The 57671-nt window shown below is 73.2% G+C and carries 50 protein-coding genes and 1 riboswitch (2 of these 51 only partly in view); of the genes, 31 read left to right on the top strand and 19 right to left on the bottom strand.

Features of this window, described 5'->3' with window-relative positions; all coding sequences use genetic code 11:
- On the bottom strand, positions 1-152 hold the 5' end (the start) of the coding sequence (locus tag CWN80_RS02280) for a TIGR03089 family protein (RefSeq protein ID WP_007926630.1). The gene continues 544 nt to the left of window position 1, outside the view; 152 of the gene's 696 nt are visible here — the first part of the coding sequence; it begins with the start codon at positions 150-152; the stop codon falls past the left edge of the window.
- A gap of 49 nt (positions 153-201) precedes the next feature.
- On the opposite strand from CWN80_RS02280, the gene CWN80_RS02275 reads away from it, so the two are divergent.
- The 4 genes from CWN80_RS02275 to CWN80_RS02260 are packed head-to-tail and all read left to right on the top strand — an operon-like array spanning position 202 to position 6107.
- Positions 202-2289 carry a hypothetical protein gene (locus tag CWN80_RS02275; RefSeq protein ID WP_128276799.1) on the top strand — a complete coding sequence of 696 codons (2088 nt, stop codon included), beginning with the start codon at positions 202-204 and terminating at the stop codon, positions 2287-2289.
- 28 nt (positions 2290-2317) lie between these two features.
- Positions 2318-4255, top strand: coding sequence for a glycosyltransferase family 4 protein (locus CWN80_RS02270; protein ID WP_128276798.1), 1938 nt, complete (start codon positions 2318-2320; stop codon positions 4253-4255).
- A complete protein-coding gene (locus CWN80_RS02265; RefSeq protein WP_007929835.1) occupies positions 4252-5247 on the top strand; it encodes a lysylphosphatidylglycerol synthase domain-containing protein in 996 nt (331 codons plus the stop codon). Before CWN80_RS02270 ends, CWN80_RS02265 begins: the two co-directional genes overlap by 4 nt.
- An 11-nt stretch (positions 5248-5258) precedes the next feature.
- The gene (locus CWN80_RS02260) at positions 5259-6107 is read left to right on the top strand and encodes a methyltransferase domain-containing protein (protein WP_007929837.1); all 849 of its coding nucleotides are present in this window, start codon (positions 5259-5261) and stop codon (positions 6105-6107) included.
- 4 nt (positions 6108-6111) lie between these two features.
- Here CWN80_RS02260 and CWN80_RS02255 read toward each other — a convergent pair whose 3' ends face one another.
- Positions 6112-6927: an aminoglycoside phosphotransferase/kinase family protein gene (locus tag CWN80_RS02255; protein ID WP_007929838.1), complete on the bottom strand. Its 816-nt coding sequence runs from the start codon at positions 6925-6927 to the stop codon at positions 6112-6114.
- A gap of 41 nt (positions 6928-6968) precedes the next feature.
- Here CWN80_RS02255 and CWN80_RS02250 point away from each other — a divergent pair, with 41 nt between their 5' ends.
- Positions 6969-7895 (top strand): DNA-3-methyladenine glycosylase family protein, encoded by a 927-nt coding sequence (locus CWN80_RS02250; RefSeq protein ID WP_007929839.1) that lies wholly within the window; start codon positions 6969-6971, stop codon positions 7893-7895.
- A gap of 52 nt (positions 7896-7947) precedes the next feature.
- On the opposite strand, the gene CWN80_RS02245 is transcribed toward CWN80_RS02250, so the two are convergent.
- Positions 7948-8772, bottom strand: a complete 825-nt coding sequence (locus tag CWN80_RS02245; RefSeq protein WP_157986896.1) for a 2-phospho-L-lactate transferase CofD family protein — start codon at positions 8770-8772, stop codon at positions 7948-7950.
- A 177-nt stretch (positions 8773-8949) separates the two neighbouring features.
- Here CWN80_RS02245 and CWN80_RS02240 point away from each other — a divergent pair, with 177 nt between their 5' ends.
- From CWN80_RS02240 to CWN80_RS02230, 3 genes are read left to right on the top strand one after another with little or no spacing between them, the layout of a single operon-like run.
- Positions 8950-9219 (top strand): WhiB family transcriptional regulator, encoded by a 270-nt coding sequence (locus CWN80_RS02240; protein ID WP_007928899.1) that lies wholly within the window; start codon positions 8950-8952, stop codon positions 9217-9219.
- Between the two features lie 14 nt (positions 9220-9233).
- Complete coding sequence (locus CWN80_RS15490; protein ID WP_128276795.1) at positions 9234-12296, top strand: glycosyltransferase; 3063 nt, start codon at positions 9234-9236, stop codon at positions 12294-12296.
- Entirely contained in the window at positions 12293-13762 is a 1470-nt protein-coding gene (locus tag CWN80_RS02230; protein WP_128276794.1) for a DUF5719 family protein, read from the top strand. Before CWN80_RS15490 ends, CWN80_RS02230 begins: the two co-directional genes overlap by 4 nt.
- Positions 13763-13798: 36 nt before the next feature.
- Here CWN80_RS02230 and CWN80_RS02225 read toward each other — a convergent pair whose 3' ends face one another.
- Positions 13799-14128, bottom strand: coding sequence for a metallopeptidase family protein (locus CWN80_RS02225; RefSeq protein WP_007928892.1), 330 nt, complete (start codon positions 14126-14128; stop codon positions 13799-13801).
- Between the two features lie 140 nt (positions 14129-14268).
- Between CWN80_RS02225 and CWN80_RS02220 the strand changes: the two genes are divergently transcribed.
- The 7 genes from CWN80_RS02220 (at position 14269) to ahcY (ending at position 21541) form a co-directional block, all read left to right on the top strand.
- Entirely contained in the window at positions 14269-14652 is a 384-nt protein-coding gene (locus CWN80_RS02220; protein WP_007928891.1) for a DUF3499 domain-containing protein, read from the top strand.
- Positions 14653-14696: 44 nt separating this feature from the next.
- A complete protein-coding gene (locus CWN80_RS02215) occupies positions 14697-16127 on the top strand; it encodes a phosphomannomutase/phosphoglucomutase (RefSeq protein WP_007928889.1) in 1431 nt (476 codons plus the stop codon).
- 1 nt (position 16128) lies between these two features.
- Positions 16129-16320 (top strand): Trm112 family protein, encoded by a 192-nt coding sequence (locus tag CWN80_RS02210; protein ID WP_007928887.1) that lies wholly within the window; start codon positions 16129-16131, stop codon positions 16318-16320.
- A 7-nt stretch (positions 16321-16327) separates the two neighbouring features.
- Complete coding sequence (locus CWN80_RS02205; RefSeq protein WP_007928878.1) at positions 16328-17506, top strand: SIS domain-containing protein; 1179 nt, start codon at positions 16328-16330, stop codon at positions 17504-17506.
- Entirely contained in the window at positions 17503-18927 is a 1425-nt protein-coding gene (locus CWN80_RS02200; protein ID WP_007928877.1) for a mycothione reductase, read from the top strand. The genes CWN80_RS02205 and CWN80_RS02200 overlap by 4 nt, the downstream gene beginning before the upstream one ends.
- A gap of 70 nt (positions 18928-18997) precedes the next feature.
- Positions 18998-19960, top strand: coding sequence for a DUF808 domain-containing protein (locus tag CWN80_RS02195; protein ID WP_128276793.1), 963 nt, complete (start codon positions 18998-19000; stop codon positions 19958-19960).
- A gap of 135 nt (positions 19961-20095) precedes the next feature.
- A complete protein-coding gene (gene ahcY, locus CWN80_RS02190) occupies positions 20096-21541 on the top strand; it encodes an adenosylhomocysteinase (protein ID WP_128276792.1) in 1446 nt (481 codons plus the stop codon).
- Positions 21542-21597: 56 nt separating this feature from the next.
- Here the strand turns inward: ahcY and CWN80_RS02185 are convergent, their stop codons facing one another.
- Both CWN80_RS02185 and CWN80_RS02180 read right to left on the bottom strand, forming a co-directional pair.
- A complete protein-coding gene (locus tag CWN80_RS02185; RefSeq protein WP_238148014.1) occupies positions 21598-22566 on the bottom strand; it encodes an MsnO8 family LLM class oxidoreductase in 969 nt (322 codons plus the stop codon).
- A 9-nt stretch (positions 22567-22575) separates the two neighbouring features.
- Complete coding sequence (locus CWN80_RS02180; protein WP_128276791.1) at positions 22576-22758, bottom strand: SMR family transporter; 183 nt, start codon at positions 22756-22758, stop codon at positions 22576-22578.
- Positions 22759-22767: 9 nt separating this feature from the next.
- A riboswitch (guanidine-III (ykkC-III) riboswitch) is annotated at positions 22768-22833 on the bottom strand.
- Between the two features lie 89 nt (positions 22834-22922).
- On the opposite strand from CWN80_RS02180, the gene mtrA reads away from it, so the two are divergent.
- From mtrA to CWN80_RS02150, 6 genes are all read left to right on the top strand, one after another.
- Entirely contained in the window at positions 22923-23600 is a 678-nt protein-coding gene (mtrA, locus tag CWN80_RS02175; RefSeq protein ID WP_007928874.1) for an MtrAB system response regulator MtrA, read from the top strand.
- Between the two features lie 2 nt (positions 23601-23602).
- Positions 23603-25312 carry an MtrAB system histidine kinase MtrB gene (gene mtrB / locus CWN80_RS02170; protein WP_128276790.1) on the top strand — a complete coding sequence of 570 codons (1710 nt, stop codon included), beginning with the start codon at positions 23603-23605 and terminating at the stop codon, positions 25310-25312.
- Positions 25309-27090, top strand: a complete 1782-nt coding sequence (locus CWN80_RS02165; RefSeq protein WP_128276789.1) for an LpqB family beta-propeller domain-containing protein — start codon at positions 25309-25311, stop codon at positions 27088-27090. The genes mtrB and CWN80_RS02165 overlap by 4 nt, the downstream gene beginning before the upstream one ends.
- An 86-nt stretch (positions 27091-27176) precedes the next feature.
- Entirely contained in the window at positions 27177-27920 is a 744-nt protein-coding gene (locus tag CWN80_RS02160; RefSeq protein WP_007928870.1) for a ComF family protein, read from the top strand.
- 173 nt (positions 27921-28093) lie between these two features.
- On the top strand, positions 28094-28777 hold the full coding sequence (gene hpf, locus CWN80_RS02155; protein WP_007928869.1) for a ribosome hibernation-promoting factor, HPF/YfiA family: 684 nt from the start codon (positions 28094-28096) through the stop codon (positions 28775-28777).
- A 251-nt stretch (positions 28778-29028) separates the two neighbouring features.
- A complete protein-coding gene (locus CWN80_RS02150) occupies positions 29029-30219 on the top strand; it encodes a winged helix-turn-helix domain-containing protein (protein WP_007928867.1) in 1191 nt (396 codons plus the stop codon).
- A gap of 50 nt (positions 30220-30269) precedes the next feature.
- Here CWN80_RS02150 and CWN80_RS02145 read toward each other — a convergent pair whose 3' ends face one another.
- Positions 30270-30614 (bottom strand): hypothetical protein, encoded by a 345-nt coding sequence (locus tag CWN80_RS02145; RefSeq protein WP_128276788.1) that lies wholly within the window; start codon positions 30612-30614, stop codon positions 30270-30272.
- Between the two features lie 382 nt (positions 30615-30996).
- Here CWN80_RS02145 and secA point away from each other — a divergent pair, with 382 nt between their 5' ends.
- Entirely contained in the window at positions 30997-33759 is a 2763-nt protein-coding gene (gene secA, locus CWN80_RS02140; protein WP_238148030.1) for a preprotein translocase subunit SecA, read from the top strand.
- A 9-nt stretch (positions 33760-33768) separates the two neighbouring features.
- Here secA and CWN80_RS02135 read toward each other — a convergent pair whose 3' ends face one another.
- Positions 33769-34293, bottom strand: coding sequence for an Rv3235 family protein (locus CWN80_RS02135; RefSeq protein ID WP_007928858.1), 525 nt, complete (start codon positions 34291-34293; stop codon positions 33769-33771).
- Positions 34290-35180 carry a LysM peptidoglycan-binding domain-containing protein gene (locus tag CWN80_RS02130; RefSeq protein WP_128276787.1) on the bottom strand — a complete coding sequence of 297 codons (891 nt, stop codon included), beginning with the start codon at positions 35178-35180 and terminating at the stop codon, positions 34290-34292. The genes CWN80_RS02135 and CWN80_RS02130 overlap by 4 nt, the downstream gene beginning before the upstream one ends.
- Before the next feature lie 113 nt (positions 35181-35293).
- Here CWN80_RS02130 and CWN80_RS02125 point away from each other — a divergent pair, with 113 nt between their 5' ends.
- Positions 35294-35833, top strand: coding sequence for a hypothetical protein (locus CWN80_RS02125; protein ID WP_007928851.1), 540 nt, complete (start codon positions 35294-35296; stop codon positions 35831-35833).
- 7 nt (positions 35834-35840) lie between these two features.
- Here CWN80_RS02125 and CWN80_RS02120 read toward each other — a convergent pair whose 3' ends face one another.
- Entirely contained in the window at positions 35841-36056 is a 216-nt protein-coding gene (locus tag CWN80_RS02120) for a helix-turn-helix domain-containing protein (protein ID WP_007928848.1), read from the bottom strand.
- Positions 36057-36186: 130 nt separating this feature from the next.
- On the opposite strand from CWN80_RS02120, the gene CWN80_RS02115 reads away from it, so the two are divergent.
- The 4 genes from CWN80_RS02115 to CWN80_RS02100 all read left to right on the top strand — a co-directional run bounded on the left by CWN80_RS02115 (position 36187) and on the right by CWN80_RS02100 (position 40039).
- Positions 36187-36861, top strand: a complete 675-nt coding sequence (locus CWN80_RS02115) for an SAF domain-containing protein (RefSeq protein WP_007928846.1) — start codon at positions 36187-36189, stop codon at positions 36859-36861.
- The gene (locus CWN80_RS02110) at positions 36861-38168 is read left to right on the top strand and encodes a CpaE/TadZ family protein (protein WP_128276786.1); all 1308 of its coding nucleotides are present in this window, start codon (positions 36861-36863) and stop codon (positions 38166-38168) included. Before CWN80_RS02115 ends, CWN80_RS02110 begins: the two co-directional genes overlap by 1 nt.
- Positions 38169-38229: 61 nt before the next feature.
- The gene (locus tag CWN80_RS02105) at positions 38230-39657 is read left to right on the top strand and encodes a WS/DGAT/MGAT family O-acyltransferase (RefSeq protein WP_040881532.1); all 1428 of its coding nucleotides are present in this window, start codon (positions 38230-38232) and stop codon (positions 39655-39657) included.
- A 1-nt stretch (position 39658) separates the two neighbouring features.
- Positions 39659-40039, top strand: coding sequence for a DUF6912 family protein (locus CWN80_RS02100; protein ID WP_007928827.1), 381 nt, complete (start codon positions 39659-39661; stop codon positions 40037-40039).
- A gap of 36 nt (positions 40040-40075) precedes the next feature.
- Here the strand turns inward: CWN80_RS02100 and CWN80_RS02095 are convergent, their stop codons facing one another.
- The 3 genes from CWN80_RS02095 to CWN80_RS02085 are packed head-to-tail and all read right to left on the bottom strand — an operon-like array spanning position 40076 to position 41396.
- On the bottom strand, positions 40076-40564 hold the full coding sequence (locus tag CWN80_RS02095; RefSeq protein ID WP_007928825.1) for a DUF2505 domain-containing protein: 489 nt from the start codon (positions 40562-40564) through the stop codon (positions 40076-40078).
- Between the two features lie 29 nt (positions 40565-40593).
- Positions 40594-41115, bottom strand: a complete 522-nt coding sequence (locus CWN80_RS15290) for a WXG100 family type VII secretion target (RefSeq protein WP_157986895.1) — start codon at positions 41113-41115, stop codon at positions 40594-40596.
- Positions 41112-41396: a hypothetical protein gene (locus CWN80_RS02085; RefSeq protein WP_007925032.1), complete on the bottom strand. Its 285-nt coding sequence runs from the start codon at positions 41394-41396 to the stop codon at positions 41112-41114. Before CWN80_RS02085 ends, CWN80_RS15290 begins: the two co-directional genes overlap by 4 nt.
- 172 nt (positions 41397-41568) lie before the next feature.
- On the opposite strand from CWN80_RS02085, the gene CWN80_RS02080 reads away from it, so the two are divergent.
- Together CWN80_RS02080 and CWN80_RS02075 are read left to right on the top strand one after the other, a co-directional pair.
- Positions 41569-46389, top strand: a complete 4821-nt coding sequence (locus CWN80_RS02080; RefSeq protein WP_007925030.1) for an NAD-glutamate dehydrogenase — start codon at positions 41569-41571, stop codon at positions 46387-46389.
- A 41-nt stretch (positions 46390-46430) separates the two neighbouring features.
- On the top strand, positions 46431-47894 hold the full coding sequence (locus CWN80_RS02075) for a sensor histidine kinase (RefSeq protein ID WP_007925028.1): 1464 nt from the start codon (positions 46431-46433) through the stop codon (positions 47892-47894).
- Positions 47895-47961: 67 nt separating this feature from the next.
- On the opposite strand, the gene CWN80_RS02070 is transcribed toward CWN80_RS02075, so the two are convergent.
- On the bottom strand, positions 47962-48210 hold the full coding sequence (locus tag CWN80_RS02070) for a WhiB family transcriptional regulator (protein WP_007925026.1): 249 nt from the start codon (positions 48208-48210) through the stop codon (positions 47962-47964).
- A 208-nt stretch (positions 48211-48418) separates the two neighbouring features.
- On the opposite strand from CWN80_RS02070, the gene CWN80_RS02065 reads away from it, so the two are divergent.
- Both CWN80_RS02065 and CWN80_RS02060 read left to right on the top strand, forming a co-directional pair.
- A complete protein-coding gene (locus CWN80_RS02065) occupies positions 48419-48817 on the top strand; it encodes a hypothetical protein (RefSeq protein ID WP_007925024.1) in 399 nt (132 codons plus the stop codon).
- Entirely contained in the window at positions 48817-50523 is a 1707-nt protein-coding gene (locus CWN80_RS02060; protein WP_007925023.1) for an amidase, read from the top strand. The genes CWN80_RS02065 and CWN80_RS02060 overlap by 1 nt, the downstream gene beginning before the upstream one ends.
- Positions 50524-50529: 6 nt before the next feature.
- On the opposite strand, the gene CWN80_RS02055 is transcribed toward CWN80_RS02060, so the two are convergent.
- The 5 genes in view from CWN80_RS02055 to CWN80_RS02035 are tightly spaced (at most 58 nt apart) and all read right to left on the bottom strand, a layout consistent with a single transcriptional unit that may run on beyond the window.
- Positions 50530-54690: an FtsK/SpoIIIE domain-containing protein gene (locus CWN80_RS02055; RefSeq protein WP_128276785.1), complete on the bottom strand. Its 4161-nt coding sequence runs from the start codon at positions 54688-54690 to the stop codon at positions 50530-50532.
- Between the two features lie 58 nt (positions 54691-54748).
- On the bottom strand, positions 54749-55345 hold the full coding sequence (locus tag CWN80_RS02050) for an energy-coupling factor transporter transmembrane component T family protein (protein WP_007925016.1): 597 nt from the start codon (positions 55343-55345) through the stop codon (positions 54749-54751).
- Positions 55342-56031 (bottom strand): energy-coupling factor ABC transporter ATP-binding protein, encoded by a 690-nt coding sequence (locus CWN80_RS02045; RefSeq protein WP_007925014.1) that lies wholly within the window; start codon positions 56029-56031, stop codon positions 55342-55344. The genes CWN80_RS02050 and CWN80_RS02045 overlap by 4 nt, the downstream gene beginning before the upstream one ends.
- Entirely contained in the window at positions 56025-57146 is a 1122-nt protein-coding gene (locus CWN80_RS02040; protein WP_128276784.1) for a thiolase family protein, read from the bottom strand. The genes CWN80_RS02045 and CWN80_RS02040 overlap by 7 nt, the downstream gene beginning before the upstream one ends.
- Positions 57143-57671 carry the 3' portion of an AMP-binding enzyme gene (locus CWN80_RS02035; RefSeq protein ID WP_128276783.1) on the bottom strand. 449 nt of this gene lie beyond the right edge of the window, so only the last 529 of its 978 coding nucleotides appear in the window; its start codon lies off the right edge, out of view — the gene reads right to left on this strand; it ends in the stop codon at positions 57143-57145. Before CWN80_RS02035 ends, CWN80_RS02040 begins: the two co-directional genes overlap by 4 nt.

Below are 57671 nucleotides of genomic sequence, written 5' to 3'. Positions count from 1 at the left end.
GCCGCCTTGCTCACCCAGGTGCCGATGACTCGGCCCGACAGCTCGATGCGTTCGCCGGCGGTGGGGCCGGGCACGTCGTCGTAGCAGGTGATCCGCGGGGCGGCGGAGTCGGTGCGGTTGATCTCGGCCAGGACGTGTGCGGGGGTCGGCATGGGCCCAGCCTACGAAGGGGGTGACCGCCCGCCGGATACCGTGGCCGCCGTGGAGACCCCGACGAGCACCCGCCCCGACGTCGCCCCGGCCCTGGAGCGGCTCGTCGTCGCGGCTGCTGCCTGGGTCGTGGTCCTCGGTTTCGTCGGGTCCCTCGCTGCCGCCGTCGGCGCGTGGACGCCCCTCGTCGGTGTGGTCGTCGCTGTCGTGAGCGCAGCGGGGGCGGTCGCCGTCTCGAGGTGGCTGCCCCGACCCTCAGGGCGGGCCATGGGACCCGTTGCTGCCGCCGCCCTCGTGCTCGGGGTCGTCGCGGTCACCCTGTGGACCGGTGCCACCCACTCCGAGCAGGTCATGCCCCGGCGGGACTCGGCGAGCTACCTCCAGGCGACGATCTACCTGGCCGAGACGGGCTCTCGTCCGGTCGCCGTGGACGCCGAGACCATCGGTGGTCCCGAGACCCTCGCGGAGGACGGGCTGACCCTCGAGGCGCCAGCCTTCTACGAGATCGGCTCGCCGGAGGAGCCGCAGGTCCAGCCGCAGTTCATGCCCGGGCCGGCGCTCGTGTACTCGCTGCCCTGGTGGGCCGGGGGGGCGACCCCCGTGCTGTGGGCGCCGGCCGTCGCCGGTGGCCTCGCGCTGCTCGCCATCGGTCTGCTCGTCTCGCGCGTGGTCGCGCCGGCCGCGGCGGCACCGGCGGCGGTGCTCGTCGGCGCCTGCTTCCCGTGGCTGCACACGGCCCGCTCGACCTACTCCGAGCCGCTCGCCGGCCTGACCCTCGGCGCCGGTTTCCTCGCGCTGACCCTCCTTGCTGGGGCGGGGGAGGAGGGCGAAGGGGACCGCGCCCGGGCACTGCGCCTCGCCGCGCTCCTGGCCGGCGGCCTCGTCGGTGGCACCTCGATCGTGCGCATCGACGCGCTCCGCGAGACGATGCTGCTCGTCCCCGTGGCGGCGCTCCTCCTGGCGCGTGGGCGCGGCTGGGCCAAGCCCCTGCTCGTCGGCGCGAGCGTGACGACCCTCGCCGGCTTCGCGGTCGCCGGCGCGATGAGCTGGCGCTACCTCGGCGAGATCGGCGGCTCGCTCGTGCCGCTCGTCGGTCTCGTCGTCCTCATGTCCGGCGCCTCGTGGTGGCTGCTGCGGCGGGCCCGGGCCGGGATGAGCCTGCCGAGCGGTGTCGCCCGCCGGCTGCCCGACCTGCTCGCCGGGGCCGTGCTCGTCGTCGGGGTGCTCCTCCCCCTTCGCCCGCTCGTCATGACCACCCGGCAGGACCCGATGGACCCGGGGGCCATGTACGTCGCCCGGATGCAGGCCGAGCTCGGCCTGCCGATCGACGGCGGGCGGACCTACGCCGAGCACTCGGTGGACTGGCTCGCCTGGTGGGTCGGCCCCGCGGCGCTCGTCCTCGCCCTGCTCGCCCTCGCGGTGCTCTTCCGCCGGCTGGGCACCTGGTGGACGCGCGGTGGTGACCTGCCGGTCTGGGGTGCCGCACTCGTCGTCACGACGGGCTCGACCCTGCTCACCCTCGTGCGACCCGGCATCACGCCCGACCACCCCTGGGCGGACCGGCGGCTGCTCGTCGCGCTGCCGCTCGCCCTCGTGCTCGCCGTCGCCGCCGCCTGGTGGGGTGCCCGGCAGGCGCGGCAGCGATGGGGTCGGGTCGCCGCGGGCGGCGCCCTCGTCGCCCTGCTCGCGGCGACCGCCGTCCCGACCGGCCTGGCCACGTGGCCGCACCACGACGAGCGCGTCGAGGCCGGGGGGCTCGCGGCGGCGGAGGCCTACTGCGACGCCTTCGAGCCCGGCGACGTCGTCCTCGCCGTCGATGACTGGGCCGTCAACCACTGGACGCAGGTGACGCGCGGCATGTGCGGCGTACCCTCCGTCGCGACGACGGGACGACTGCGTGACGACCCGGAGCAGGTGCTCGCCGCGGCCCGGCGCCTCGACGAGCGGGTCCGCGCCCGCGGTGGCCAGCTCGTCCTGGTGGCCCACCGGGAGCCCGCGACGCTGCGCGACCTCGGCGCGACCGATGTCCGGACGGTCCTCGACACGGTGATCATGGAGGACCCGCACGTGCTCACCGAGCGACCCGAGGAGCTCGACCCCCTTCGCCTCGTCGTGTGGACCGGTCACGTCCCGCGATGAGTCGGGCCGGTCGCATAGGCTGCCCGCGATGAGCGCGCACCACGCCCCCGATCCCGACGGCCGTCCCGGTGACGCCTCGTTGAAGATCGCCGTCGTCGGCCCCACCCACCCCTACAAGGGGGGCGTCGCGTCGCACACGACCACCCTCGCCCACGAGCTCGAGGACGCCGGCCACGACGTCACCCTCGTGTCGTGGAGCCACCTCTACCCAAGCTTCTTCTACCCCGGCGAGCAGTCGGTGCCCAGCGCAGGGGACCCGGACGTCGAGCCCTTCCCGCGCACGGTGCGTGCCCTGTCCTGGGCTCGGCCCGACTCCCTCGTGCGGGCCGGGCGCAGGCTGTGCGACGTCGACCTCATCATCGTCGTCCACGTCATCCCGCCCGTCGTGCCGCTCCACCTCACCCTGCTGCGGGCCGCCGGTGTGGGGCGCACCGCGATGACCGGGCGCGGGCCGCGCAGCGTCGTCATCGCGCACAACGTCCTGCCCCACGAGCCGCACCCCGGTGACGCCGCGCTCATGCGCACCTTCTTTCGCCGGGTCGACGCCGTCGTCGTCCACTCCGCCGAGCAGTCGCGGCTGGCCCGTGAGCTCGACGCCGAGCACGTCGTCGTCACCGACCTGCCCCCGCACCTGCCCGGCGGCGACCCCGTGGAGCGCCGCGAGCACCGTGGACCTGCGCGGCTGCTCGCGCTCGGCCTCGTGCGCGGCTACAAGGGGATCGACGTGCTCATGCGGGCCATGCTCCGCGTGCCCGGGGTCACGCTCACGGTCGCCGGCGAGATCTGGGGCGACGCGGGCGACGAGATCCGCCGCCTCGCCGAGCACCGCGACCTGCGCGACCGCGTCGAGATCCACAGCGGCTACGTGCCCGCCGACCGCATCGCACCGCTCCTCGCCCAGCACGACGTGCTCTCCCTGACCTATCGCAGCGCGACGGCGAGCCAGAACGTGCTCCTCGCGCACCAGCACGGCCTCGCCGTGCTCGCCTCCGACGTGGGCACCTTCGGCGACCAGGTGCACGACGGCGTCGACGGCTACCTCGTGCCCCCCGAGGACGAGGACGCGATCGTCGAGGTGCTCGAGCGGCTCACCGACCCCGACGAGGTCGACCGGATCCGTCGCGGCGTCACCGCGCCCGACCTGCACGCGCCGTGGGCCCGGTACGTCGGCTCCCTCGAGGCGCTCAGCGCCGCCGGGATCGGCGCCGACCCGACCGCGCGCACCGTGCCGCGCCGTCGCTCGCGCCTTGGCCGGGTCGCCGACCGGGCAGAGGACCTCGTGGGCTTCGCGCGGGCCGCTCGGGCCAGCCGCCGCCCGCGGATCGACCTCGGCCCCGGTGACTTCCCGACCTGGGTGCGCCCGACCGACGCGCTCGTCCACGACGACGACGCGACCCGCGCGCGCGAGCTCGCCCGCGAGCTGGGCCTGCCCCGCGAGGGCGACGAGATCGCCGAGTGGGCGGCTCTGGGTGCCCTCGAGGTGCTCCTGGGGCTGCGCGACGGCGACCGGCGCGAGGCCCTCGTCGTCGACGCCTCGGGCAGCGGGTCCCCCTTCGGTCGGTGGGCCCGGTCCGTGGGCTACGCACCGGTCGAGGTCGAGCTGACCGGTGCCCGCTCCTCGATGTCCCTGCTCACCGTCGACACCGCGACCCTCGACCTCGTCACCCGGCTGCACCCGGACGACGCCAGCGCCGCAGACGTCGACGAGACCCTGACGCAGGCCGGGTGGGCGCTGCGCTCGGGCGGCCTGCTCTGCCTCACCCTGCCGGTCGGCGGCGTGGGTCAGGACGTCGTCGGGGGGCCCGCCGACCTGCAGGCCGTCGTCGCGCGGGCGGCCGACGCGGGCTTCGACCTCGTCGGGGACGTCGACGGCGACATCACCTCGCGGGTCCGTCATGCCTCCCGGGTCAGCCACGACCCGGACGCTGCGCACGCCCTCGTGCGACTGACCTTCCGGCGCCGATGACGGCGCCGACCACCCCGGTGCGGAGCGGACGCAAGCGGCTCCTCGACGTGCTGCGCATCGGCTTCCTCGTCGTCGTCCTCGTCGCCGTCGGGATCGCGCTGTGGAGCAACTGGGAAGAGGTGCAGGGCGACCTCGGCCGACTCGGGCCGGTGACGATCCTCGGGGCCGTCGTGCTGTCGCTGCTCTCACCCTTCTTCACGGTGCTCGGCTGGCGGGTCCTGCTCGCCGACCTCGGGTCGCGGCTGCACATCGCCCAGGCCAGCGGGGTCTTCTTCGTCGGCCAGCTCGGCAAGTACCTGCCCGGCTCGGTGTGGTCGGTCGTCGTGCAGACCGAGATGGCCGCCAAACTGGGCGTCCCGCGACGTCGGAGCGCGGTGGTCGGCCTGCTGTGCATCGCCCTGTCCGCGCTCACGGGCATGATCGCCGGGCTCCCGGCGCTTCCGGTGCTGCTCACCCGGGGTGACGCCGTCATCCCGTGGTGGGCGCTCCTGCTCATCGTCGCGGTCCTCGGCATCCTGCTGTGGCCCCCGCTGCTCAACCACGGCATCCGCACGCTGCTGCGCCTGCTGCGTCGCGAGCCGCTCGAGCACGACCTCAGCCACGCAGCCGTCGGGTTGTCGAGCCTGTGGTTCACCCTCTCCTGGCTGGTCGGCGGGTTGGCCGTGTGGGTCATGGCGCGCAACGTCGCCCCGGACGACGCCGATGCCTCACGCCTGCTGCTCGTCGCGGTCTCGGGCTACCTGCTGGCTGCCGGCATCGGGATGTTCAGCATCGTCGTGCCCGCAGGCGTCGGGGTCCGCGACGGCGTCATGGTCCTGCTCCTCACCACCCAGATGTCCGTCTCGGCGGCCACCGCCGTCGTCGTCGTCGCCCGCTTCCTCACCGTGCTCGCCGATGTCGTCTGGGCTGCTCTCGGCTGGCTGTGGGCGAAGTCCCACGACCTCCTCCCGGACGGTGGCACACCCACCACTGACCGCGACCCGTCCCCGTAAGGTGATGCCTCATGTCTGACTCCACCCCCGGCGGCCAGATCGCCGCACCTCCCGGCGGCCGCCTGCTCGCCGTCGCCAAGCGCGGCGCCGAGCACCTCCTGTGGGGCCGGGTGGCCCTCCAGCGGCGGCTCGAGGCGCGGACGCAGGGCGCCCGTCCCGCTCCGGCGAGCGTGGCGCCGACCGGCGTGCTCACCGATGCCGCGACGTGGCGACGGGCGACCGACGAGGCCAAGCGCCTGCGTCTGCCGCTCCACCGCGACCTCCCCAAGAACTGGGACGCCCTCGGCGCGGTCGCCGCGGTGCTCGACCTCGTCGACGACGGGTCCCGCAGCGCGCGGGTCATGGACGCCGGCAGCGCGCGCTACTCGCCGGTGCTGCCGTGGCTGCGGCTCTACGGCTTCGGTGCCGCGGCCGGGTCGCTCATCGGCATCAACCTCGAGTTCGGGTCGCAGGTGACGCGTGACGGCGTCGTCTTCCGCTATGGCGACGTCACCGACACCGGTCTGCCGACCGGGCACCTCGACGCCATCACCTGCATGTCGGTCATCGAGCACGGCGTACCCCTCGAGGGCTTCGTCGCCGAGTCGGCGCGCCTGCTGCGCCCCGGTGGCGTGCTCGTCGTCTCGACGGACTACGACCAGGACCCGCCGGACACGACGGGCAAGGTGATCTACGGCTCGCAGGTCCACATCTTCTCGCCGGACGAGATCCGCGACCTCGTGGCCATGGCCGACCGCCACGGTCTCGAGCTCGTCGGCACGATCGACGACGCGACGCTGGCGCACAGCGAGCGCCCGGTCCACTGGTCGAGGGTCGACCTCGACTACACCTTCATCCTGCTGACCTTCCGCAAGCGCTGACGGCTCAGCGCAGATCCCGCGCGAGCAGCGGGTCGAGCGCTGCCGCGTAGACGGGCAGGTCAGCCGGCCGGTCGCCGAGGACGCGGAAGATCGCGGCCCGCACCATCGCCTGCCCGCGCGGGCCGCTGACCCACTCGTCCACGGCGAAGGGGTCAGCGTGACCGCGCACGACGCCGTCGAGCACCGCTGTCGCCTCCGCCCACAGGGCCGGCCGCCAGTACGGGGCGAGGTCGATGACGACCGGAGCGCCATGCGGGTCGAGCAGGATGTTGCCGGCGAGTTCGCCGTGGACGAGCTGTGCGGGGCCGAGGTCGGTGTCGTCACGGGCCGCGGCGAGGTGATCGAGCAGGCCCTGCACCTCGGGGTCGATCCCGTCGGGGAGCGGGTCCTCGCCGAAGGCCACTCGCTCGGCCACGGACCACCGCCCCACCGGGGGCTCCTGAGCCGGGGGCCAGCAGGTGATGGCCCGCGAGAGCTCCGCGTGCAGCACGGCGCCCACCGCCCGGGTCGCGGCGGGGTCGGTGAGCTCACGCGCCGCGGGCTCGAAGCGCGTGGCGGCCCAGCCGTCGACGACCCAGCTGCCGTCGCGAGCGGGCACCGGCATCGCGATCCGCAGGTCCCGGTGGTCGCGCCCCGGGCGGGTGTCGAGGTCGACCGCGAGCCGGGCGAGCATCGGGCTGAGCAGATCCTGGACGCGAGGATCTCGCCCGGGGGAGAGGACGAGGTCGCCCGCGCGCACGCTGCGGCCGCGCCCTCCCGGTGCCGGCTCGAGGTCCCCGGGCACGGCAAACATGTCGAGCACGTGCTCCGTCGGTCGCATGCCGTCACGCTATGTCACCCCTGACCGGCACAATCGGCTGCGTGAGCACGTCCACCGGCCCGACGACGCGACGCCACCGGCCGCCCGAGCCCGTCGACCTCGCCCTGGTGCTGCCCCGCTTCGTCCGTGGCTCCGGCGACCCGACGAGCCATCGCGTCAGCGACGACTGGTGGTTCGCCTGGACCACGCCCGACGGTCCCGTGACCCTCCACCTGACGAGCGAAGGGAGCGACGTCCTCGCCTCCGCCTGGGGCGACGGCGCCGACTGGATGCTCGAGCGCCTGCCGGACCTCGTCGGCGGGCGGGACGACCCGAGCGACTTCACCCCCCGCCACGACCTCGTGGCTCGGGGGTGGCCGCGGATGCGGACCTGGCGGGTGCCGGCCAACGGGCTCGTCGCCCAGATGCTCGTCTGCTCGGTGCTCGAGCAGAAGGTCACCGGCCGCGAGGCCTTCAGCAGCCAGCGCCAGCTCGTCCGGCGCTTCGGCAGTCCGGCCCCGGGCCCGGGGGAGCAGCTCGGCCTGGTCTGCCCACCGAGCCCTGCCGACTGGGCCCGCATCCCCTCGTGGGCCTGGCTGCGCGCCGGCGTCGACGGCGCTCGCTCCCGCGTCGTCGTCCGGGCGATGCGGGTGGCCGGCCGCCTCGACGAGTGCGCCGACCTGTCGCTGGAGCAGGCGCACTCGCGGATGCGCTCCCTGCCCGGCATCGGGGTCTGGACCGCCGCCGAGGTCGCCCAGCGCGCCCTCGGCGACCCCGACTCACCGAGCTTCGGCGACTACCACGTCGCCAAGGACGTCACCCTCGCACTCGACGGGGTCGTCGGCGACGACTCCCGCATGGCGGAGCTGCTCGAGCCGTATGCCGGCCACCGCTACCGCGCCCAGGTCGTCATCACCGCCACCGCCGGGCACCGCCCTCGACGCGGCCCCCGTCGCTCGCTGCCCACGCACCTGCCGACGCGCTTCTGAGCGCACCGGTCGTCGTCTGCGACGGTCGACGATCCGCGGGGCATCACGTGCGTCAGACGCGAGCGAGGGCGTCGGCGGGGGAGGCGTCGGAGGGGAGCCAGGTGGCGCGGAGGTCGCGGTAGAGCGCGGCGACGGCATCGGCCGTGGGCTCGACACCGACGGCGGCGAGGGAGGGGCCGAGGTCGTCGAGCTCGGGGGTGATGCCGACGACCTGGGCGGAGGTGCCGCGCAGCGCGTCACGGATGCCGGGCACGCCGAGGACGATGCCGATGGAGAGCACCGGGTCGCCGGGCGCGAGGAGGACGAGGTCGGCCTCACGGATCGCCTCGAGCACGCCGGGGGCCGCGGCGGCGCGGTCCATGCCGGCGACGATGAAGCGGGTCGCGGGCGGGCAGCCGAGCTCGTGGCGCCACTGCTGGACGTGCACCGCCTGCTGCTGCTCCTCGCCGTCGAGCACGGCGTGCGTCTCGACCGGGACGTCGCTCATGGGGAGCAGGCGCACCCCGCGGTCGGCGAGGCCCAGGCGCTCGGCGAGTCGGGCGGTGACCTCGGACGGGGTGGCACCCATGCCGAGCCAGGCCGTGCGGGCGAGGTGGGTCGCGACCTGGCGGTCGGTGACGGGGAACCACTGCGGGCCGACGTCGAGTGCGGTGAGCTCGCGGGCCACGCTGTCGGAGCCGTCGTCGGGCTCGTCGGCGAGCGCGGCGAGCACGGCGTCGACGTCGGGTGACATGCGCAGACCCCACAGCGAGATGTCGTCGCCAGTGTTGGCGATGACGCTGATCTCGGCGGGGGTGGGGGAGGCGGAGGCGTGGTCGACGAGGTCGCGGACAAATCGGGCGCCGGGACGTCCCCCGGTGATGACGGTGATGCGCATGGGGGACATCGTCTCAGCCCCGTGACGAAGGGGAGTGCCCGCCCGACCGTTCAACGCTCCATAGCCTCCCCGGCTTGACGACGCACGCATGACACGCATGTAATTACAGACATGTCACGTGGTCACGGCCACGCGGCACGAAGTCCGGGTCGAGTGTGTCGAGGTCGAGGAGGGACCATGCACGAACTTCAGCTGATCATGGGTGGTGAGACCACCGACGAGGCATCGGAGATGTCCTGGCAGGAGCGATCGCTCTGCGCCCAGACGGATCCTGAGGCCTTCTTCCCCGAAAAGGGCGGGTCCACCCGCGAGGCCAAGAAGGTCTGCGTCGGGTGCGAGGTCCGCCAGGAGTGCCTCGAGTACGCGCTCGAGCACGACGAACGTTTCGGCATCTGGGGCGGTCTGTCCGAGCGCGAGCGCCGCAAGCTCAAGAAGCGCGCAGTCTGACTGTCGGCGAGGTCGTGACGCAGCGCAGCCTCCCGTCGACCTCCGCCACCCCCTCCCGGCGGACGACGACGCCTCCGGTCACCGTCACCGCCGTCGTCGTGGCGCGCAGCCGTGACGACGCAGGACAGGTCCTCAGCTCCCTCCTCGCCCAGGACCGTCTCCCCGATCGACTCCTCCTCGTCGACGGGGCCCTCGACGGTCTCGGCGACACGAGCGACCTCCTCGCTCCCGTGGCCGACGCCGGGATCGAGGTCTTGACGAGCACCCTCGGCCCGCGCCGTGGCATCCGCAGGATCCTGCCGGCCATGGTCGATCGGCTGCCGCGCGACGGCTCCGGACGCGACCTCGTGTGGGTCCTCACCTCCCGGACCCGACCCCACCCCGAGGCCCTGCGACTGCTCGTCGCGGCGAGCGGTCGGGGCGTCGGCATGGTGGGGCCGAAGCTCGTCGACGAGCGCGACCCCTCGCGCATCGTCCGCCTCGGGCTCCAGGTGACCCGCACGGGTCGGATCGTCCCGACGCCCGTGGCAGGCACGACCGACCAGGGGCAGCACGACGGTGACGTCGACGCGGTCGCCGCGCCCCTCGACGGTCTGCTCATCGACCGCGACACCTACGAGGCCCTCGACGGGCACGACCCGGCGCTCGGGGATCTCGGGGGCGACCTCGACCTCGGCTGGCGCTCGCAGCGGGCCGGCCGTCGCGTGGTGCTCGCGCCTCGTGCGGCCGTCGCCGTGCGACCGACCGCCGCCGAGCTTCGCCCCACCCCTGACCACCGGCGCCAGGCCCGCCGCGCGGCCCTGGCCCGGGCCCACTTCGCCGCCGCCCCCTTCGTCGCGCTGTGGATCGCCCTGAGCAGTCTCGTGGGTGGTCTGGCGCTCGTCGTCCTCAAGCGCCCCGGCATGGGCGCCGACGAGCTGGCCAGCCTCCCGGCGGTCCTCGACGTGCGCACCCTGCGCTCTCGCCTGCGGGGCAGGGCCCCGCGCGAGGTCGCCCGTGGCGACCTCGATGCCCTCTTCGTCACCCCGCGCGAGGCGCGCCGTCGTCTCGTCGACGAGGCCCGGGGGTCGACCGGGCCGGGCGCCGCGGTCGAGGCGCGCTCGCTCGAGGTCGAGCGGGGCGGTGGGTGGCTGACGCATCCCCTCCTGTGGCTCCTCGTCGCGACGTGCGCGCTGTCGGCCTGGTCGGCCCGTCACGTCACGGCGCAGCTGCGCCACCGTGTCGACTCCGGCCTCGTCGGGGGTGAGCTGCTCGGCGGCCGCGCGACGGCGGGCCAGCTCTGGGACTCGTGGTGGATGACGTGGCACGGACCCGGCTGGGGCGGTGCCGCGGAGCAGAGCCCGGCCGTCGTCGTCCTCGCGGCGCTCAGCGGTCTCGTCGGCTGGGTGCCCGGGCTCGGTTCGGGCCACTCGCCCGCCGGCATGGTGCTCACCCTCCTCGTCGTCACCGCCCTGCCCCTGGCAGCCCTCACCGCCTACGGTGCGGCCGGCACCTTCACCGATCGTCGCTGGCTGCGCGCCGCTGCCGCCCTCGCCTGGGTGACGACGGCCCCGGCCGCCGCCGCCGTGGGTGAGGGACGGATCGGGGCCATCGCCCTGCTCGTGCTGCTGCCCCGCGTCGGTGCCGGCGTCGTCCGGGCGACGCGGCGCACCGCGGCCCCGAGCGCCACGGTGCGGACCGCGCTGTGGGCCGCACTGCTCGCGAGCCTCGTGCCGCTCGCCGGGGTGGTCGTCGTCGCGGCCGGTCTCGGTCTGCTCCTGGTCGGTGACGCCCGCAGGCGCTGGGCCGGCGTGGCCCTCGTCGCCGTCCCGCTCCTGCTCGCGGGCCCCTGGCTGCTCACGCTGCAGGCTGCACCGCGCCGGCTGCTGGCCGGCTGGGGCATGACCGCCACCCAGGACCCGACCGCCGTCGACCGCCTCGCGCTCGGCCAGCTCGCCGGCGGTGCCACGACGACCTGGTGGACCGCGGCCCTGCTTGCCCTCGGCGCGATCGCCCTGCTGGTGCCCGGGCGCCGCCCGGCCTCGTGGGCCGCCGCGGTCTGCGCCCTCGCCGGCCTCGCCTGGACGCTGGGGGCGCCCCACCTCGTCATCGGTCACCGAGCACAGGGCGAGCCCGGCGCCGGGGCAGCGCTCACCCCCTGGGTGGGTGCCGGTCAGCTGCTGCTCGTCGCCGGGGCGCTCGTCGCGGTGCTCGTCGCGGCCGACACGCTGCCTCGTGCGTGGCGCGGCGCCGGGCACCGGCGCTGGCTCGTGCTCCCGGCGCTCGTGCTGCCGGTGGTCGCGATCGGCAGCGGCGTCGTCGTCGGCCAGCACTCCTACGGGGACCAGCTGGCGACCTGGCGCGAGCCCCGCCCCCTCGTGGCGGTCGCTGCTGCCGAGGGGCCGACCGCCTCCCGGACCCTCGTCGTCGAGACCACCGACAGCGGCGTCTCCTACCGCCTCGTCGGCTCCGAGCCCGGTCCGCTCGTGCGCGACCTGACCGAGTCGTCGCCGCCCGTCCCGGGCGAGGAGCAGGTGGCTGCCGCGGTGGCCCAGGTGCTCGGTGCGGGCGAAGGGGGCCGCACCCCCAGCGAGGTCTTCGCCGAGCACGGCGTCTCGCACGTGGTCATCGTCTCACCCACCGACGCCCAGCGGCGCCTCGTCGACGCCTCGCCCGGGCTGGCCAGGCTCGGTTCGAGCGCGGGCACGATCACCTGGGCGGTGCGCTCCGACGTCACCGGTGGCGCGGTGCCCTCGAGGGCGCGACTCGAGGCCGGCGACACCAGCACGACCGTCGCCACGGGTGCCCATGCCGACACCGACGGCGACGTCGACGCGGTCGGCGGCGACACGTTGGTCGTCGCCGAGTCCCTCGACTGGAGCGACCGCGCGGTGGTGCGGGCCGACGGGCGCCGGCTCGAGGCCGCCACGCACAGCGCCATCCCGACCTACGAGCTCCCGGACGACACCGAGGACGTGAGCATCGACGTCGGTGCCGGTCACCCGGTGTGGAAGGCGGGCCAGGCCCTGGCCCTCGTGCTCGCCCTCTACCTCGCACTCCCCACGGAGCGGCGCGTCGACCCCGAGGAGGACGAGTGAGTCCACGTCCCTCGACCAACGGATGGGTCCCCCCGGTGGTCCGGGTCGCCGCCGTCGGGCTGGCTGCCGCCGGCCTCGTCGTCGGTGCCGGCCGCGTGGGCGAGGTGTCGACGGGCACCGCGGCCCCGCCGACGGCAGCCCGGGTCGCCGCCACCCAGTCCACCTCGTACTGCACGGGGGACCCCTTCGCCGGCGACGACGAGACGTCGACGGTCGACGTGGCCGGGTCGGTGACCGCGCACGCCGCTCCCGCAGAAGTGCTCGACGGGCTCGTGGAGCCGACGGACGAGCCGGGTGACATCACCGTCGAGGCCCTCACCGGCGAGCCGGCGACACCCGAGGAGGGCACCCCGCGCAGCGGCCCGACGACCCGCACCCTCGACGAGCTCGACGAGCACGCCGTGCGGGTGCAGGCCACGCAGGAGCGGGCCCCGGGGCTGCTCGCCGGCCAGAGTCTCGAGGCCGGTGGCAAGCAGGTGCGAGGTCTCGCCGCGACCCCCTGCCCGACCGCGACCGCCGACGCCTGGCTCGTCGCGGGCGGTGGTGAGGCGGGACGCCAGGAGCGCCTCGTCCTCGCCAACCCCGGCGGCAACTCCGTGAGCGTCCAGCTCGACCTCGTCGGCACCTCCGGTGACGACGCCGAGCGCTCGGTGGTCGTCCCCGCGCACGGGCGCAGCGTCGTCCTGCTCGACGGCATCGGTGGCACCCAGCACCCGCAGGCGGTGCACGTCACGGTGACGGGCGGGCTCGTCGTGCCCACCCTCGTCGACCACCACCGCGACGGTCTCGACCCCGCGGGTGTCGAGATCGTGCCCCCGACGGCGGCGCCGGCCCGCCGCCTCGTCGTCCCCGGCTGGGCTGGGGGCAGCGCGCGCACGCTCGTCCTGGCCGCCCCGGGCGAGCGCGACGCCGTCGTCCAGGTGCGACGGCTCGGCGAAGGGCCCGCGACGAGCATCGAGGTCGTCACCGTGCCCGCCGACGAGATGGTCGAGGTCGAGCTGCCCGCCGACGCCGCGCTCGCCGGGTGGGAGATCGAGTCCGACGAACCCGTCGTCGCAGCGGCCGCGACGACCGTGCAGGACGACCGCGACCGCGAGGACCATGCGTGGTCGGTCGCGACACCACCGGCAGGCACCCTCGCCGGGGCGGTGCTGCCCGTCGACGCCGACAGGGGCCTGCGCCGACTCGTGCAGGTCGTCGCCCCGGAGGACGCGGCGTCCGCCGAGCTCTTCGTACAGCGCGAGGGCGAGGTGACCACGGAGAGCATCGACCTCGAGGCCCGCAGCGGGACCACGGTGCAGGTCGACGGGGCCGAGGCCGTCTGGCTGCGACCGACCCGGGGGAGGCTGCACGGCGCCGTGGTGCTCGCCCCGCCGTCGTCCGACCCGCGCGCCGAGACGACCTCGATCCCGCTGCTGCCCACGCGGGTCTCCGTCCGCGACGTGCCCGTCACCCAGGTGCGCTGACCGCCCTTCGTCCCGGCCGTCGGTGACCGCGGCGCCCTAGCGGCGGTCCGGGTCGACCTCGTCGGGGTCGACCCCGAGCAGCAGCGCCACCTGCTCGACCATGACCTCGTGCACGAGGTCGACGGGCTCGACACCTCGGGCGGCGGTCTCCACCGGGCGCCGGTAGACGACGATCCGCGCGGGCAGGGCGCCCTCGGCCGGCCACATGCGGGCCAGCGGGACCCCGTCCTCCCAGCCGGCCGGGTCCGACGGTGGGATGTCCTCGACGGCGAACTCGACCGCCTCCCACCGGCGGCCCAGCACCCCGCGGAAGCGCTGCGCCGTGTCGACCACGAGGTCGTCGAAGGCCTCGGCTCGGGTCGTCATGGCGGGGACCCCCGGCACGGCCAGCGGACCGCGCAGGCCCCGTCCACGACGATCCCGATGACGACTCACGAGCACGATCGTAGGGGGAGGCGGTCGGCGTGCCTTCGTGCATCCGGTCCCTCGTGGCCTAGCCTGCACGGGTGACTCTCTCCCGCCAGTGCTCCCGTGCCGCCTGCGCACGACCGGCCGCCGGGACGCTCACGTACGTCTACTCCGACTCGACGGTCGTCCTTGGTCCGCTCGCCACCTACGCCGAGCCGCACGCCTACGACCTCTGCGACGAGCACGCCCAGCGGCTCACTGCTCCCCGCGGGTGGGACGTCGTGCGCCTGGCGACCGACCAGCCCGCCCCGGCCACCTACGACGACCTCGTCGCCGTCGCCGAGGCGGTCCGCCGCCGCCCCGAGCCGGCGACCGACTCCGAGCGGACCGCCAGCCTGCCGACGAGGGCCCGCCCCGAGCCGACGACGGTCACCGAGACCGGCCGCCGCGGCCACCTGCGCGTCCTGCGCGACCGCGACTGACGACCCCTGCCCACGAGACGTCGTGGGCGAACTAGGCTGACGGGGTGACCACCACGCTCTCCGACTTCGTCAAGGCCTACGACGTGCGCGGCGTCGTCCCGGACCAGCTGAACATCGACGTCGCCCACGCGCTCGGGGCGGCCTTCGCCGAGGTCGTCGCCCTCGCCGAGGGGGCCACCGCCGTGGTCATCGGCCACGACATGCGCCCGAGCTCGCCGGAGCTCGTCGACGCCCTCGCCCGCGGCATCACCGCCCGGGGCGTGGACGCCGTCCTCATCGGGCTCGCGAGCACCGACGGTCTGTACTACGCCAGTGGTGCCCTCGGTCTGCCCGGCGCGATGTTCACCGCCAGCCACAACCCGGCCAGGTACAACGGCATCAAGTTCTGCCGCGCCGGGGCCAGACCGGTCGGGCAGGACAGCGGCCTCGCCGACATCCGCGACCTCGCCCAGCAGCACCTCGACGCCGGCGTCTCCGCCTTCGACGGGGTGCGCCCGGGCACGGTCACCGAGCGCGACGTCCTCGCCGACTACGCGGGCTTCCTGCGCGAGCTCGTCGACCTCTCCGGCTCCCGGTCGCTCCGGGTCACCGTCGACGCCGGCAACGGCATGGGCGGCCTCACCGTCCCCGCCGTCCTCGGCACCGGCTCGGGCCTGCCCGAGCTGCCCCTGACGATCGACCCGATGTACTTCGAGCTCGACGGCACCTTCCCCAACCACGAGGCCAACCCCCTCGACCCCAAGAATCTCGTCGACCTGCAGGAGCGGGTGCGCAGCCACGGCGCCGACATCGGCATCGCCTTCGACGGTGACGCCGACCGCTGCTTCGTCGTCGACGAGCGGGGCGAGCCGGTCAGCCCGAGCGCGATCACCGCGATGATCGCCCGCCGCGAGATCGACCGCGAGGTCGCCGCCGGGCGCGACGCCGGCGAGGTCGCGATCGTGCACAACGCCATCACCTCTGCCGCGGTGCCCCAGATCATCGCCGAAGGGGGTGCCCGGCCCGTGCGCACCCGCGTCGGCCACTCCTACGTCAAGGCGGTCATGAGCGAGCACGACGCCGTCTTCGGCGGCGAGCACTCCGCGCACTACTACTTCCGCGACTTCTGGTTCGCCGACACCGGGATGCTCGCGGCCATGCACGTGCTCGCCGCGCTCGGCGAGACCGACGCCCCGCTCAGCGAGGTCATGGCGCCCTACGAGCGCTACGTCGCCTCCGGCGAGATCAACTCGACGGTCGCGGACGCGGCCGCGGTGACCGAGGTCGTCCGGGAGCGCTTCGTCACCGACGCGACGGTCGTCGACGAGCTCGACGGGCTGACCGTCACCCACGCGGGAGCAGACGGCCCGATGTGGTGGTTCAACCTGCGCCCCAGCAACACCGAGCCGCTCCTGCGGCTCAACGTCGAGGCCGCGGACGAGGCGACGATGGCCCGCGTGCGCGACGACGTCCTGACGACCATCCGAGAGGCCTGACATGAGCGACCCCGTCATCGAGCCCTGGCTGCGGGAGATCTTGCGCTGCCCCGCGTGCCGCAGCGAGCTGCGCGACGAGACCGGCGCCGCCGGCCCCGAGCTCGTGTGCACCGGCGGCGACTGCGGTCTGGCCTACCGGGTCGAGGACGGCATCCCCGTCCTGCTCGTCGACGAGGCCCGTCCGCGGGCCTGAGGCGACGATGTCTCCCTTCGACGAGACCCTGCTCGACGACGAGGGACGCCGCCGCGCCGTCGACCGCAGCGACGTGCTGCGCAGCCTGGCCGGAGCCGGGGCGCAGGTCCGTCGAGCGGTCGCCATCGCCGCGGAGACCGACCTCGGGCTCGTGGCCGGGGGAGAGCGGCCACGAGCGGTGCACGTCGCCGCGGTCGGTGGGGCCGAGGGCGTGGGGACGGTGCTCGACCTGCTCGCCGCCCGCACCGGGCCGGTGCTGCTGACCGCCGACGGGTCCGGGCCGCTGCCCGGCTGGGTCGGCACGCTGGACCTCGTCGTCGCCGTCTCCCTCTCCGGTCGCGCCGACGGTCCCGTGCGGCAGGCCCGTGAGGCTGCCCGGCGTGGGGCCCAGGTGCTGACGATCGGGGCGCCGGACAGCCCACTCGCCGAGGCGGCGCACGCGGCACGCGGCGTGCACCTGCCGATCGAGCCGGGTAGCGGGCACTCGCGGGCGGCCCTGTGGGGGATGGTCGCTCGCGCCGTCCTGGCCGTGGCCGCCTGCGGCGTCGTCGACGTGCCCGGCGACGTCCTCGGCGACGTGGCTGACCGGCTGGACGCGCAGGCCGAGGCCTGTCGGCCCGACGCCGAGTACTTCGTCAACCCCGCCAAGACCCTCGCGCTCGACCTCTCGAGCCGGGTGCCCGTCGTCCTCGGTGACGGCCCGGTCACCGGGGTCGCCGCGCGCCGTGCGAGCACGATGCTCGCCCGCACGGCACGCACCCCGTCGACCTGGGGGCGGCTGCCCGATGCGGCAGCCCAGGTCCTCGCCTGCCTCTCCGGCCCCTTCACCGGCGCCGCGAGCGCTCCTGACGGCGGCCGCGACGTCTTCGCCGACCCCTACATCGACGGTCCCGCCGGGCCGGAGCTCGGCCTGCTCCTGCTGCGCGACCCGCGACCGACCGCGGACGGGCGGCCGGAGGAGGTCGAGCGGCACAACACCGCCCAGTCCATCGCCGACCACGCGCAGTCGGCCGGGGTGCGGGTGCTCGAGCACTGGGCGGGCCCGGGTCACGACCTCGCCCGGCTCGCTGAGCTCGTGGCACTCACCGACTACGCCGCCACCTACCTGGCGATCGGCCACGGGCTCGACCCGGCGTCGGCGCCGGGCATCTCCGAGCTGCCCCTCCCACGGAAGGCCCCAGAGTGATCGACGTCGACATCGCTGTCATCGGCAGCGGATCGGGCAACAGCCTGCTCACCGATGAGCTGTCGGATCGCACCTTCGCGATGATCGAAGGGGGAGCCGTCTTCGGCGGAACCTGCCTCAACGTCGGGTGCATCCCGACGAAGATGTACGTCCACGTCGCCGAGATCGCCACCGCGGTGCGCGAAGGGGGCCGCCTGGGTGTCGACGCGACCCTCGAGCGGGTGCGTTTCACCGACGTGCGCGACCGCGTCTTCGGTCGGATCGACCCGATCTCCGCCGCCGGCGAGGCCTACCGGCGCGACGGCGAGGGGGTGCACCTGCTGCGTGGACGGGCCCGCTTCACCGGGCCGCGCGAGCTCGAGGTCGAGATGCGCGACGGCACGACCGAGCAGGTGCGGGCCGGACAGGTCGTCATCGCGACCGGGGCGCACGCGACGTGCCCACAGGAGCTCGGCAACGCAGCGGCGCGTGAGGACGTCCAGATCCACACCTCTGACACCGTCATGCGCCTGCCGGAGCTGCCGGCGCGGATGCTCGTCGTCGGAGGTGGCTACATCGCGATGGAGATGGCCCACGTCTTCTCCGCCTTCGGGACCGAGGTCGTCGTCTCCGCCCGTGGAGACCGCCTGCTGCGTCATCTCGACGGCGACATCTCCGAGGCCTTTACCGCGGCAGCCGCGGGTCAGTGGGACGTGCGGCTCAGGACGACGGTCACGGACCTGCGACGGGGTGACGACGGCATCACCGTCACACTCTCCGACGGCTCGAGCGTCGTCACCGACGTCGTGCTCGCCGCGACCGGCCGCCGCCCGAGCACGCAGCACATGGGCCTGGACCTCGCCGGTGTCGAGGTGCGCGACGACCACCGCATCGTCGTCGACGAGCACGGCCGCACCACCGCCGACGGGGTGTGGTCCCTCGGGGACGCCAGCTCCCCCTTCCAGCTCAAGCACGTCGCCAACCACGAGGCCCGCGTCGTCGCCCACAACCTCGCCCACCCCGAGGACCTGCAGTCCTTCACCCACACCGCCGTGCCGGCCGCGGTCTTCACCCACCCGCAGATCGCCTCCGTCGGGCTCACCGAGGAGGAGGCCCGCGCTCAGGGGCTCGACATCAGCGTCAAGGTGCAGCGGTACGGAGACACCGCCTACGGCTGGGCCATGGAGGACACGAGCAGCATCTGTAAGGTCATCGCCGACCGTCGCACCGGGCGGCTCGTCGGTGGGCACCTCCTGGGCCCCGAGGCCTCGACCCTCGTCCAGCCGCTCATCCAGATGATGGCCTTCGACCAACCGGTCGCCGACATGGTCCGCGGCCAGTACTGGATCCACCCGGCGCTCACCGAGGTCGTCGAAAATGCGCTGCTCGGGCTCGACTTCAACCCGCCCGAGGACCACGTGGAGTCGCCGCCGCTCGCCTGAGCGCACCGACCGCCGGGCTCCCATACGCTGTCCCCGTGCAGACGACTCACACGATGACCGGATCCCGGCGATGAGCGGCGGTCTCTTCGCCCTGCTCGACGACATCTCGGTGCTGGCCCGCGCCGCCGCGGCGTCCATCGACGACGTGGCCGCAGCCTCCGGGCGCGCCAGCGTCAAGGCCGCCGGCGTCGTCGTGGACGACACAGCGGTCACCCCGCGCTACGTCGAGGGGCTCGACCCCAAGCGCGAGCTGCCGATCATCAAGCGGATCACCATCGGGTCGCTGCGCAACAAGCTCGTCTTCATCGTGCCCGCGATCCTGTTGCTCAACGCCTTCATCCCGTGGTTGCTCTCGCCGCTGCTCATGCTCGGCGGCACCTACCTGTGCTTCGAGGGCGCCGAGAAGATCTGGGAGAAGGTCTCCGGCCACGGCCACCACGCTGAGGAGGAGGGGCAGATCGGTGACGAGGACTCGATCGTCAAGGGCGCGGTGACCACAGACTTCATCCTCTCCGCCGAGATCATGGTCATCTCGCTCAAGGCGGTCCTCGACGAGGGGCTCAACGACTCCTTCTGGTACCTGCTCGCCGTGATGATCGTCGTCGCCGTCGTCATCACGCTCGTCGTCTACGGGACCGTCGCGCTCATCGTCAAGATGGACGACATCGGTCTGGCCCTCGCCAAGCGCGAGTCCGGCCTCTCGCAGACGATCGGCCAGGGCCTCGTCTCCGGCATGCCGAAGCTGCTCAGCGTGCTGTCCGTCGTCGGTGTCGCCGCGATGCTCTGGGTCGGTGGCCACATCATCCTCGTGGGCCTGGAGGAGACCGGCTGGCTCCCGCAGCCCTACGAGTTCGTCCACCACCTCGAGGAGCTCGTCCACGGGGCGACCGGCGCCCTCGGCGGCGTGCTCGGCTGGCTGACCAACACCGTCGCCTCGGCGATCCTCGGCCTGCTCGTCGGTGCCGTCGTCGTCGCGGTCATGCACGTGCTGCCCTTCGGCAAGGACGAAGGGGAGGGCGCAGCGGCCCACTGAGGCAGCCCCCTTCGCCGAAGTGGGGTCGGACGGTCCCGACGCCTACACTGGCGGTGCCGGCGTGGGTGATACCCCGCGACAGACCCAGAAGGGTCGCGCCGGGTCCGATCCCACACCTGTCACAGGAGTTTTCACGTGTCCTTCGACTACAAGGTCGCCGACCTGGGCCTCGCCGAGGCCGGCCGTCACCAGATCCGCCTCGCCGAGCACGAGATGCCCGGCCTGATGAGCCTGCGCGAGGAGTACGGCGAGAGCCAGCCGCTCAAGGGCGCGCGCATCGCCGGCTCGCTGCACATGACCGTCCAGACGGCCGTGCTCATCGAGACCCTCACCGCGCTCGGCGCGGAGGTCCGCTGGGCCAGCTGCAACATCTATTCGACGCAGGACGAGGCCGCCGCGGCGATCGTGGTCGGCAGCGGCACGCCCGACAACCCGCAGGGCGTCCCCGTCTTCGCGTGGAAGGGCGAGAGCCTCGAGGAGTACTGGGACTGCACCGAGCAGATCCTCACCTGGGCCGATGGCGGTCCCAACATGATCCTCGACGACGGTGGCGACGCCACGATGCTCGTCCACAAGGGCAAGGAGTGGGAGGCGGCCGGCCAGGTGCCGCCCACGACCGAGGACGACTCCGAGGAGTTCACCGTCTTCAAGGCGCTCGTGCGCCGCACCCTCGCCACCGACCCGCACAAGTGGACGAAGGTCGCCGAGCAGATCAAGGGCGTCACCGAGGAGACCACGACCGGTGTCCACCGCCTCTACCAGCTCGCCGAGGCCGGCGAGCTGCTCTTCCCGGCGATCAACGTCAACGACGCGGTGACCAAGAGCAAGTTCGACAACAAGTACGGCACCCGCCACTCCGTCCTCGACGGCCTCAACCGCGCCACCGACGTGCTCGTCGGCGGCAAGGTCGCCGTCGTCGCGGGCTACGGCGACGTCGGCAAGGGCGTCGCCAGCGCGCTCGCCGGCCAGGGCGCCCGCGTCGTCGTCACCGAGGTCGACCCCATCTGCGCCCTGCAGGCCGCGATGGAGGGCTTCGAGGTCACGACGATGGACAAGGCCGCCACCTACGGCGACATCTTCGTCACGACGACCGGCTGCTACGACGTCATCACCGCCGAGCACATGTCGTCGATGAAGAACAAGGCGATCGTCTCCAACATCGGCCACTTCGACAACGAGATCGACATGGCCGGCCTCGCGCGGATCGAGGGCATCACCAAGACCGAGATCAAGCCGCAGGTCCACGAGTGGACCTTCGCCGACGGGCACTCGATCATCGTGCTGTCGGAGGGTCGCCTGATGAACCTCGGCAATGCCACCGGCCACCCGAGCTTCGTCATGAGCAACTCCTTCGCCAACCAGACGATCGCCCAGATCGAGCTCTTCGCCAAGGCGGACGAGTACGTCGACGAGGAGGGCCGGCCGAGCGTCACGACGCTGCCCAAGCACCTCGACGAAAAGGTCGCCCGCCTCCACCTCGACGCCCTCGGTGTCGAGCTGACCGAGCTGACCAAGGGCCAGGCCGAGTACCTCGGCGTCGACGTCGCCGGGCCGTACAAGCCGGAGCACTACCGCTACTGAGTCCAGGGACGAAGGGGCCCGGAGACGCACGTGTCTCCGGGCCCCTTCCTGCTACCTCAGCGCAGGGAGGCGAGGGCGGCGTCGCTGTCGGCCAGGGCGGCGCGGTCGTGGGTGGATGAGAAGGCGAGGACTTCGTCGGCGCCGGTGCGCTCGACGATCGCGGTGAGCTGGTCGGCGACGTCGGTCGCGGTGCCGTGGACCACCTGGTCGAGGTGCTGCTCGACCTGCTCCTGCTGGCGGGCGGTGAGGCGCATCGCCGGCTCGGGACGAAGGGGAGGGAAGGCGCCGGTCGTGCGTGACTCCACCATCGCCCAGGCCTCCGGCATCGCCAGCTCGCGGGCCTGCTCGCGGCTGTCGGCGACGAGGACGTCGACGCTGACGAGCACGCGCGGGACGTCGTCGGGGCGGTGCGGGCGGAAGCCCGCTCGGTAGTCGTCGAGGGGGACGAGGTCGCCTCGCAGGAGGGGGCCACCGACGACCACGGGCAGCCCGAGCCGCGCCGCGACGGCCAGCCCGGAGCCGGTCGCCAGCACCAGGAGCGGGGGAGCGGGCACTCCCTTCGGCATGGCAGTGACGGCCGCGGTGCCCGCGAGCAGAGCGGTGAGCTCCTCGAGGTCTCTCGCAAAGTGCTCCGGTCCGTAGTCGTGGACGCCGAGGGCATCGCGCACCGGTGCCGTGAAGCCGAGCGACCTGCCCACGCCCAGGTCGATGCGGTCGGAGTGGAGGGCAGCGAGCATCTTCGCCTGCTCGGCCACGACGATCGGCCGGTGGTTGGGGAGCATGACCCCTCCGGAACCGACCCGGATCCGCGCGGTCCGAGCAGCGATCGCCGCCATGAGCAGCGGCGGGCTCCCGCTGGCGATACCGGGGACGGCGTGGTGCTCGGCCACCCAGATGCGGCCGAAGCCGAGCTCCTCCGCCCGGCGCGCCCGCTCCACGGTGTCGCGCAGCGCACGTGCGGCTGGCTCCCCGGCGCGGGTGCGCGAGCGGTCGAGCAGGCTGATCGGGATGGGCAGGGTGGTCACCACCCGAGCCTAGGCCGCGCCGGTGTCGTCAGGGTCGTCGGGCGAAGGGAGGAGCTTCAGCCCGATGACCGCGCCGACGATGCCGACGAGGAGGAGGGTGGGGCGTGGGCGGGTGAATCCGTGGGAGGCGGCCAGCGCGGCCGCCCAGACGGCCTCGAGCATCCCCGAGACGATGAGAACGAACCAGGACATGGGACTCCTCACGAGTCCGTCGTGTCGTGGTACGGGTACGGCTCCCTCGTCCGCGGGCCCGGTCGTGGGCCTCGCCGCCAGCCTACGCCGTGGCGCGCCGGCGGGCACGTCCGCCTGTGTGATGATGGGCGGGCAGCTGCCGCACCCGTGGGAAAGGGAACACCGTGAAGGGACGTGTCCTCGTCGTCGACGACGACCAGGCGCTGGCCGAGATGCTCGGGATCGTCCTGCGCAAGGAGGGCCTCGACGTCGCACACGTCGCCGACGGCGCCCGCGCGATCGACGCCTTCCACGAGGCCCGCCCCGACCTCGTCCTGCTCGACGTCATGCTCCCGGGCATGGACGGCATCGAGATCTGCCGCCGACTGCGGCAGGAGTCCGGTGTCCCCATCGTCATGCTGACCGCCCGCACCGACACCGTCGACGTCGTCGTCGGGCTGGAGTCGGGCGCCGACGACTACATCGTCAAGCCCTTCAAGCCCCAGGAGCTCATCGCCCGGCTGCGCGCCCGCCTGCGCCGTGGGGACGAGCCCGAGCCCGAGCGGTTGACCATCGGTGACCTGACGATCGACGTCGCCGGCCACTCGGTCAAGCGGGGCGAGCAGTCGTTGAGCCTCACGCCGCTCGAGTTCGACCTCCTCGTGGCGCTGGCCCGCAAGCCCTGGCAGGTCTTCAGCCGCGAGGTGCTGCTCGAGCAGGTGTGGGGCTACCGGCACGCGGGTGACACCCGTCTGGTCAACGTGCACGTGCAGCGCCTGCGCAGCAAGATCGAGCACGACCCGGAGAACCCGCAGATCGTCGTCACCGTCCGCGGGGTCGGGTACAAGGCCGGGCCGTCCTGACGATGTCCTCGGCCCCTGCCACGGAGACCGAGGACCCGGCATCCACGCACTCCGCGTCGGCCCCGGAGTCCACGGACTCCGGTGACGGCTTCCTCGTCCGGCAGGCCAAGGCGGTCGTCGGCCTGTGGCGGCGGTCGCTGCGCTTCCGTGTCGTCACGAGCACCCTGATCCTCGGTCTCGTCGTCGTCTCGATCATCAGCCTGACGATGTACCGCTCGATCGCCGACGGCCTCGTCGACAACCGGATCAACCTGGCGCAGGCCGAGTCCCGCAAGCTCACCGACGACGCGCAGGCCGGTTTCAACGGGTACACGGGGACACCGGAGTTGCCGGTCTTCGCCAGCAACCTCGTCAACCGCACGCTCAAGGCGCCGGCGGGCGACGAGAGCCGGTACGTCATCTTCACCCGAAGCATCGACAACTCATCGGACGTGCGGATCCCCTCGGAGGAGTCCGACCACGTCAACCTCGAGTCCATCCCGAGCTCGCTCCGGCAGGCGGTCTCGGCCGACCCGAGCCGCCAGCAGACGACGGTCATCGAGCTGGACCGGCCGACGACCGACGCGGTGGGCACATCCTTCCCGGGCAGGTCCGACTCCGAGACCGTCCCCGCCGTCGTCGTCGGCTCGCAGATCGAGGTGCCGAGCGCGGAGAGCTACGACATCTACTTCATCTACCCGATGGACCAGGAGGAGGCGACCCTCGGGACGATCTCGCGCTCCTTCATCCTCGGCGCCCTCTTCCTCATCGCCCTGGTCTCGGCGATCGCCTACATCGTGACGAGCATGATCGTCACCCCGGTGCGCCGAGCGGCGGCCGCGGCAGAACGCCTCTCATCGGGCCACCTCAACGAGCGGATGTCCGCGCGCGGGCACGACGACCTGGCCCTGCTCGGCCAGTCCTTCAACGAGATGGCCGACAACCTCCAGACACAGATCCGCCAGCTGGAGGGGCTCTCCCGCGTGCAGCAGAGATTTGTCTCCGACGTCTCGCACGAGCTGCGCACCCCGCTGACGACGATCCGCATGGCTGCCGACCTCCTCCACTCCTCGCGCGACGAGATGGACGCGGTGACCGGCCGGTCCGCCGAGCTGCTGCACGACGAGCTCGACCGCTTCGAGGAGCTGCTCGCCGACCTGCTCGAGATCAGTCGGTACGACGCCGGTGCCGCGGTCCTCGAGCAGGACCCGGTCGACCTCTTCGCGATCATCGACCGGGTCGTGGACTCGACGGCCTCCATCGCCGACGCCAGGGGCAGCGACGTCACGGTCCACCGTGAGGCCGGTCAGACGGCGGTGGCCGAGGTTGACGCCCGGCGCATCGAGCGCGTCCTGCGCAACCTCGTGGTCAACGCGATCGAGCACGGCGAGGGGCGCCCGGTCGACATCTGGGTGGGTGGCGACGACGAGGCGGCCGCCGTGCTCGTCGAGGACCACGGCGTGGGGCTCAAGGCGGGGGAGGCCTCGCTCGTCTTCAACCGCTTCTGGCGTGCCGACCCGGCGCGCACCCGGACCACGGGCGGGTCCGGGCTGGGTCTGGCCATCGCCCTCGAGGACGCTCGCCTGCACCACGGGTGGCTCCAGGCCTGGGGCGAGCCGGGGTCCGGCTCGCGCTTCCGGCTCACCGTGCCCCGGACGGCCGGCGGACCGCTCACCACCTCGCCGCTGCCGCTCACTCCCCGCGAGGGGGACCTGCCCGGAGGCACGGCGTGACCGCGTCGCGGGGGGTCTCCCGGCGCGCCGTGCTCGGTGTCGCCGCCGCGGGCGCGCTCTCCGGCTGCGGACTCGGTGCGGACACCACGGTGCGTCCGGGGCTCAAGGTCGACGGCGAGCCTCCGGTGCCGCTCAACCGCATCCCCAACAAGCCGGACGAGGGAGCGAGTCCCGAGCAGATCATCGTCGGCTTCCTCCACGCCGGGGCGACGAGCGGCGAGCGGCTCGACATCACCCGCTCGTACCTCACCGACACCCTCGCCCGCGCGTGGATCCCCGACAGCCAGACGGTGATCTACGACGGCAACGAGCCGAAGGTCCGCCCCGTCAAGGGGGCCGCGGACACCTACCGGGTCAAGGTTCACGTGCGGGCGACGATCGACACCGAGGGCCGCTACACCGTCGCACCGCCCAACCTCTGGGAGATCTTCGACTTCAAGATGACGCAGGTCGGTGGCGAGTGGCGCATCGACCAGCTCGAGGAGGGCTTCGGTCGGGTCCTGCAGGAGCAGGAGGTCGGCTTCATCTTCCGGGACTACCCGGTCCACTACCCGGCGATCGGGTGGAACACCCTCGTCGTCGACCAGCGGTGGTTCCCCCAGGACCAGCTCGCGACCCGCCTCGTCCGAGCCCAGCTGGGACGGGTGCCGGACTACCTCGAGGACGCCGTCTCGACCGACAACGGCGCCCGGCTCGTCGTCGACGCCGTGCCCGTCCGTGACGGGGTCGCCCGCGTCGACCTGGACAGCGAGTCCGTGGCCGACGACGCGACGACCCGCAAGCAGCTCGCCGCGCAGCTCGTCGCGACGCTCATGTCGCTGCCCGCGGTCACCGAGGTCGTCATCACCCTCTCGGGCAACGAGCTCGACCTCGGCATCAGCGACCCGCTGACGACACCCGAGCAGCTGGGCTTCGTCGACCGCACCCGCTCGAGCACCCCGGTCGTGCTGGCCCGCCGTGGGACCAAGCTCGTCACCGTGGGCGACCGGCTCGCCTCGGTGTCGACGCAGCACCTCAAGGCGGCGTCATCTCCCTTCGCCCCGATCCCGAAGACGTCGGTGCGGCTGGGGTTGCGTCTGGACGGCAAGGAGGTGGCGGCTGTCTCCGGTGACGGGCAGGACCTCGTGCGCTATCGCGACGACGGGAGCCAGATCTCCGTGGCGACCTTCGCCGCGGACATGAGCGATCCCTGCTACGACTACGGCGGGGTCCTGTGGATCGGCGGCTCCGGTCTGGGGCGCGAGAGCGGGCACCGGCTCTGGGCGATCAATGCGACGGTCGACGCCGACGACGAGGACGCCGCTGCGCCGCAGCACGTCCCGACCCCGTGGCTGGGCCAGCGGCTCGTCCAGGCTGCGGTCGTCTCGCCCGAAGGGAGCCGCGTCGCCGTGATCTCGGAGGTGCGGCGGGGCTCGGGCAGCACCCTCGAGATCGCAGGCGTCGTCCGGCGGGCCAACGGGCTGCCCATCAAGACCTCGCCCCAGACCTTCCGCATCGGGGCCGAGCTCGTCGAGATGATCGAGGCGGTGTGGGTCGGCCCGACGACTCTCGCCGTCATCGGTCGTCGCGACAAGCAGGCGGTGCTGCAGCCCTACCTCGTGCACGTCGGTGGTCAGGTCGAGGCGATGACCGAGCGCCCCGGCGCCGTCGGCATCACGACGACGGGCGACGACAAGGACGTGGTGCTCATCAGCGACAAGCAGCGCGTCTTCCAGCGCTCGGGCGGTCGGTGGCAGGAGCTCAAGCCGCTCACCGGGGCCGTCGTCGCCGGCAAGTGACCCACAGGGTCCCCACCCGGGCGCTGCCAACACACAGCTCGCCGGCTCGGCCAGGGCCCGCCCCCGAGGCAGGGCAGTCTCGGAGCATGGCACTCGCGTCCCGCCTCGGGCCTCTGCACGCGGCTCTCGACCTCGTCCTGACCCGGACGTGCGCAGCCTGTGACCTGCCGGGCGAGGTGATCTGTGCCGCGTGCCGGCAGGATCTGGCGGCGCTCGCCCTCGGCGAGCTCGGCCGCGTCGCCCCGCAGCCGGTGCCCGCGGGCTGGCCCGGGTGCACGGGCACCGTCAGCTACGCCGGGGTCGCTGCCCGCCTGGTCCGGGCCTTCAAGGACGGGGACCGACGTGACCTGGCCCGCCCGCTGGGACGGCTGCTCGCCGACGCCGTCCGTCGTGAGGTGACCTCCGTTCCCTTCGCCCCTGACCGGCGCACGGTGCGGGTCGTGCCCATCCCGTCGTCGCCCGCAGCCGTCCGGCAGCGAGGGGACCGCCCGACCATGCTCCTCGCGCGAGAGGTCACGCGCGCACTGGGTCCGGCCGTACGTCTGACCCCGGTCCTCGGCATGGCGCGGGGGACCGCTGACCAGGCGGGGCTGGACCGGTCCGGGCGACAGGCGAACCTGCGCGCAGCGATGTCCGTCGGGCGCCCACAGGTGGTCCGTGGCCATGACTGCGTGCTCGTCGACGACGTGCTCACCTCGGGCGCCACCCTGGCCGAAGGGAGACGCGCCCTGCTCGAGGCCGGTGCCGCGCACGTCGGCATGGCGGTGTGCGCGGTGACCCCCCGCAGATTCCCAGCGCGTGACCTACCTTTACCCGGCCCCACGGACTAACGTGTCGTCATGGGTCCCTCGTTCGACCGGCACAGCCGGCACGGCGCAGGGGCCTCTCGCGTTCCCGGGCGGCAGCCCGCGACGAGACCGTCCCCAGTGGAGGTGGTGCCCTGAGCCCGACGCCCTCGCCAGGCGTAACCCCACCGCAGTACCGACGTCCCCAGGAGGACTCCGTGGAAATTGCCATCACCGGACGCCATGTCAACGTCTCCGACCGGCTGCGCGACTACCTCGACACCAAGCTGTCGAAGGTCACGCAGCTCGATCCCCGCGTCCAGCGCATCGAGGTCATGGTGAGTCACGAGGCCAACCCACGTCAGGCCAAGGCGAGCGAGCGCGTCGAGATCACGTGCCGCTCCAAGGGGCCGGTGATCCGTGCCGAGGCCTGCCACGACGACCGGCAGGCCGCCGTCGACCTTGCCGTCGACAAGCTCCTCGAGCGCCTGCGCCGCGCCCACGACAAGCGCAACGTGCTGCGCGGTCGTCGGCGCCGGTCGGTCAGCGAGGCGACCGCCACGCTCACCGAGCCGCTTGCGACCGACCTGCCCACCGAGGAGACGGCCGAGGAGCCCGACCAGTTCGGCACCATCGGCGACAGCCCGATCGAGGTGCGCGAAAAGGTCCACGAGAGCGCGCCGATGACCCTCGCCGAGGCCGTGCGCCGCATGGAGCTCGTCGGGCACGACTTCTTCCTCTTCCACGACTCCGACAACGACCGTCCGAGCGTCGTCTACCGCCGCCGCGGCTGGTCCTACGGCGTCATCCACCTCGACGTCCAGGACGGTGCCAACGGCACCTCCGTCGACGGCGCAGCCATCAACGGCACCCGCGTCGAGGAGCCCGTCTCCGTCCGCTGACCCGGCGCAGCTCCCGCCCGGCTCCACGCGACCGTGCCCTGACCTGATCCGGGCACGGTGACGGCGCGGACGAAGGTCGGGGCGGCCCGACTCATGGAAAAGTCCGGACTGCCCCTCGACGTGACGTCGAGGACCAGCGGTCCGGACTTTTCCTTAGGGCCGTCCGAGCCTTCGTCCGCGCCACCCAACCACGCCGGTCGTGCCGGCCGCGTATCGCGCGGGCTGTCGGTGGGGTGGGGCAGTCTGGGCTCGTGCGCACACTGACGGAGGCCGCGGCGCGGCGGATCGCCATCGCGGCCCAAGGGCTCGCGCGGCCGCGGCCGGAGCGGGAGCCGACGACGCGCGACCTGCAGCGAGTCGTCGACACCGTCGGCCTCGTCCAGATCGACAGCGTCAACGTGCTGACCCGCAGCCACTACCTGCCCTTCTTCTCGCGCGTCGGGCCCTACGACACCGCCCTGCTCGACCGGATGCGTGACCGGGCGCCGCGACGGCTCGTCGAGTACTGGGCGCACGAGGCGAGTCTCCTGCCGCCCGGCACGTGGCCGCTCATGGAGTACCCGCGGATGCGTCGGGCGCGGGAGGAGTCATGGGGCGGTATGCAGGCCGTCGCACGCGACCAGCCGGACGTCGTCGCTGCGGTCCTGGCCGAGGTCCGGGCCGGCCGTCCGCGCACGGCCCGCGAGATCGAGGCGGCGCTGGGGCACGAGCGCACGGGGGACGAGGAGCACTGGGGCTGGAACTGGTCGCAGGTCAAGCACGCTCTCGAGCACCTCTTCTGGGCGGGGGAGATCAGCTCTGCCGGGCGGACCCCGCAGTTCGAGCGCCGCTATGCGGCTCTCGAGCGCGTCGTGCCAGCGGCACACGCCGCGACCTGGCTCGACCCCGAGACCCGTCCGTCACACGAGCAGGCCCATGTCGAGCTCGTGCGCATCTCCGCGCGCGCCACGGGCGTGGCGACCGAGGCGGACCTCGCAGACTACTTCCGGCTCAAGCGCGTGCACGTGCGGCCGGCGATCGGGCGGCTCGTCGAGACCGGCGAGCTCGAGCCGGTCGAGGTCCGTGGGTGGGACCAGCCGGCGTGGCTGCACGTCGGGGCCCGCAGTCCTCGGTCCGTGCACGCCCGGGCGCTGCTGTCCCCCTTCGACAGCCTCGTGTGGTGCCGGCCGCGGGTGGAGCGGATCTTCGACTTCCACTACCGGATCGAGATCTACACGCCGGCGGAGCAGCGGGTCCACGGCTACTACGTGCTGCCCTTCCTGCTCGGCGACGAGCTCGTCGGCCGGGTCGACCTCAAGGCGGACCGTACCGCCGGGGCGCTGCTCGCCCGCCAGATCACCTGGGAGCCGGGCCGCGGGGGAGCGCAGGACCGTGGCGAGCTGGACGACGAGCTCGGGCAGATGGCAACCTGGCTGGGCCTCGGCGAGGTCGTCGGCGCCTGAGCGCAGGTCAGGCCAGCCGCTCCCAGTGCAGTGCGGGGCCGACCGAGCCGTCAGGGGCCTCGGCAGCCTCCTCGCGGCCCCACCGCGTGAACCCGGCGCCGGCGAGCATCCTGTTGCTCGCCTCGTTGTCCGCGACCGTGCGCGCTCGGTCGGACGGAGTCGCCGAGCTCCGCCGTCCCGCCCTCGACGAGCTCACCGCCCCGGGTGAAGACGAGGACCTCGCCGAGCGGGTCGTCGGACGCGACATCGGCGATGGCCCGGTCGTCGTCGCGCAGGGGGCGCAGACGCAGCCCGCCGACCTCGACGAGCGGCGGCACGACCCACGTGTGCCGCGGGGTCATCGGCTCCCCATGCAGGAGCGAGGCGCGCCAGGCGTCGGCGGTGCCGTCGCGCACCGGCACCCGCTGGGGGAGGCTGCCGTGGTGGGTGAACCCGCAGGCGTGGGCGACGCGCCAGGAGGCGAGGTTGCGCCGTGCGGCGTACCAGTCGAGGCTCGGCGCGCCGTGCGTGAAGGCCCAGCCCCGCGGCTGGGACCACTCGTCGACGTGGCTCTGCAGGAAGGTCTCCGCGGTGGCGAGGTCGTAGGGCTGGGACGATGTCGGGGAAGGGGCCGTGCGGAACCTCGCTGTCAGCGTGCTCGTTCACCCGGGTCACAGTGCCCGGTCGGTCACCGGCCCGGCAAACGATTAGCCTGTGGGATGACCCTGCCGGTCGCGGCGACCTGTCGTGCCCGGATGGACCATGTCAGGAGTGAAGTTCGTGAAGATCGTCGAGCGCATGCTGCGCGCCGGAGAGGGCCGCGCCGTCAAGCGGCTCGAAGGCATCGCCGCCCAGGTCAACGCCATCGAGGAGGACTTCGAAAAGCTGACCGATGCCGAGCTGCGTGCCGAGACCGACGTCTTCCGCAAGCGCCTCAAGGACGGCGAGACCCTCGACGACATCCTCCCCGAGGCCTTCGCCGCGGTCCGCGAGGCGAGCCGCCGGACCATCGGCAAGCGGCACTTCGACGTGCAGATCATGGGTGGTGCGGCCCTGCACCAGGGCAACGTCGCCGAGATGAAGACCGGTGAGGGCAAGACCCTCGTCGCGACGCTCCCGTCGTACCTCAACGCCATCGAGGGCAAGGGTGTGCACGTCGTCACGGTCAACGACTACCTCGCCGAGTACCAGGCCGACCTCATGGGCCGCGTCCACCGGGCCCTCGGTCTCGAGACCGGTGTCATCCTCGCGTCGATGAACCCCGAGCAGCGCCGGGCCGAGTACGCCAAGGACATCACCTACGGCACCAACAACGAGTTCGGCTTCGACTACCTGCGCGACAACATGGCGTGGAACACCGACGAGCTCGTCCAGCGCGGTCACAACTTCGCCATCGTCGACGAGGTCGACTCCATCCTCATCGACGAAGCCCGCACTCCGCTCATCATCTCGGGCCCCGCCGACCAGCCGACGAAGTGGTACTCCGAGTTCGCGAAGATGGTCCGCAAGCTCGAGCGCGGCCACGGTGCCGACCTCATGCGTGGCATCGAGGCCGAGGGCGACTACGAGGTCGACGAGAAGAAGCGCACCGTCGGCATCCTCGAGCCGGGCATCGAGAAGATCGAGGACATGCTCGGCATCGACAACCTCTACGAGAGCGTCAACACCCCGCTCATCGGGTACCTCAACAACGCGATCAAGGCCAAGGAGCTCTTCACCCGCGACAAGGACTACGTCGTGATGAACGGCGAGGTCCTCATCGTCGACGAGCACACCGGACGCATGCTCGCCGGGCGTCGCTACAACGAGGGCATGCACCAGGCCATCGAGGCCAAGGAGGGGGTGGAGATCAAGAACGAGAACCAGACGCTCGCGACGATCACCCTCCAGAACTACTTCCGCATGTACGACACCCTCTCGGGCATGACGGGTACCGCGCAGACCGAGGCCGGCGAGCTCAACTCGATCTACCAGCTCGGCGTCGTGCCGATCCGGACCAACAAGCCGATGATCCGCAAGGACCAGCCGGACCTCGTCTACCGGACCGAGCAGGCGAAGTTCAACGCCGTCGTCGACGACATCGCCGAGCGCCACGCCCAGGGCCAGCCGGTACTCGTCGGCACGACGAGCGTGGAGAAGAGCGAGTACCTGTCGCAGGAGCTGAAGAAGCGCAAGATCAAGCACGCGGTGCTCAACGCCAAGCACCACGAGCGCGAGGCTGCCATCGTCGCCGACGCCGGGCGCAAGGGCGCCGTCACCGTCGCCACCAACATGGCGGGTCGAGGCACCGACATCATGCTCGGTGGCAACCCGGAGTTCCGTGCCGTCGCCGAGCTCAAGGCGCGAGGGCTGGACCCGGAGGAGACACCGGAGGAGTACGAGGCCGCCTGGGACGAGGCACTCGCCGAGGCCGAGAAGGCCGTCGAGGCGGAGCACGAGGAGGTCACCGAGCTCGGTGGTCTGTACGTGCTGGGTACCGAGCGCCACGAGTCGCGACGGATCGACAACCAGCTGCGCGGCCGCTCCGGCCGTCAGGGCGACCCGGGTGAGTCCCGCTTCTACCTGTCCCTCGAGGACAGCCTGATGCGCCTCTTCAACGCCGGCTTCGTCGACCGCGTCATGCAGACGGCGAAGATCGACGACGAGACGCCCATCGCCGGCAAGATGCTCACCCGCTCCATCGAGGGGGCCCAGAGCCAGCTCGAGGGGCAGAACTACGAGACCCGCAAGAACGTGCTCAAGTACGACGACGTCCTCAACCGGCAGCGCACGGTCGTCTACGACGAGCGTCGTCGGGTCCTTGAGGGGGAAGACCTCGAGGAGCAGGTCCGGCACTTCATGACGGACGTCGTCGGTGGGTACGTCGACAGCGAGACCGCGAGCGGTTTTTCGGAGGACTGGGACCTCGAGCGGCTCTTCACGGCCCTCAAGGCGATCTACCCCACCACCCTCGGCCCCGAGCAGGTCATCGAGGCGGCGGGCGGTCTGGCCCGGCTCAACGCCGAGAGCCTGCGCGAGGAGATCATCACCGACGTCCACGAGGCCTACGACCGTCGCGAGGCCGAGCTCGGCGAGCCCGTGGCCCGCGAGTTCGAGCGCCGCGTCGTCCTGTCGGTGCTCGACCGCAAGTGGCGCGAGCACCTGTACGAGATGGACTACCTCAAGGAGGGCATCGGCTTGCGGGCGATGGCCCAGCGCGACCCGCTCGTCGAGTACCAGCGCGAGGGCTTCCAGCTCTTCGAGGCGATGAACGAGGCGATCAAGGAGGAGTCGGTCGGCTACCTCTTCAACTCCGAGGTCCAGGTGCCGACGGTGCCCGAGTCCTCGACCCAGCCCAAGAGCGTGGACGCCCTGCTCGGCGGCGAGGGGCAGGAGCGGCCGCAGGTGACCGCCAAGGGCCTGGAGGACGGGTCCCGCCAGCGTCGGCTGCACTACTCCGCGCCGTCCGAGGACGGCGGTGTCGAGGAGCGCGACGAAGGGGGCTCCGCCCGTGGTCAGGGGTCCCGCTCCGAGCGTCGGGCCGCCGCCAAGCAGGCGAAGAGGGCCAAGAAGGGCCGCTGACCCGGCCGGTCACCCGACCTGGAGAGCCTCGACGACCCACCTGCCGTCGCGGCCGGCCAGGCGGAGCGCGAGGGCTCGAACGCGCGCCCCGTCGACGAGCACGACCGATGCCTCGACGACGTCGGTGGCGGGCTCGCACAGGTGGACCGAGACCACTCGCGTGCGGTGTGCCGAGCTGCGCTGGTCACGTCGGCGTGCGGCGCGGGAGCCGCGGCGAGCCACGACGGCGTACACCTCCGGGCTGGTCCATCGCATGACCTGACTCGGCGGGCGCACGCCGTGCATGACCTCGACGACGCCTTGGGCGATGTGCGCGGCCCACTGGCGGGCGTCGGGCAGGTCGCAGGTCCGGGTCGGCTGCGGGCCGAAGATCTGCTCGTCGCTGGCCGCGGCGAAGTCGACGGCGAGGGCGTCCTGCACGTAGGGGGTCGGCTGGGCGAGTTGCTCGTCGCGGCCCTGGTCGTGGGTCGGGAGCGGGATCCCGACGGGCGTGTGACGCGGGGCCGGCAGCACCCGCAGTGTGGTGGTGGTCATGGCGTCCCCTTCGTCGTCGGGCTGGTACCCGGCTCGTGTCGGTCGGTGGGCGGGACGAGTCGCGTCCCGGGCAGCAGCAGGTGGGGGTCTGGCCCGACGCGTCGCGCGTTGGCGGCGTGCCACCGGGGCCAGGCGTCGGCGATCTCGGCGTCGGTCGCTCCGGGGCCGAGTTGGGCGCGCACGATGGACCACAGGCTGTCGCCCCGCCGGACCACGACCTCGGCGCTCGCTGCCGTGCGGTCGCGTCCGACGAGCAGGTCCGGGGCGATGCGCTGACGGGCCGGCGGCCGTCGTGGCGTCCAGCCGGGCCCGTGCGGCGCCGTGGTGGCAGTCGCCGTGGGTGACGGGGCCGTGGTCGCGGTCGCCGTGGGTGAGGGGGCGGCGGGCGAAGGGAGCGAGCTCCATCCGGGCTCGGGCGCGCCGGACGAGCCGCTCGTCGGACTGCTCGTCGCACCGCCGGTCGATCCCGGCGTGGGCGTGCCGGTCGAGGCGGCCGACCATCCGGGTCCGCGGAGGCTGGCCGCGACGGCGGTCCCGGGGAGCACGGAGGCGGTGAGCGATGCGCCGAGGGCGACGGCGGCCCAGCGGCGCACGACGGCGGGCGTCACCCGCTCGTGGGCCCGACGGGCGGCGGCACCGACGGCGCCGGGGAGGTGGGCGACGAGGGCGAGCGCGAGCGCGAGGGTCGCCCACGTGGCGATGAGCACGACGGCGAGGGCGGCCAGCCCGGCGACGGCGGCGTCGGGAGGTCCGCCCGGGGCCGCGGCCTCACGGAGCAGGCGGTGGGCGCCCGCCGCGGTGGCCGACGCCAGGGCGAGCCCGCCGAGCAGACCGGTGGTCGTCAGGACCACGGCCGGGATGCGCTTCATCGCGTCGATGTCATTCATCGTCGATCCATGTCGTTTGATGTCGTTTGCTGGTGTTTGACAGCAAAGCATGCAATTCGCGTGGTGGCAACCGGTGGCGGTCATCTCGTCGGCGGGCGGCCTAGATTGGGTCCATGCGCTGGGACCGGCTCTTCGACGACCTCGAGGCACAGCTCGCTGCCCAGACCCGCCTCGAGCTCGACGCCGAGGTGGCCGAGCGGACCCGCACGGAGCGGTCGAAGATCACGCTGGGGGAGCAGCTCGCCGGTGCCGTCGGGTCCCGGGTCGTCGTGCGGGTGCGCGGTGGTGTGACGGCTCGTGGGGTCCTCGAGGACTGCGGTGACGGGTGGCTGCTCGTCGTCGAGGAGACGGGCCGTCAGCTCGTCGTGCCGACCCCGGCGGTGCTCGGGGTCTCGGGCCTGGGCCGGCCGCGGGACGACACCCGGGCCCGCCGCTTCGGGTTGGGGTCAGCGCTGCGGGGGATCAGCCGCGACCGTCGGGCCGTGGCGGTCACGGACGTCGACGGCGGCCTCGTGCACGGGACGATCGACAGGGTGGGGGCCGATGCCTTCGGCATCGCCGAGCACCCGCTCGATGCGCCGCGGCGCCCGCACAACGTCACCGGCGAGCGGGTCGTCCCCTTCGCCGCCGTCGCGCTCGTCGCCTCGGCGTGAGCGGCGCTCAGCCCTCGGTGCCCCCGCGCTGGACGAACTCGCGCGTCTGCGCGTACATCCGCTCGATGTAGGCGTCGAGCTCGGCCACCTCGACGCGCCACTGACCACGGCCGCCCACCTTGATCGCGGGCAGCTCACCGCTGCGGACGAGCGCATAGGTCTGCGCAGCCGAGACGCCGAGGACCTCGGCGACCTCGGTGAGCGGGACGAATCTGCGGGCCATGGGACCAGTCTGCCACCGGGCCGTCTCCTCACCGACCGGCGGGACGGAGCCTGTGGACGGTCGACGGGCGAAGGGGGCTACCTCCGTGCATGATCGTCTGCGAGAGCGCCGTCGACACGTCAGGAGCGCCGTGACCACTCTGCCCACCCCGTCCGCCCGGCGGCTGACCAAGCCGTCGTGGAAGGACGCGCGCCTGATCATCGGCGTCCTGCTCGTCCTGCTGTCCGTCGTCATCGGGGCCCTGGCCTTCCGGGCGGCGGACGATCGCATCGGCGTCTGGGCCGCCAGCACGACGCTCACTCCGGGGGAGCCGATCGAGGAGGGGGACCTCCAGCGGGTCGACGTCCAGCTGGGTGACGCCTCGTCCGGCTACATCCCCACGAGCCAGCAGATCCCGGTGGGCGCGGTCGTCGACCGTGCTCTCGGCCCCGGCGAGCTGCTGCCGCGCGCGGCGGTCGTCAACGCCGCCGACCTCGACGTGCAGCGCGTGCCGGTGCGGGTCGACCCCGTCTCGCTCAGCAACCTGACGAAGGGCTCGACGGTGACCGTGCTCGCGCCGGCCGCACCGGAGCGTGATGAGGACGGCCGTCGCACCGACGAGGACACCCCCTACGAGGTCGTCGCCGAGGGAGTGCCCGTGCACTCCCTCCCGAAGAGCTCGGGTGGGGTCATCAGCTCTGGGTCGACCGCGGCGGCCATCCTCGTCATCCCCAAGGACCAGGTGCCGCAGATCCTCTCCCTCGACGACTCGAAGCGCCCGATCAAGCTCGTCGTCGAGGCGGGCAGCCCGGAGAAGCAGGACTGATGGCCGCTGTCGTGCTCACCGCGCTCGACCACGGCTGGGAGGGGCGCATGGTCGAGGTCGTCGACCGGCTGCCGGGCATCACCGTCGGGCGCCGCTGCGTCGACCTCGCCGACCTGCTCGCAGCGGCAGCGGCCGGGCTGGGCGACGTGGCACTGGTCTCCGCCGACCTGCGTGGCCTCGACCGGGATGCGCTCACCCACCTCGCGGCGCACGGGGTGCTCGTCGTCGGCGCGAGTGCCGACGGGGACGAGGCGCAGGAGCGTCGGCTGCGCCAGCTCGGCATCGGTCGCCACGTGCACGTCGGCACGCCGGCGACCGACCTGCTCGACGTGCTCACGGCTGCGTCGACGGGGGCGGTCCCCTTCGGCACGGAGGTGCTCTGGGGCGACGAGGACCCGCCGACCGCACCGATCGAGCCCGTCACCGAGGCCACGCCGCCACCGCCGGTCGCACCGACGCGCGGTCGGGTCGTCGCCGTCTGGGGTCCCACCGGGGCGCCGGGGCGCACGACCCTGGCCGCCAACCTCGCGAGCGAGATCGCGATGGCGGGAGGAGCCGCAGTCCTGCTCGACCTCGACACCTACGGTGCCGCGACGGCGCAGCTGCTGAGCGTCCTGGACGAGGCGCCGGGGCTGGCCGCGGCAGCGCGGGCCTCAGAGCTCGGCACGCTCGACCTGCACGCCCTGGCGCGGCTGGCCCTCGAGGTCGCACCCCGCTTCCGCGTCCTCACCGGCCTGCCCACCCCCAGCCGCTGGACCGAGGTGCGACCCGCCGCCGTGCAGCAGATCATCGAGCTGGCGCGCTCGCTCGCCCCCTTCGTCGTGCTCGACCTCGGCTTCGCCATCGAGGACGACGAGGAGCTCAGCTACGACACGCTGGCCCCCCGTCGCAACGCGGCGACGCTGACCGGTCTGGCCGAGGCGGATGACCTCCTCCTCGTCGGGGCGGCGGACCCCATCGGCCTGCAGCGCATGGTGCGCGCCGCGCAGACCGTGGGGCAGGTCCCCTCGCCGACGCCCCGGCCGGTGGTCAACCGGCTGCGCGCGTCGTCGGTCGGGCCCGACCCGGAACGCCGGGTCGCCGAGTCGCTCGCCCGGTTCGCCGGCCTCGAGTCCATCACCTTCCTGCCCGACGATCCTGCCGCGACCGACAAGGCGGTCCTGGCCGGGCAGACCCTGGCGGAGTGTGCACCGGACAGCCCGCTGCGGTCGGCGATCGCCAACCTGGCCAGCCGGATCGCCGGCGCACCCGTGCCGCAGGAGCGACGTGCAGGCGGTCGGCGTCTGCTGCGACGTCGCTCATCGTGACGGTCGTCATCACAGCGCCGGCAGGGGTGCTCCCTTCGCCGGGTCGTGCCACGATGACCTCGTGGTGAACAGACTCGGCAACCTGGACGCGGCCTTCCTCTACGTCGAGGAGCCGACCCTGCCCATGCACGTCGGCTCGGTCATGGTCTTCGACCCGCCGGCAGAGGGCTTCGACTACGACCGCTTCGTCTCGGTGGTGGGCGACCGCGTCGCGCGCCACGGGCGCTACCGGCAGCGCATCCGCGAGGTGCCCGGGCGGCTGGACAACCCGGTGTGGGTCGACGACGCGCAGTTCGACCTTGCCTACCACGTGCGCCGGTCGGCGCTGCCCACGCCCGGGGCGCGGTCGGACCTCGAGGACTTCGTCGCCCGCATCATGGCTCGTCCGCTCGACCGGGACCGCCCCCTGTGGGAGGCGTACTTCGTCGAGGGCCTGGAGGGTGGGCGCTTCGCCGTCGTCACCAAGGCACACCAGGCCATGGTCGACGGCATCCACGCCGTCGATCTGGCCCACCTGCTCATGGACCCCGCCGCGGTGCCCGCCGACGACAGCACGGTCGCCCCGCGGCCGGAGCCCTCCAGCCTCCGGCTGCTCACCGACGCCATGCTCGGCTCCTTGCTCAACCCGGCGCGCGTCGTCACCACCGTCGGCGCCGGGCTGCGGGACATCTCGGCGACCGGCCGGCGCGCCTCCGAGACGGCCGTTCGGGTCGTCTCGACCCTGGCGAAGGTCGGTACCCGGCCAGCACCCGACTCTCCCCTCAACGCCCACGTCGGCGCCGCCCGCCGCTACGTCATGGTCGACACCGACCTCGACGACTACCGCCAGATCCGGTCGCGGCTGACCCGCGGCAAGTACGTCGACGACGTGACGATCAACGACGTCATCCTCGCGACGGTCACCGGGGCGCTGCGCACGTGGATGCAGACCCGTGGCCTCCCGGTGACGAGCGCGTCGACGCTGCGGGTCATGGTGCCGGTGAGCATCGTCGACGGCTCCGGTGACCCGCTGACGGACGCCGCGATGACCGCCTGCTTCATCGACCTGCCGATCGGGGAAAACACCCCGTCGATGCGACTGCACCAGATCGCCTTCGCCATGCGTCAGCAGATCGAGTCGGCATCGGCAGAGGGCATGGGCGCGACCTCCCTCGCGTCGATCGCCGGCTTCGCCCCACCGACCCTCCACACCCTGGGCGCCCGGCTCAGCAGCGTGATGTCACGACGCCTGTCCAACCTCGTCATCACCAACGTGCCCGGCCCCCAGCAGCAGCTGCAGGTCGAGGGCAGCCAGCTCGTCGAGACCTACCCCGTCATGCCGCTCGGGCGCGGTCAGGGCCTGTCGATCGGCCTGACCTCCTACGACGGGCGGGTCTACTACGGGCTCACCGGCGACCGCGACTCCATGGCCGACCTCGACCTGCTCGCGCAGGCCATCGAGGACTCCCTCGCCGAGCTGCGCTCGGCCCGGCGCACCCGGAGGGCCTGACGTGCGGGTCTACCTGCCGCTGCTCGAGTCCGACCTGACACAGGTCGCCGCGGACGGGATGCTGCCGGAGCGCACCGGCTACGCCGTCACCGACGAGGTGCGCGCGCTCGACCCCGCCGCGGACGAGGAGGACCTCGAGTTCGAGGCCATGTGCCAGGCGCTCGACGCAGCCCGTGCGCTCGGCGCCGGACGACGCGTCATCGCCTCGGCGGACGTCGACCAGGCGAGGGGGAGTGGCACGGACGCCGCGCTCGCCGGGCTGCTGCACGTGCCGGTCACCGACGTCGTCTCCTTCCATGTCGAGGAGAGCGCCGGCGAGGTCGGGTCCGGCTACGACGACCTGCTCTGGTACGACGTCACGGAGCTGTCCGCGCTCGTCTGACGCGTGGACGCCCCCTGGTCGGCAGGGGCCGGGGCGTCAGGACAGGCGCGTGGTCAGCTCGGCGATCTCGTCGTCGATCGACTGCTCGATCGCCGGCTTGCTGGCCGCCTCGATCTTGCGGCCGAGGAGCGGGATCGAGCAGGTGAGGTCAGCGGCCACGGACAGCCGGGAGGCGCCGGCCTCCGGGGCGAGGGTGATCGTGCCGACGAGGCTGACCGGCACGCCTGCCACGGAGATCTCGAGGTCCGCCGTGCGCGACCCGTCATCGGCAGCGGGGCGCCAGTGCTGCTGCTCGGACACCGTGAGGGTGTCGCCGACCATGGAGACGACCGGCCCGGGCATGCCCGCGGTCGGCAGCCTGCGCTCGCAGTGCACGTTGGCCCCGCCGCCCGGAGCATCGGCGACGGTGGCCGTCGCGTCGGGGACCTGCGCGCGCACCTTGGCGAGCTGGTAGTCCTCGGTGCGGATGACGGCAAAGGCCTCGTCGACTCCGGCGGGCAGGGTCGCGCTGCGGGTGATCTTCATGGGCACACGCTAGCGCGCGGAGCGGGTGGTCACGTGCGCAGCGCAGCGGCCGCCAGGGCCAGCTCGTGCGCCGCGCGCCGGCAGTCCGCGGCGAGCCGAGCCCGGTCGCTGCCCAACCCCGAGACGAGCTGGTGCACCCGACCCTGCAGCTCCTCCCTCCGATCGGCGCCCGCGGCCTCGCCGCCGGCATCGGCGACGCCCGTGATGCCCCAGGCACGGTGCACAGTGCCGTCGCGGACCTGCAGGCCCGCGGCCGCGGCCTCCTCCTCGAGGGCGCGCAGGCCGGCCGTCGTCGCGGCCAGCTCGGCCGCCGACTGCTGGAGCGAGCGCGCGCACTCGTCGAGGGTCGCGGCGCTGGCCGCGGCGGACGCCGCCACCCGGTCGACACGCTGCCGGGTCGCGACCGCGCGCGGCCCCGTCCACCCGGGAGAGGCGTCGTCGAGGGTGGCGCGCACCCGGTCGGCGTGGGCGGTCAGCTCCAGGGCGGTGCGGCGCAGGGTTGCACCGAGCGCGCTGACGGAGGCCGGGTCGCCGAGGAGCGGGTGGTTCATGCTGTGCCCCGCGGGGTCGTCACGGGGGACCGAGAGACCGCGGACGGGCTCGCGTGGCCGGAGACGGCGAGGGAGATCTCGCGGCAGGACGCGGACAGCTCCCGCAGCGTGTCGATCGCGGCGTCGACCAACGCGTCGACCGCCGTCTGGGTGGCGTGGTCGCCGACCGAGACCATCGTGTCGAGCAGGGCCTCGCCCCCGGTGGCCGCGGACTCGGCCGCGGCCGACAGGGCGGTGCCGAGAGCCGTGAGGTCCTCCGGTCGAGGGTGCGAAGGGGGCATGGTCCGGACAGCCTAGCCGCGCCCTCTCGTCGGTCGCGGGCGTCGTCCACAGACGTCGCCCCTTCGAGCATCGGGCCGGTCACGTGACGTAGATCATGAGCGCTAGGCTCCGACCATCGGGACAGCGAGGTCCCGATGACCAGTTGCGACGCAGATCGAGGACGCCCCACCCATGGCCCAGCTGCCTGCCCACTCCGTCACCGACAACGCCCCCGGCATCGCCGGAGAGCTTGCTGCCGCCGCCACCGCGGCCGGCGTCGACCCGGCCTTCGTCGAGCGGTACCTGCGACACGCCGACGAGGTGGCGCTGCGCGAGCGCAGTGCCCACGACCTCGTCGCGATGGCGACGACCCACCGCGAGGTCGCCGCGACGAGGGCCCCGCAGGAGACGATCGTCGAGGTCGTCGACGGGGCCCTGCACGTCGTCACGGCGGACCGGCCCTTCCTCGTCGACTCGGTGCTCGGCGAGCTCGCGTCCGAGGGGATCCGGGTCTCCCTGCTCGTCCACCCCCTCTTCGTCGTCCGGCGGGACGCCGACGGCGCGCTCCTCGAGGTCCTCGACGAGGACCCCCGCACCGGGCACGACGAGGCTGGCGTGCTCCACGAGTCCTGGATCCGCGTCGAGCTGGCCGAGCCCTGCGACCTGTCGCTGCTGCGTGAGCGGGTGGCCGAGGTCGTCGACGCGGTCGCTGCGGCGGTCGACGACTGGTCCGCCATGCGCGATCAGGTGCTCGACGCCGCGGCCCTGCTCGAGCAGGGCCGCGGCACCGGCGACGTCCAGGAGCAGACCGCGTCCGCGGAGTTCCTCCGCTGGCTGGTCGACGACCACTTCACCTTCATCGGCTCGCGGGACCACGTGCTCGACCTCGCCTCCGACGACGGCTCAGTGACCGCGATCCCCGGCAGCGGCCTGGGCATGCTGCGCTCCGACTCGACGGCCGAGGCCATCACCCCGCTCGGCGGCACACTCGGTCACGAGACCGCCGACGTCAGCTGCCTCTCGATCGGCAAGTCGCACGCAGTCCTGCCCGTGCACCGTGTCACCCACCCCGACCTCGTCGCCGTGAGGTTCACCGACGAGGCGGGGCAGGTCGTCGAGCGCCGCATCGCCGGGCTGTTCTCGTCGACGGCCTACACGAGCTCGGTGCTCACCATCCCGCTCATCCGGGACAAGGTCGACCGGATCCTCGCGGAGTCCGGGTGGGCCCGCGACAGCCACTCAGGCGCCTTCGCCACCCGCCTGCTCGAGTCCTTCCCGCGGGACGAGCTCTTCCAGGCCCCCGTCGAGCACCTGCGCGCCGTCGTCACACGCATCCAGCAGATGGCGTACAGCATGCGCACGGCGGCCTTCCTGCGCCGTGATGTCCGAGGGCAGTTCGTCACCGCGATCGTCTACCTGCCCCGTGACCGCTACACGACGGCCGTGCGACACCGCATCGAGGACCACCTGCGCGAGTCGACGGGGGCCGACGAGGTGTCCTTCACCGCGCACGTCTCCGACGAGCCGATGGCCCGGCTCTACTACGTGCTGCGCGGCACGCGCGGGGTCGAGCTGCCCGAGGGCGAGGCCGCCACCGCCCTCGACGCGGCGATCGCCGAGGCCGTCCTCACGTGGGAGGAGCGCCTCGTGCGCACCGCCGGCAAGCTCGTCGGCGCCGAGGTCGCCCAGCAGCTGCTGCAGCCGTGGGCCGGTGGCTTCCCCGTCGACTACCAGGACGACTTCGACGCGGCCCAGGCCGTGGCGGACCTGAAGAACCTCGTGCTGCTGGGCGAGGGCACCCCCTTCGCCTGTGCCCTCTACGACCCCCGCCGCGGGCACGGCGGCGGTGAGGACCCGCGGATCCGCCGCTTCAAGCTCTTCAGCATCGAGGAGCTCATCCTCGACGACCTCATGCCGATCTTCCGTGACCTCGGGGTCCAGGTCATCGAGGAGGAGCCCTACACCCTCACCCGGGCCGACGGCGTCCGCGCGGGCGTCTACGACATCAGCCTGCGCGTCGACGACCCGGCCGTGTGGGAGGCGCACTCGCACGAGGCCCTGCGCGGCCTCGTCGAGTCGGCCGTCACGGCCGTTCGCTCGGGGCGCACTGAGTCCGACGGCTTCAACGCGCTCGTCATCCGGGCCGGCCTCACGTGGCGGCAGGTCTCCCTGCTGCGCGCCATCGGGCGCTACCTGCGGCAGGCGGGCGGCAGCTGGGGGCAGACGAGCCTCGAGACCGCGCTCGTCGACCACCACGAGATCGCCCGCGACCTCGTCGAGCTCTTCGAGGTGCGCTTCGACCCCGAGCGCTTCGACGGCCTGGCCGACGACGCTCGCGCCGCCGCCGAGCAGGAGGTCGTCGCCCGGATCGAGACGGCGCTCGAGGCGGTGACCTCGCTCGAGCACGACCGGATCATCCGCGCCTTCATCGGCGTCATGGCGGCCACGCTGCGCACGAGCTACTTCATCCGTGACGAGCAGGGCGAGCCGCTGCCGCGGATCTCGCTCAAGCTCGAGCCGGCCAAGGTGCCGGACATGCCCAAGCCGCACCCCGCCTTCGAGATCTGGGTGCACAGCCCGCAGGTCGAAGGGGTCCACCTGCGCTTCGGTGCGGTCGCCCGCGGTGGCCTGCGGTGGAGCGACCGCCGCGACGACTTCCGCACCGAGGTGCTCGGCCTCGTCAAGGCGCAGATGGTCAAGAACGCCGTCATCGTGCCCACGGGCAGCAAGGGTGGCTTCTTCGGCAAGCAGCTGCCCGACCCCACCGTCGACCGCGAGGCGTGGATGGAGGCTGGGCGCTCGGCCTACCGCGCCTTCATCTCCGGCCTGCTCGACGTGACCGACAACCGTGTGGACGGTGCCATCGTGCCGCCGGACCGGGTGGTCCGGCACGACGGCGACGACTCCTACCTCGTCGTCGCCGCGGACAAGGGCACGGCCACCTTCTCGGACCTGGCCAACTCCATCGCCCGCGAGTACGGCTTCTGGCTCGACGACGCCTTCGCCTCGGGTGGGTCGGTCGGCTACGACCACAAGGGCATGGGCATCACGGCCCGCGGCGCGTGGGAGTCGGTCAAGCGCCACTTCCGCGAGCTGGGTCACGACACCCAGACCGAGGACTTCACCGTCGTCGGCATCGGTGACATGAGCGGCGACGTCTTCGGCAACGGCATGCTGCTCTCCGAGCACATCCGGCTCGTCGCGGCCTTCAACCACCTGCACGTCTTCATCGACCCCCAGCCCGACGCGGCCGCGTCCTTTGCCGAGCGCCGGCGCCTCTTCGAGCTGCCCCGCAGCACGTGGGACGACTACGACCGCTCGCTCATCAGCGAGGGCGGTGGCGTGTGGTCACGCAGCGCCAAGTCGATCCCGGTGAGCGAGCAGGCCGCGGCCGCACTCGGCCTCGACGGGCCGACCTCGCTCACCCCCAACGAGCTGATCCACCTCGTCCTCCAGGCCCCGGTGGACCTGCTGTGGAACGGCGGCATCGGCACCTACGTCAAGGCGACGAGCGAGTCGCACACCGATGTGGGCGACCGCGCCAACGACGCCATCCGGGTCGACGGACGCCAGGTGCGTGCCCGGGTCATGGGCGAGGGCGGCAACCTCGGCGCCACCCAGCGGGGCCGTATCGAGGCGGCCAAGGCCGGGGTGCGCATCAACACCGACGCCGTCGACAACTCGGCCGGTGTCGACACCTCCGACCGTGAGGTCAACATCAAGATCCTGCTCGGTGAGGCGATCCGTCGGGGGATCCTCGACGAGGCCGACCGGGTCGAGCTGCTCGCCTCGATGACCGACGAGGTCGCCGAGCAGGTGCTGCGCGACAACTACGAGCAAAACGTGTTGCTCGGCAATGCCCGGGCGCAGGACGGGGCGATGCTCGTCGTCCACGAGCGCCTCATGGAGACCCTCGTGCGTCGCGGTGACCTCGACCGCGAGCTCGAGTTCCTCCCGAGCAGCGCGCAAGTGCACGACCGCCTGGCGGCAGGGGAGGGGCTCTCGTCTCCCGAGCTATCCGTGCTGCTCGCCTACAGCAAGCTCGCGCTCAAGGCCGACCTCCTCAAGTCCGACCTGCCCGACGACCCGGCCACGGAGCGGCAGCTGACCGAGTACTTCCCGACGCCGTTGCAGGGGACGTACGGCGAGGCGCTGCGGGCCCACCCCCTTCGTCGGGAGATCGTCACGACCGCCGTGGCCAACGACCTCGTCAACCGGGGCGGGATCACCTTCGTCCAGCGGGCGGTCGAGGAGACCTCCGCTACGTCGGCGCAGGTGGCCAGGGCCTTCCTCGTCTGCCGTGAGGTCTTCGGTCTGGACGACTACGTCGCCCGCGTCGAGGCGCTCGACAACGTCGTGCCCACGCGCGTGCAGACCCGTCTCTACCTCGAGCTGCGGCGGCTGATGGACCGTGGCGTGCGGTGGTTCCTCGCCAACCGTCCGGGCCGGCTCAACGTCTCGGAGGAGATCGACCACTTCAGCGCACCGGTCGTCGAGCTCGCGCTGCAGATCCCGCAGCTGCTGCGGGGCTCGCAGGCCGAGCGCCTCGTGCGCAAGACGCAGGACCTCGTCGACTCGGGTGTGCCGACTGACCTGGCCCGGCGCACCGCGATCCTGCTCGACCTCTACTCGGTCCTCGACATCGTCGACATGGCGCAGCAGAGCGGCCGGACGACCCTCGAGGTCGCCGAGACCTACTACCTGCTGTCCGAGACCTTCGGCATCGACGAGCTGCTCATCCTCGTCACCCGCCTGCCGCGCGAGGAGCAGTGGGATGCCATGGCTCGAGGCGCCCTGCGCGACGACCTCTACGCCACGCTCCAGTCGCTGACGAGCTCGGTGCTCGAGCACGAGGGGGCCGACGCGTCCGCGCGCTTCGAGTCGTGGTCGCGCGACCACGACGAGGCCGCCAAGCGGGTCCAGACCCAGCTCGGCGGGATCCGACAGCTGTCCTCGCCGGGGGTGGCCGCACTGTCGGTGGCGCTGCGGACCCTACGGTCCGTCACCCGCTGACCCGGGGCGGGCCCGGGGAGCTGCGTCACTAGGATCGCGACGTGCGGACACTTGCCGACTTCTTGCGCATCACCCCGGGCCTCGAGGCCGAGGACGCCGAGTGGCTCCACCTGCTCGTGGAGGACTGGCACCTGCTCGCCGACCTGTCCTTCAGCGACCTCGTGCTGTGGGTCGAGCACGAAGGGGGGTGGGTCGCCGCGGCGCACACCCGCCCCATGACCGGCCCGATGGTCTTCGTCGAGGAGGTCGTCGGGCAACCGGCGAGCAATGTCTTCGGCGACCTCGTGGACCGGGCGGCGCAAGAGGGGCAGAGCGAGCACGTGCGGGAGCGGGGCCAGGACCTCATCCACGAGCGGGCGCGCACGGTCCGGCGGGCCGGCCGCACGATCGGCATCCTCAGCGTCCACGACCAGCTCGACAGTGGTCGGCCGCAGACCCGCCTCGAAGAGGCCTACGCGGAGATGGGCGACGATCTCTTCCTCATGGTCGCGGAGGGCACCTGGCCCCATGCGACCTCCCCGAGCGGCGCACGGCGCGGGGCCCCTCGGGTCGGTGACGGGGTGATCCGGCTGGACGAGGCGGGACGCGTGGAGTATGCCTCGCCCAATGCGCTGAGCGCGATCCGTCAGCTGGGCCACCCGGGGCCGGTGGAGGGGGAGGTCCTCGTCCAGGTGATGAGCGACCTGCCCGGCCAGACGAGCCACATGGACGAGGGGTTGGCCCTCGTCGCCATGGGCCGCGCCGCGTGGCGCTCCGACCTGGAGACCCGGGGTGCCGCGATCTCGTTGCGCGCGGTGCCGCTGTACCGCGGTCGGACCCGGCACGGCGCGATCGTCCTCGTTCGCGACGTCTCGGAGCTGCTGCGCCGCGGCGCCGAGCTGATGACGAAGGACCAGACTATCCGGGAGATCCACCACCGGGTGAAGAACAACCTGCAGACCGTCGCGGCGCTCCTGCGGATGCAGGGGCGCCGGGTGCCCGATACCTCGGCCCGGACCGCGCTCGGCGAGGCGGAGCGTCGCGTCGGGGTCATCGCGATGATCTACGAGGCGCTGAGCACGGGTTTCGCCGAAGCCCTCGACTTCGACGACGTCGCCGTGCGCGGTCTGCGCGCGATCGTCGAAGTGGCCCGCACGAGCGGCGCCATCGACTCCCAGTTGACCGGATCCTTCGGGCTCGTGCGGGCCGAGGACGCGACGGCGGTGGGGCTGATCCTCTCCGAGCTGGTGCAAAATGCGGTCGAGCACGGCATCCCCGAGGGCGGCTCGATCCACGTCGACGCCCAGCGCACGACCGAGGACGACGAAGGCGACATCCTGCGCGTCACCGTGGTCGACGACGGCCGGGGGCTCCCGACGGGCTTTCGGCCCAGCCGGGCCGGCCTCGGCACGCGCATCGTCACCTCGATGGTGCACGACCTGGGCGGGCAGATCCGCTGGGACGACGCCGAGCCCCACGGCACGCGGGTGCGCTTCAGCGTGCGTCTGGGCGGCGTCGAGAGCTGACCGGGGCCAGACACGACGAAACCGCCCCCGAGCGAGTGCTCGGAGACGGTGGTCAGGTGGTCAGATGTCAGCCGGCTCGGCGGGCCCGGGCCTTGCGACGCTTGAGCGCGCGGCGCTCGTCCTCGGAAAGGCCGCCCCAGACGCCAGCGTCCTGGCCGGACTCGATGGCCCACTTGAGGCAGGTGTCGACGACCTCGCACCGACGGCAGACCTTCTTGGCCTCCTCGATCTGGGCGATCGCGGGGCCGGTGTTGCCGATGGGGAAGAAGAGCTCGGGATCTTCGTCGAGACAGGCTGCGCGGTCGCGCCAATCCATGGGGGTGGTGCTCCTTGTCGTCGGGGAGGTCGTGCACATCGTGTGTCGCTGGCCGGGGCCGACGTGTGAGTCGTGCCGCCGGGGCGTCCACGACCCAAAACACACATCATTGTTCACGCTACCGGTCCGTATGCCAACAGTGTGGGACGACCGCTTTGTTCCGTCGTGCCGTGTGATGAGTCACGAAGGGTCACCTACGCTGCTGGTCGTGACCTCGAGCCAACCCCCTTCGTCGCCCACCCCGTCCGCCCTCGCGGCGGCGCTCGTCTGCCTCGTCGAGGCCCTCTTCCTCGTCGGGACCGCCGTCCTCTACGGGCTCGAGCTCGCGGACGGACGCAGCGACGACGCCAACGTCGCGTCGATGTCGCTCGTGGTCTGCCTGATCTTCGCGATCCTCCTCGCGGTGCTCGCTGCCGCCTGGCGCAAGGGGGCCCGGTGGCCGCGCACGCCGACGATCGTGTGGAACGTCCTGCTCCTGCCGGCGGCGTGGACGCTGGCGACGACCAGTGGGTTGTGGGTGGGCCTGACCCTGGCCGTCGTCGCCGTCGCGGGTGTCGTGGCGGCGCTGCTCGCACCGTCGGCGGACCTGCCGGACCGCGCGCTCTGATGGCCGACATCGACGTGGTCGAGGCGGACATCGCCTCCCTTCGGCACGCTCTGGAGACGGGCCGGACGACGAGCGAGGGGCTCGTGCGGGCCTACCTCGCCCGCATCGAGGCCTACGACCGCGGCGGGCCCGCGCTCAACGCGGTCGTCGTCGCCAACCCGGCGGTGCTCGACGAGGCGCGGGCGTCGGACGAAAGGCGGGCGCAGGGGGCGACCCTCGGGCCGCTCGACGGCATCCCCTACACCGCCAAGGACTCCTACCTCGTCCGTGGACTGACCTGCGCGAGCGGGTCGCCGGCCTTCGCCGAGCTGGTCGCCCAGCGTGATGCCTTCACCATCGAGCGGCTGCGGGCGGGCGGTGCCGTGCTCATCGGCCTGACGAACATGCCGCCCATGGCCAATGGTGGGATGCAGCGCGGTGTCTACGGGCGTGCCGAGAGCCCCTACAACGGCGCCTACCTCACGGCGGCCTTCGGGTCGGGATCGTCCAACGGGTCGGGCACGGCGACGGCGGCGAGCTTCGCAGCCTTCGGTCTGGGGGAGGAGACGTGGTCCTCGGGCCGGGCTCCGGCGAGCAACAACGGCCTGTGCGCCTACACCCCGTCCCGCGGGGTCATCTCCGTGCGCGGCAACTGGCCGCTCGTGCCCTCGATGGACGTCGTCGTGCCGCACACCCGGACGATCGCCGACCTGCTCGAGGTGCTCGACGTCATCGTCGTGGACGACCCGGACACCACAGGCGACCTGTGGCGCACCCAGCCGTGGATCGACGTCCCTGCGCCCTCGCAGGTCCGGCCGACGTCGTACCCCGCGCTGCGGTCGGGCGGCTCGCAGCCTCTGCGTGGACTGCGCCTGGCGGTGCCGCGCATGTACCTCGGGACGGACGACGAGGCGGGCACCGGGGTCGGCTTCGGCGGTCCCATCGGGGAGCGGATCGTACCGCGCGCCAGCTCCCTCGAGCTCTTCGCGGCGGCGCGGGCCGACCTCGAGGCGGCGGGGGCGGAGGTCGTCGAGAGCGACTTCCCCGTGGTGTCCAACTACGACGGTGATCGTGCCGGTGCGCCGACGGTCGCGACGCGCGGACTGCTCCCGGAGGGCTACCTCGACGAGGAGATCTGGGACCAGTCGATGTGGGGCTGGGAGACCTTCTTGCGGGCCAACGGCGACCCGGGGCTCCACCGGCTCGCCGACGTCGACGGCGCGCAGATCTTCCCGCCCCCCGAGGGGGCGTTGCCCGATCGGTACGGTGAGCTCGACTTCGACCTCGCCGACTACGTGACCCGGGCGCGCGAGGTCGGCGTCGTCGAGGACGTCACGACCCTGCCCCTGCTCGAAGGGGGGCTGCGCGGCCTCGAGGAGACCCGTCGGGTCGACCTCGAGGAGTGGATGGACGGACTCGGTCTCGACGCGGTGATCTTCCCCGCGGTCGCCGACGTCGGGCCGGCGGATGCCGACGTCAGCGAGGCGTCGGCCGAGGCCGCGTGGCGCAACGGCGTGTGGGTCGCCAACGGCAACCTCGTGCCCCGCCACCTCGGCATCCCCACGGTCACGGTGCCGATGGGGACGATGCGTGACATCGGGATGCCGGTCGGTCTGACCTTCGCCGGTCGCGGAGGTGACGACGTGCGGCTGCTGACGATCGCCGCGGCCTTCGAGGCGACGGGCACACGTCGCACCGAGCCGCCGCGGACGCCCCGCCTGCCCTGAGGAGGATCAGCTCGCTGTCGGGCCGGGCCGGGCGACCTGGATCTCCTCGGCCACGCCGTCGACGACGAGGTAGCCCCGCCCGGCGAGGCGGGGCAACGCTGGGACCCGCAGGCCGAGGGCGTCACCGTCGGACCGCGCGAGTGGCTGGAGCAGCAGCCCGGTGCGCTCGCGGGCGAGGTCGGCGACGAGTCCGCGGACCTGACCGGCGGCCGTTCGGGTCGTCGTCGACCCGATGAGGAGCCCGCGGTCGAGATCCAGGCGTCGCCCGATCTCGCGCACGACGTCGGCGACGGAGGTGCCCTCGAGTCGCTCGAGGTCGTCGACGACGACCGCCAGGTCGGGGTGCTGCTGACGCAGGGTGACGAGCTCGTCGCGGTCGTCGGGCCCGAGGGTGGGGCAGCCGAGGCCGTCGGCGAGCGCCGGGGAGCCGAGGACGACGAGCGGCTGGCCGGCGGAGCGGAGCTGCCCGGCCAGCATGGCGAGTGCCGTCGACCGGCCGCTGCGGGCCGGGCCGCAGACGAGGAATCGGCGCGCACCGTCGGTGCGCCACAGCACGGGGTCTCGACCCGAGCCGCCGAGGCCCACCGGGACCATCTCCCGGTCGCCGGGCGGCAGGTCGGCGAGCAGCACCTCGTCGGGCAGTGCGCACACGGTCCACGGGGGAGTGGTCGGCGCAGCACGGGGCGCGGCGGGGGATGCCGGTCGGGCCACCTGCACGAGATGACCGCCGGGCTGCCACCGGGCACGTCCCGGGACGAGGCGCTCGGAGACCTGGGTGCGGGTGAGCCCGGCGAGGGCGGCGTCGCCCCGATCGCCGAGGTGCAGGACGAGCCGCGAGGCGACGAGGGAGGACACCCGCCCGGACAGCAGCTCGCGTCCGCCGGCGACGAGGACGCACAGGCCGGCCGAGGTCCCGTCCCGCATGAGCGTCTCGAGGCTCTCGGCCGTCTCGCCGAGGTCGCTCGCCCCGCGCGGGCGCGTCACCCGACCCCAGCCATCGACGGCGAGGAGGAGGTGTGGCGGGGGCGTCGGCCCGCCGGCGCTGTCGTGGGCGCTCCACCACGCGTCGAGGGTGGCGTGGCCGCTCGCTCGCAGGAGACGACGCCGGTCGCTGATGTCGGCCTCCAGGCGCTCGAGGAACCTGCCGACGACCGTCGTATCCTCGCCGTCGACCACGCTGCCGACGTGGTCCAGGCCGGACAGGGTGGTCGTCGTGGCCGACCCGTCGCCGATGACCTGGACCTGGAGCCGGTCGGGTGACCACCGCCGGGCGGCGGCGTGGACGACGGCTGCCAGTGCCGTCGTGCGCCCCGAGCCGGGCGCCCCGACGACCATCCAGTGGCCTGTGGCGGGCGACCACTCGGCGGCGACCTGCCGTTGCTCGGTCGGCAGGTCCATGAGGGCAAAGGGCGCGCCGGCGCCGGTCTCGCCCGAAGGGAGCTGGGTGTCGGTGAGCTCGTCGGGCAGGGGCGGCAGCCACGGCCGGTGGGGTGGTGGCACGTCGAGTCGGGCGGCCAGCTGGGTCAGCGTGGCGGTCAGCCGCTCCAGGTCACTCGGGCCCGAAGCGTGCTGCGGCGGGGCGACGGGCCAGGGCCGGCCGGGTCTTCGCAGGAGGAGAGGTCCCTCGGAGTCGGCGGCGTGCCCGGCGATGCGTCCGGTCTGGAAGGCGCGCGCCGGACCGCCCCCGGTGCTCGCCAGAGCCCGCCCTGGAGCGCTCTCGGGGAGGTCCGCCGCGTCGGGGCAGCCGATGACGTCGTCGCTGTCGGACCGGTCGCGCACCCGCAGCGCGATGCGCAGGTTGACGTTGGCGCGGATGTCGGCCGAGACGATGCCCCCCGGTCGCTGCGTCGCGAGGACGAGGTGGACCCCGAGCGAGCGCCCGACGGCCGCGATGCGCAGCAGGTGGGCGAGGGCCTCGGGCTGCTCCTCGGCGAGCATCCGGAACTCGTCGATGACGATCACGAGACGGGGGAGCGGGTCGCCGTGGTGGCGGTCGATGTCGGGGGCGCCGGAGGCGGCGAGGATGTGCTCGCGCCGGGTGAGCTCGGCATCGAGGCTGCTCAGGGCGCGCTCGGCGGCGGTCGGGTCGAGGTCGGTGAGCATGCCGACGGTGTGCGGGAGCCGGGCGCACTCGGCGAAGGCCGCGCCACCCTTGTAGTCGACGAGCACGAAGGTGATCTCCTCGGGCGACAGGTGCGCCGCCAGGGCGGCGACCCAGGTCTGCAGGAACTCCGACTTGCCGGAGCCGGTCGTGCCTGCGACGAGGGCGTGCGGGCCGTCCCGGCGCAGGTCGAGGCGCATCGGGCCGTCGCCACCGACGCCGACGACGACCTCGAGATCGGAGGGGGTGCCCTCGTCGTGCCGCCACTCCTCGGCGAACCCGTCGAGGTCGTCGGGGTCGCACCCGACGACGTCGACCCAGCGAGCAGCCGTGGGCAGGCTGCCACCCGTGCTGCCGGGCGTGGCGTCGCGCAGCGGCGCCAGTGCCGTCGTGAGTCGGCGGGCCCACGCCTCCCCGGTGCCGTCGACGACTCCGCGGGCGATCGGCTCGTCGGCTCGCAGCAGGCGCAGGTCGTCGTCGTGGAGGGCGACGACCGCCCTGGCCTCGTGGGGCAGGTGCTCGGCGACGTCGGCCAGGGCGATGACGTGGACCCGGTGGTCGCTCCCCGTGCCCATGATCGTGCGCAGGTTGGGGTCGCTGCGCCACGTGCCGGCGCCGTCGACGATGACGACGTGGGTCGTCGGGGGTGGGCTCGCGTCGTGCCGTGAGCGGGGCGTCTGCGCCACTCGCGCGGTCGTCAGGGCGGCGAGGTCGGCGAGCACGGCGGCACCGCCGTCCGGGTCGGCCGTGGCCCGGGCGGAGTCCGGGTCGTCGTCGTGCGCCCTCAGGTGCACCAGCCCGGCGAAGGGAGCCCACCATCCCGTGTCGTCGGCGACGACGCTCACGCGCACGTCGTGGTGCGAGTGCAGGACGACGAGCTGGCCGAGCAGGTGCCGTGCCAGTCGGTCGCGGCGGACGCGGTCGCCGGCGATGCCGAGGACCCCGATGTCGGTGAGGTCGACGACGAGGGGCGCGTCGTCGAGCACGGGATGCTCCCGGGTGCCGGCTCGGTGCTCCACGTCGAGACGGGCGGGCAGGGCGCCGAGTCCGAGGCGCAGGCACAGGTGGAGCTCGTGGCCCACCCGTCGCTCCCACAGGTGGGGGCCGTCGCCCCGTGCGGCATCCAGCAGCGCCGCGGCATCAGGGGCTGCTCGCAACCGGTCGCGGCGCTCGGCGGCCAGGGCGGCGGTCAAGCGCTCGCCGGCACGTGCACGGTCCCGGACCCAGGCCGCGTGGGCCTCCCTGTGCTCGCGGCGGGAGCTGGTCCGGTCGGACAGGGTGGACCCGAGGACGAGGATCGGAGAGAGCAGGCCGAAGAGGAGCATCCGCGGCCCGAAGAAGAGTGCGAGGAGCCCGGCGAAGGGCAGCGGGAGCAGCACCATGAGCCACGGGATGCGACGTCGGCGCGGTGAGCTCGGCTCGGCAGGGACGGTGATGGTCGGCGGTGCGCCTGCCCGCGGGACGTGGGGGAGCGGGTTGACCCCGAGGGTGCCGTCGCCGGTCACGGTGCGACGGGAGGGACGGGGGCGGTGGGCCTCGATGACGAAGGTGCTCCTGCCGGCGCGCAGGTGGCTGCCGGCCCGCACCCGGGTGCCAGCGGCCGGGACGGCCGCACCGTCGACGGTGGTGCCGTTGGTCGTGCCGAGGTCACGCAGGAGCACGCCGTCACGGTCGACGGTCAGCTCAAGGTGCTCGCGGGAGAGCGCGTCGTCCGCGACGCGCAGGGTCGCAGCCTCGCCTCGGCCGATCGTGTGCCGCCCTGGCTGGAGCTCGTGGGTGCGGCCGGCGTCAGGGCCGCAGGTCGTGACGACGCGAAGGGGCGCTCGCCGAGGCAGGGTGTCCTCCTCGGCGTCGTCGGAGCCGAGGACGAGTGTCGCCGCGTCGAGGAGGGGCGGTCGACCGATCGGCGCATCGGGCGGTACGCGTCGGCCACCGACGTGCACCCTCGTGTCGGTGCGGCCGTGGGCGGCCAGGAGGTCGTCGAGCGTGTGGTGGGCTGCGGCGCGCAGGTCGACGGTCGTGCTCGATCCGTCGGACCGGTCGACGAGGTTCATCCGCAGCTGCATGGTCGGCACGGTAGATCCGGTCTGCCACGGGTCGCCCGCGGTTGTCCACAGGCACGTGTCAGTCGTCGAGCCCCCGGGCGGCGAGGGCGTCGCCGAGTTCGTCGGCGCGACGCAGCGCGCCGACGATGAGCGGTACGGCGAAGGCCCGCGGGCTTGCGGTCAGACCCCGTGCGTGCTGGGCACTGCGCACGCGGTGGCCGAGGTCGATGACGAGCGGGACCGCGCGGATCGCCAGCTGCAGCATGAGCCCGACGCGCTCGGGGTCGACGCCCACGCGACGCAGCGGGCCGCAGACGCGCACGACGACGTCGATGAGATCGCTCGTGCGCGTGGTGAGGGTGACGAGGTTCGCGAGGAGGACGAGGGCGAGGAGCACCCCGACGATGACACTGGCGCGCTGCCACCCGGCGACGATGGTCTGGAAGACGGCGAGCGGCACCATGACGAGGAGCAGCGGTCGCAAGAGGTGCAGGAGCACGCGGAGCGGCATGCGCGCGACGGTGTAGCCGGCCAGCACGAGGAGCAGCCCGCTCGCCGTGACGAGCGGTGACCGGACGAAGGGGGAGGCGACCCCCACGAGGAGCAGCCCGAGCAACTTGGCCCCGGCCGGGAGGCGGTGCAGCAGCGAGCTGCCGTCGCGGTAGAGCCCGATCACGGGCGGGCGTCCATGAGGTCGAGGTAGTGCGCGATCGCCTCGGCGGGCGGCCCGTCGTGGACGAGTCGGCTGTCGTCGAAGACGAGCACCCGGTCGAAGTCGGTGAGCAGGTCGAGGTGGTGGGTGACGAGGACGACCTGCTGGGTCAGGGCCCGCACGGCGTCGGCGACCCGACGGGCGTTGCGGATGTCGAGGAGTGTCGTCGGCTCGTCCATGACGAGCAGGTCGGGCTCCGTGACGAGGACGGCGGCGAGGGCGAGGAGTTGTTTTTGCCCGCCGCTCAGCAGGTGTGCGGGGTGGTCGCCTCGTCCGGCGAGCCCGTGTGCGGCGAGCGCGGCCTCGACCCGGTCGGCGATCTCGGCGCGGGACAGGCCGCGTCGCCTCAGGCCGAAGGCGACGTCCTCGGCGACGGTCGGCATGACGATCTGCGAGTCGGGGTCGGTGAAGCAGAAGCCGACCCGGCGTCGCACCTGCTTGCCCTGGCGGGTGGTGTCGAGGCCGTCGAGGGTCACCGTGCCGTGCTCCGGGACGACGAGGCCGTTGAGCATCCGGGCGAAGGTCGACTTGCCGGACCCGTTGGCCCCGATGACCCCGATGCGGTGCTCGTCGAGGCGGACGGTCAGGTCCCGCAGCACGGGAGGGCGGCCGTCGAAGCCGTGGGTCACGTCGCGGACGTCGATCAGCATGCCTGCACCACCATCGCGACGCCCTGCCCGCCGCCGGCGGCGATCGCGGCGAGGCCGAGCTCGCCGGGCCGCAGCTGGTGGAGGAGCCGGACGGCGAGGACCGCGCCCGAGGCTCCCCAGGGGTGGCCGAGGGCGAGGGCCCCGCCCTGCGCGCACACGCGCTCGGCGTCGAGCCCCAGCTCGTCGCAGCAGGCGAGGACTTGGCCGGCGAAGGCCTCGTTGATCTCGATGGCGTCGAGATCGTCGAGCCCGATCCCGCTGCGCTGCAGGGCCATCCGCGTCGCGGGGACGAGGCCGCGGCCGGGGCGGGCCGGGTCGACGCCGGCCGTCGCGGTGGCGAGGACGCGCAGGCCGTGGCCGCCGAGCCGCTCGTGCGTCGGGCGGTCGACGACGGCGACGGTGGCCGCCCCGTCGCTGATGCCGCAGGAGTTGCCGGCGGTGACGCTCCCTTCGTCGCGGAAGGCCGGTCGTAGCCGGGCCAGCTTGTCGACGGTGAGCGTCGCCTTGGGCCGGTCGTCGCGGGTCACGCCGGCGACGGCGACGACCTCCGCGTCGAAGACGCCCGCCCCGCGGGCGGCCACCGCCCGCGCGTGCGAACGGGCCGCGTACGCGTCCTGGCGCTCGCGCGTCACGCCGGCCTCCTGCGCGAGCAGGTCGTTGGCCAGCCCCATCTCGGGGTCCTCCCAGCCCTCCGGGGCGAAGGGGGCCCGCTCGTAGCGCAGGAGGTCGGCACCGTCGACGGGTGGCCAGTGCCGCCACGGGGCGGTGCTCACCGACTCGACGCCCCCGGCGAGCACGGCACCCGCCCCGCCGCGCACGAGGGAGACAGCGACGTCGATGGCGGCCAGGCCGCTCGCACACTGCCGGTCGACGGTGAGCGCGGGCACGGCGGCGGGCAGGCCGGCGAGCAGGGCCGCGGAGCGGGCGACGTCACCGCCGGGGCCCATGCAGTTGCCGAGGACGACGTCGGTGACGTCGGTCGGGGCGAGGCCGGACCGCTCGAGGGTCGCGGCGAGCACAGGGCCGGCGAGCTGGTCGGCGCGGATACCGGCGAGGGAGCGGCCGGCGGTGCCGATGGCCGAGCGGGTGCCGGCGACGATCACGGGGTGGCTCATCGTGCCTCCTCGAGGGCGGAGCGCACGGCCGCGCGGTCGATCTTGTCGTGCCCGGTCCGTGGCAGCGGGTCGAGGTGCAGCCAGCGGCGTGGTCGTTGGGTGGGGGCGAGGTGCTCGCGGGCGACGGCGGTCAGGTGGGGCACGTCCCCAGCATGCGTGACGGCGGCGGCGACGACCTCGCCGAGGTCGGGGTGGGGCAGGCCGACGACGACGACCTCGCCGGTGGACCGGGGCCGCAGGACGGCTTCGACGTCGGCGATGCGGACGGTAGCCCCTGCGGTGGTGATGCCGCCGGCGCGGCCGTGGACGACGACCCGGCCGTCGACGACCTCGCCGTGGTCGCCGACGGTGACCCAGTCCCCTTCGCGCCGCAGCTCGTGGTCGGGCTCGAGGTACCCGTCGCTGACGAAGGGGGAGTCCACCCACAGCGTCCCCGCCCGCGACTCGACGGCGACGCCGGGGAAGGGACGCAGGTCGTCGCTGTGCCCGCCCCAGGCGACGAAGGAGAGCTCGGCGGCGCCGTAG

This window comes from Janibacter hoylei PVAS-1 (assembly GCF_004025845.1).
Lineage (GTDB): Bacteria > Actinomycetota > Actinomycetes > Actinomycetales > Dermatophilaceae > Janibacter > Janibacter hoylei.
Note: the sequence above shows the minus strand (reverse complement) of the source record. Positions and strands in the feature narration are given on the sequence as shown.

What these genes read in the sequence shown, in the direction of transcription:
- CWN80_RS02085 (WP_007925032.1), bottom strand. Translation starts at nt 41,396, where the DNA reads ATGCCCCCTTCGCACCCTCGACCGGAGGACCTCACGGCTCTCGGCACC.
- CWN80_RS02125 (WP_007928851.1), top strand. Translation starts at nt 35,294, where the DNA reads ATGCGCTGGGACCGGCTCTTCGACGACCTCGAGGCACAGCTCGCTGCC.
- CWN80_RS02055 (WP_128276785.1), bottom strand. Translation starts at nt 54,690, where the DNA reads ATGCAGCTGCGGATGAACCTCGTCGACCGGTCCGACGGATCGAGCACG.
- secA (WP_238148030.1), top strand. Translation starts at nt 30,997, where the DNA reads ATGCTGCGCGCCGGAGAGGGCCGCGCCGTCAAGCGGCTCGAAGGCATC.
- CWN80_RS02045 (WP_007925014.1), bottom strand. Translation starts at nt 56,031, where the DNA reads ATGCTGATCGACGTCCGCGACGTGACCCACGGCTTCGACGGCCGCCCT.
- CWN80_RS02095 (WP_007928825.1), bottom strand. Translation starts at nt 40,564, where the DNA reads ATGAAGATCACCCGCAGCGCGACCCTGCCCGCCGGAGTCGACGAGGCC.
- CWN80_RS02135 (WP_007928858.1), bottom strand. Translation starts at nt 34,293, where the DNA reads ATGACCACCACCACACTGCGGGTGCTGCCGGCCCCGCGTCACACGCCC.
- mtrB (WP_128276790.1), top strand. Translation starts at nt 23,603, where the DNA reads ATGTCCTCGGCCCCTGCCACGGAGACCGAGGACCCGGCATCCACGCAC.
- CWN80_RS15290 (WP_157986895.1), bottom strand. Translation starts at nt 41,115, where the DNA reads ATGAACCACCCGCTCCTCGGCGACCCGGCCTCCGTCAGCGCGCTCGGT.
- CWN80_RS02060 (WP_007925023.1), top strand. Translation starts at nt 48,817, where the DNA reads ATGGCCGACATCGACGTGGTCGAGGCGGACATCGCCTCCCTTCGGCAC.
- CWN80_RS02130 (WP_128276787.1), bottom strand. Translation starts at nt 35,180, where the DNA reads ATGAATGACATCGACGCGATGAAGCGCATCCCGGCCGTGGTCCTGACG.
- CWN80_RS02180 (WP_128276791.1), bottom strand. Translation starts at nt 22,758, where the DNA reads ATGTCCTGGTTCGTTCTCATCGTCTCGGGGATGCTCGAGGCCGTCTGG.
- CWN80_RS02195 (WP_128276793.1), top strand. Translation starts at nt 18,998, where the DNA reads ATGAGCGGCGGTCTCTTCGCCCTGCTCGACGACATCTCGGTGCTGGCC.
- CWN80_RS02265 (WP_007929835.1), top strand. Translation starts at nt 4,252, where the DNA reads ATGACGGCGCCGACCACCCCGGTGCGGAGCGGACGCAAGCGGCTCCTC.
- CWN80_RS02225 (WP_007928892.1), bottom strand. Translation starts at nt 14,128, where the DNA reads ATGACGACCCGAGCCGAGGCCTTCGACGACCTCGTGGTCGACACGGCG.
- CWN80_RS02160 (WP_007928870.1), top strand. Translation starts at nt 27,177, where the DNA reads ATGGCACTCGCGTCCCGCCTCGGGCCTCTGCACGCGGCTCTCGACCTC.
- CWN80_RS02210 (WP_007928887.1), top strand. Translation starts at nt 16,129, where the DNA reads ATGAGCGACCCCGTCATCGAGCCCTGGCTGCGGGAGATCTTGCGCTGC.
- CWN80_RS02245 (WP_157986896.1), bottom strand. Translation starts at nt 8,772, where the DNA reads ATGCGCATCACCGTCATCACCGGGGGACGTCCCGGCGCCCGATTTGTC.
- CWN80_RS02070 (WP_007925026.1), bottom strand. Translation starts at nt 48,210, where the DNA reads ATGGATTGGCGCGACCGCGCAGCCTGTCTCGACGAAGATCCCGAGCTC.
- CWN80_RS02080 (WP_007925030.1), top strand. Translation starts at nt 41,569, where the DNA reads ATGGCCCAGCTGCCTGCCCACTCCGTCACCGACAACGCCCCCGGCATC.
- CWN80_RS02120 (WP_007928848.1), bottom strand. Translation starts at nt 36,056, where the DNA reads ATGGCCCGCAGATTCGTCCCGCTCACCGAGGTCGCCGAGGTCCTCGGC.
- CWN80_RS02260 (WP_007929837.1), top strand. Translation starts at nt 5,259, where the DNA reads ATGTCTGACTCCACCCCCGGCGGCCAGATCGCCGCACCTCCCGGCGGC.
- CWN80_RS02110 (WP_128276786.1), top strand. Translation starts at nt 36,861, where the DNA reads ATGGCCGCTGTCGTGCTCACCGCGCTCGACCACGGCTGGGAGGGGCGC.
- CWN80_RS02240 (WP_007928899.1), top strand. Translation starts at nt 8,950, where the DNA reads ATGCACGAACTTCAGCTGATCATGGGTGGTGAGACCACCGACGAGGCA.
- CWN80_RS02040 (WP_128276784.1), bottom strand. Translation starts at nt 57,146, where the DNA reads ATGAGCCACCCCGTGATCGTCGCCGGCACCCGCTCGGCCATCGGCACC.
- CWN80_RS02270 (WP_128276798.1), top strand. Translation starts at nt 2,318, where the DNA reads ATGAGCGCGCACCACGCCCCCGATCCCGACGGCCGTCCCGGTGACGCC.
- CWN80_RS02255 (WP_007929838.1), bottom strand. Translation starts at nt 6,927, where the DNA reads ATGCGACCGACGGAGCACGTGCTCGACATGTTTGCCGTGCCCGGGGAC.
- CWN80_RS02205 (WP_007928878.1), top strand. Translation starts at nt 16,328, where the DNA reads ATGTCTCCCTTCGACGAGACCCTGCTCGACGACGAGGGACGCCGCCGC.